Source organism: Stenomitos rutilans (genome assembly GCF_059505485.1).
Genome location: NZ_JCACKR010000159.1, coordinates 1 through 57,671, shown reverse-complemented (window position 1 = coordinate 57,671; position 57,671 = coordinate 1). Strand labels below are relative to the sequence as shown.

Genomic DNA, 57,671 nt, shown 5'->3' with positions numbered 1-57,671 from the left:
ATCTTGCGAATGGAGCTTTACTGGGATTTCTGATCGATCGCAAAAATCGCACGGTGCATCTCTATCGCCCCAATCAGGAACCACTCATCTTAGACAATCCTGATACCGTAAGTGGTGATCCAGAGTTGCCAGGGTTTGTCTTACAAATGGCGAAGATTTGGTGATCGGTGAATGTTCAGGATGTTTGTCTGTAATATCCCTGAGTCAACCTGTCAAACTCACATGGCCTTCATGTTAAGAGCAATCGCCAAAACCACAGCCTAGAATCGAGACAACTTGTTGGGTTGCACTATTTCTAGGCGGTGAAAAATGCAGGAACGTTTGAGTCTCCTCCTGAAGTTAACAGCATTTTTCGTCTTCCAATTTTGGCTAATGATCGTTAACCACTACAGTCTGCGAGGCAGTCTTTTGGGGTTGCCTGCTACCGCTGTTGTGGGTAGTAGCGCGATCGCTCTGCTAGCCTTCTTAATCGTCAAAGTCAGGCAGCCAACTGCACTTGCCCCCATTGCAATCTTTTCTCCTTTAGGCGCTCGGTTTGCCCTTGTATTCTTACTAATGTGGAGCGGGGCACTGGTGGTCATACCAGTAGGCGTATTGTTGTTCTGCTTGCAGCTTGTCGTCATAATTATTCTCTTAGTCTTAGTCTTCTCGATCGGCAGACCTCTCAGCCCTACAATTGGGAGTATAGACTCAGCCCAACTTAGTTTAGGTGTTCAGAGCCTATTAGGTATTGTTTTCTTGTGTATTGCTATCGTCTTTTTCTTTAACGTAGTTGCATCTCTAGTCAGGCAGGCAGCACTATCTAAGGCCGCTGAACGAGTTGTTTATACGCTGCAAGCGATCGGCTTAGTACTCGTACTTGCCTTACTTTTGGGTAAACTCCAAGACTTCCACTTTGGTAGCCGCTTGCTTTGTTCTAAAGCCTATCTATCTCCCAGTGGTCAGCGAGCGATTGTGGTTGAAGACTATAAATACTTTGGTGACGACGCTTATTACAGCCATGCTTACCTTGATGGATTAATTTTTAGAAAAGACTTGGGCGATTTTCCTAACGGTTTTGTCTGTAGGCAACAACAACTTACGTTCAACTGGAGTGCTGACGAATGGCATGTTGATTGGGGGAAGCTACTCCCCTAGAAACCTTGACAATTTTGAATCGCTCAATATCCAATTTTCACTTGTTTAGATTCATCCCACACTCATTGTTTACAGATGGTTGGAGAGTTCAATCAAATTGCCGTCTGGATCGCGGAAGTAAATGGAGCGCAGAGAGCCGATCGCGCCCGTTCTTTTCATCGGTTCTCCCAGCAGTTCTACACCGCAAGATTCAAGATGCGCGATCGCGTCCTTTAAAGGCACTGTTGTGATGAAACAGAGATCCGCTGATCCGGGTGTGGGATGAAGCGCCTTGGGTTCAAATTCGTTGCCTGCTTCGTGGAGGTTGATCTTCTGTTGACCAAACTGTAGCGCTTTGCGATCGTTCCCAAACGTAACCACTTCTAGCCCCAGCGTACGGCTATAAAAGTCGCAGGTTGCCTGAATGTTGCGAACGGTGAGAACAAGGTGATCCAGGCGATCGATATACATCGGACTGCCTAACTCCAATTCCACATCAACGGATTGTCATCAAAAGAATCAGTGACGGTGCGCCCAATTCGATCGATTTCTGCCAGATCTGCGTCACTAAGCTTGAGTTCGCCTGCTTTGGCATTCTCAACGGCTTGCTCGGCGTTACGAACCCCGACGATCGCATTTGCTTGAGGCTGGGCGACGAGCCATGCCAGTGCGAGATTACCGAGGCTAGTTTGATAACGATCGGCGATCGGGCGTAGTTTTTCTAACGCAGTTTGCGCCTTCTGGTAGGTTTCACCCTGAAACAGCTTGTTTTTCGCGCGATTGTCTTCGGGTGGAAAGGTATGGTCAGGGCCAAATTTGCCTGTCAGCAGCCCTTGTGCTAGAGATGAGTAAGCAATGATGGAAACTTTCTGCTCGACACAGTAGGGCACGGCATCTTTTTCGACGTAACGCCAGAACAATGAATAGGGCGGTTGCAAGCTATCGATACGCCCGTACTGTGCAGCTTCTTCTAATTGCTTCTGGGAGAAGTTAGACACGCCGATCGCCCGAATTTTGCCCTGCTGTTTCAAATCATTGAGTGCCCGCATCGTTTCTTCAATCGGCACGACTTCGCTGTTAAAGGAGCCAGAGGGCCAATGGATCTGATAGAGATCGATGCGATCGGTCTTCAGGTTTTGAAGCGATCCCTCACAAGCAGCGATCACCTGATCGTATTTCAGATGGTTAGCAAAGACCTTCGTCGCATAAACAACCTGATCGCGTACATCAGACAGTGCTTCGGCAACGACCCGTTCGGAATGTCCACTGCCATAAACCTCTGCCGTGTCTACTGTCGTGATCCCGGCATCAAAGGCGGCACGAATGGCTTTAATTGTTTCGGCATCCTCAACGCCAACCCACTGACTTTTGCCTGCCTGCCAGGTGCCTGTAATGATAGGCGTGATGTGAATGCCTGACGTACCGAGTTCTCGTTTTTCCATATCTGTCTCTAGTCTATGGGTCACGCCTACTGTAACGCTGGCTCTGTGTCTCGTGCATCGTTCGAGAGGTTTAGCTATTAGCGGTTAGCAGTCAGCGGTTGGGCCTCTTATTCATACGGAACCCGTTTCATAAAGAAGCACTATTTTGATGTACGGGCGAAGCATTCGGATACACTTCCTGCAACTGGAGTACAATGCTTTTGCCAAATGCTTCGCCCCTACCGATCCCGCTACTCTACAGAAAGATTTGGTATCAGTAGAGGCTGATGGTTGATAGCTAGAGATTTAACGCTAACTGAAGTTGTGATTTTGCACGGCTTTCGGGTAACGGTGTAGGAGTTGCACTGACGGCTGAACAGTAGCGGGCAAAGGTGCAGCGATCGCACTGGCTGCTTGGGGTTGGTTCCCATCCCTGGTCGTAGCGCAACCGCACGGCCAGATCGCTTACCATCGTCTCCACGCGCTGTTTGTGAGCAGGCGTGGCTTCAAAGCGAATTTTTTCACCTGTGCGAAGAAAGAGCAGGCTCAGGTATTTTAAGCTCTGCTGATAAGTCTGCTCTAAAGCCAGGTAATACAGCCCGATTTGCACATCCATTTCGGTGGCATCGGGAAACTTGACCTCACGGCTCGATTTGTAGTCAATCAGCTCTAAACCGTCTGAGAGAAAATCGAGGCGATCGTACCGTCCAGTAATCAAAAACTCCAGATTCTCAACTTGCAAAAAGCCTTGAATTCTACCTTCCACCGCCAGTGGTTGCGTTAATGCAACCTGACTGGCGATGAAGCGGTAGTAGTAATTTTCCAGAATCTCAAAGCCTTCTAAAACCTGATTGGCGCTTAATTCTGTGGAATGCTGTCGCCAGCAGTGATGCACCCAACGCAAATCAGGTAGCGGCTGTTCGTAGTGCCAGTCTCGGTGGCATTGAGCAAGCGCCTGATGGAGTGCAATCCCCAAAGAGGCCGACCCAAAAAACTCATTCGTCGTTAGCTTTCGCTCATAGCGAAGGTAGTAGGCATAGGGGCAGCGGTTATACGCCTGAAGCTTCGTCGCTGAAATTTGGTAAGCCATACTGTTCGATTTTGAATGAGAAGCTTTACGAGGAGATGCAATCCGTTATCTACAGGGGGCATGACTAGTTTTGGGTTGTTGGTTGTTAGAATGCTTGCCTCTAACCCTCAATCCCTAATCCCTATCTCCTAATTGTTCTGCCCGATCGGACGTTTGAACAACGCATCCAGGTAAATCCGCGACGCTTGACGCTGGTTTTGTTTTTCGGGGAAGGCATCAGTACTGCGATTTTGCAGCAGGAACAGAGACAGGGCTGCCGCAAACACCCGGTCTTGATCCCAATCGGGGCGAATTTCGAGATAGTGCTTTAGCGAATCATGTAGAACTTCGGGAACTTCAACTAACAAGCTAACGGTGCTATTCATAGAATTTTGGGTTCTCCCTTGCATGGGCAGGGTGAATGGGTGTACATCTGTCGGCTAGCGGTTTAAGCAGCCAAACGCAGCGCAAAGCCAGACCTTGCTGGTGCCAACTCCTCTCTCAAATAAAGACAGGATGGATGTTTGCCAGCGATCGGTTCAGTGCGCTTTCAAGCAGGTCGTCACATTGTGCAGTCGCCTTCCCCATCTTGTCAATGCTGCGAAATGTTACACGCAACTTTAGATGATCAAAAGATTTACGAGAGAATCGGGATTTGAAGGACTTTTTTGTTACATAAAGTTATGAAGTTCATGCGCTTCTGGCTCATTGATCCCGATCGTCCCCAGTTGGTCGATCGCGGCGGCAAAGCCCGATTGTTGCGTGAAGCTTGTGGAAAACAAACGTAAACCTGTGGAGAACCTGTGGAGAAGGTGTGGAGAAGACGCAAAATTTTTGTGGAAACAGTGTGGATTGCGTGGGGAAAAGCGACCGCAATGATAAGAATTGCAAAAGTGATAAACGTCATGATTTTTCAAAAATTTTGCGTGTGATCCCCAGAGGTATGACCGCAGAGACGCAGCGATCGCTGAGAAACTCTCTGCGACCTTTGCGTCTTTGTAGTTTGATAAGCAACTTACTGCTTCGGATGCGATCGGAAGTAGGTTTTGTAGATTTCTTTCGCGATCGGTACGGCTGATACTGCTCCAAAGCCGCCGTTCTCCACTACTACCGCAACGGCAATGCTTGGGTTACTCGCTGGCCCAAAGCCGACATACAGAGCATTATCTGGTTGCCCTGGCACTTCTGCTGTTCCGGTTTTACCACCTGTGAGTGGAATGGAACCATCATTCAATTGGCTGGCCGTGCCTTGTTGCACCACCGCGATGAGTCCTGCTTTAATAATGGCGATCGTGCCAGGGTCTAAACCTGTCGTTACAGGTTGCATGGCTGGTGTGTTGGTTTCTGACAGCAAGAGATGAGGCTTGACGCGTTTGCCACCGTTGACGATCGATGACACCATGACGGCCATTTCTAGCGGAGTGACCTGCACCAACCCTTGTCCGATCGACATGCTGACGGTATCGCCCCCGTACCAGGGTTCCTTGAAAAGCTTCTCCTTTTCCGCAGGGGTTGGTACCAGGCCGTGAGTCCCGCCTTCAAGCCCCATATTATCGGTCGTACCGATCCCCAGTCGTTTGGCCCACTTCGCGATCGCTTCTGGGCCTGCTGCCAAACCCACTTGGTAAAAGAACGTGTTACTGCTATAAGCAAACGCCTCCCGAAACCCAATCACGCCGTAGCCTCCGCCATGTTCGTGAAACAGGTGTCCACCTAGATTGAGTGCTGCAAAGGTTGCCAGGGTTGAATCGGGCGAAAACTTGCCAGACTGTATGCCAGCCGCTGCCGTTACGACCTTAAACGTGCTTCCAGGTGGGTACCCTTGCAGCGCCCGGTTTAGAAAAGGCTGATTGCGGCTTTGTAGCTGTTTCCAATCGGTTGGTGAAATGCGGCGAGTAAACAGGTTGGGATCGAAGGTTGGCCCGCTGGCGAGGGCTAGTACTTCACCCGTTTTCACATCCAATACCACGACGGCTCCACGACGCTTCGCCAATGCTTTCTCAGCCGTTTTTTGCAACGCTAAATCAAGCGTCAACTGCATGGACGTGCCTGCTTTGGCTGGCTTCATCCCCAGCGCTTTGACCACCTGCCCAGAAGCATCCACTTCCAGCAATTGTCCGCCCCACTTCCCTTGCAAGGTTGTGTTGGCAATGCGTTCAATGCCCATTTGCCCAACGAGCATGCCCATTGGGTAGTCGGGGTTTTTCTTTAAATCGTCCGCTGTTGCCTCACGGATGTAACCCAAAACGTGTGCTGCTAAATCGGCGTTGGGGTAGTCGCGGTTGGACTCGCCGCGAATTTCTAAGCCTGGAAATTGATTGTGTTTTTCTGCCAGTGCCACAAAGGCAGGAAGCGTCAAATCGCGGCTAATCCTCACAGGCATTGGGGCACGGTACCCAACTTGCTCTAGCTTCGTGAGGATCTCTTCACGCGGTACGTTGAGGATTCGGCTTAAGGCAGTCGCCGTTTCTGCCCACTGGGCTTTTGATTCTTCTCTAGGTGAAAGGTAGACCGATCGCGCCAAACGATTAGCTGCCAGTAGTTTGCCGTTGCGATCGAGGATATTGCCTCGATCGGACGGAGACGGCACTAGCGAAATGCGGTTTTTATCCACCAGGTGCCGATTATATTGCCCTTGCACTAACTGGAGTTGGATCAGACGCAACAGGCAACCGCTGATCAATCCCGTGAGGATGAGCAGAAAGATGACCGATCGCTGCGATCGCTGCGTCAGCGCTACATGAATGCGACGGCTTTTTGAATTAACCGAAAGACCACTAGCCATCACTAAAAACGCTCACCGATAGAGGCATACTGATTATGACCTTAAGCTTATTAAATAAACAGACGACTCAATCAATCTGTCACCAGTGGTACCAAGCAATTGTTTGCTCGCATACCCCTGCTTCATTCGCTTACTGACTCAACATACCCGTCACCTTTTTATAAATTTTTTGTGAGTTTTACGATCGCGTTGGAGCCTGCTTGCTTTTCTAGAAACCGGGTGCGATGACGAACGACTAGTACGCCTTATCGGAAATAACCCATCACTGCCCAAACGCAGAACTAACAAAGGTTTTGCCTTCTGCCTTCTTGAGCCATCAGCGGTCAGCCGTCAGCCGTCAGCCGTCAGCGGTCTTCTAACAACCAACAACTAACTTCTCTAGCCTTCTGCCCTTTACGACAGTAGGATGCCCACGACCCTCTCAAAAGCACACGTTGATTAATTCTCGTTCCTAAGTTTTGTTTAAGTAAGGAGGCAACCCTGCCGCTGCCCTGTATATTACTCATGCTCACTCGTCAGACTTGGGATTTGATTGAGTTCTTTCGCTACCGGGGTCAGTTTCTATGGGTATAACGTTTGTTCTAGACGTTGCGATCGGGTTAATTTTTATCTATTTGATTCTGAGCCTGCTTGCATCGGAGCTTCAAGAGCTACTAACAACGCTTTTTCAGTGGCGAGCAAAGCATTTAAGAGACTCGATCGAAGTCTTTCTAGCGGGCGGTAGCAGCACACCAGAAGCAGAAGAAGTTAAGAGTTTGGTTAGTAAACTTTATGACGATCCTCTGCTTAAAAACGTAAATCAAGAATCAAAAGGTTTGATTACTAAGGGCGCTAGAGAAATCACCCGCTGGCTTATTCCTGGCAATAGGAAAGGAGCGTTTGGTTTCAATCAATCTACTGGACCTTCGTATATCGCTTCGGAAACATTTTCAACGTCATTACTAGAACGGTTAGGAATGGCGACTTTAGCTAAAAAGCTAGTCGAAGTCAGGTTAGAAAAGTTTGCGACTAGAATTGTTGGTAGCTTTGCACTGCAAACGGATACAGCATCAGTAAGCGATTGGGAAAAAGGCCGAATTAGGGTTATTGCTGAGAAAGCGAACAAAGATTTGAGCAGTGATCCTAACTTTACAGCGCTGGTAGAAGAATACAATGATATTCTCAATGACTTTAAGGCTGAAGAAACAACGTTAGCGACCAGCGTTGAGCGGATGGGAGAAAGTCTTGATGCTTATATTGCAAACTATCCGCTACCAAATGAATCAACGGGAGCGTCCAACGCGTCTCAAACGGCTACACCTCAAACAACTGAACCCGCAGGATTCCAGCCTGAAAGCTATGCGGCTGAGGGAGGGGCGACTGAAACACCTCAAGCTGAAACACCTCAAGCTGAAGTGCCAGTTGCTGGAGCACCCCCTTCAGCAATGGGTGAAGTTCCCCTCTACTTCCCAAGGCGATTGAGAGCCTTAAAGCTGAGTCTTTTTGGCGAGGGCAATGAACGAGCGATCGTGTCTGGTGGCTTACGTCCAAGCTTGGCTGAAATTGCTCAGTTAGTCGATGAAAGCAGCTCGACGTATCAAGAAGTAGCCCAGTCTTATGAATCGATGCTTGCGAAGGCACAACCACTGGAAGCGCTAATTAATCCAGAACTTGAGCAGCAGCTTTTAGAGTTCTATCCCGAAGCGATCGAGAAAGAGATTGTGCAAGCATATCCAGAGACGGTTGAGGAGCAGTTTTTGGCGATCGCGCCAGACACGTTTAAGACAGTTGAAAAACAGTTAACCGATCGCAGGCGCAAAATCTATCGTGCCAAGCTGAATTCACAAGTTAACTTGTTGAAGCAACAGAAACGCACGATTCATACTGCATTGGGTCAACTGGGTGTAGAGCAACGGCAGCAAATTCTAAACGCTGTACTCAATCAGTTTGGCGACGAAGAACGCACGCTCATTATTCATAGAAGTCTGGAAGAACTGAGCAACGAGCAGCGTTACGCTGTTATCAATATTGTCTTTGTTAAGTTGGGACTGACAAACGCCGATCGCTCGGTGTATGACAACTACCAGACCTATAAAGTAATTCGACAAGCTCTAGAAAAATTGCCCACTTCCATCAAAGAAAGTTTTTCCATTCTTGCTAGACGAGCGCAGTCTAAAGTACAGCAAACCAGCCACGATCTAAATCAATTTCGTGTGGAAGTTGGAGCCTGGTTCGATCGATCGATGGAACGTGCCTCTGGTGTTTACAAGCGAAATGCCAAAGGGGTGGCGATCTTAATTGGCCTAACGCTGGCAAGTGTGACAAATTCAGACGCGTTCTATATCGTCAATCGTCTTTCCAATGATGATAATTTACGCAAGGCTATTACCGACAAAGCAGCAGCAGTCACGCCAGTGCGTGATCCATCAGCACCCAACAGCTTAAACCTTGAAACTGTCAAACAACAAACGGATGCAGCGCTTAAAGATCTGACCTTGCCGGTGGGATGGAAACCCGAAAATTTTGTTAGGCAGTTTGAGTGTCAACCACAGGACGCAACGGCAAGCGCTCCTTCCTGCGCAGCCTTTTCTGGCAAACCCGACGCATTGAATGCAGCCACAATTTTACAATTGCTTTTGGCAAAACCGATCGACCTGATCAAGCTGTTGATTGGTTGGATTGTCAGTGGTCTTGCCATTTCAATGGGCGCGCCGTTTTGGTTTGATTTGCTGGGCAAGATCATGAATGTCCGCAATTCGGGTAGCAAGCCGCCCTCATCTGAAACGAAAGAAACGGCGAAGTAGCAAGAGAGGCATGATGGGAGAGGAGTAAGGCTCAAGGAGCGTTTGTGTTTTGCGTTCAGAAAATCAGTCAGCCTTCAAGAGCCCTACCGCCCCTACTCTCTTGCTTCGGCTCCCTACTTCCCCCCCTGCTACTCCCTGATTGCCATTTTCTCTAGTGCGGTTTGCAGGTCTTGCGTCAAGGTTGTAACGGCCTGTTTTGCGCTGCGTCGATTACCTGTATAGTCTTGCCAACGATCGGTCACTGAAAGCGGTTCTCCAATAGACAATACTGCCTTTTGCTTACCGAGCTTAGGCCGATCGAAGGGGCTTTGACCTTTAATGCGAGCAATCATGTCCCACATGAGGAGGGTCGTTTCAGCAAAGCGCTCGACGGTAGGTTTTTCGAGCACATACTTACCCGTGACGGCGACGAAACTTTCAACAATGCGCATGTGCCAGAGGCGTAGATCGGCCTCTTCTGCAATGCGGTCAGCCAGTCCGTGCTCCAGGAGCGACACTTGCTCGATCGACTTCAGATCTTCCCGATAGATGTAGTCCCATCCAGCCTGCTCCAACCGCCTACAGCGATCGATCACGCTACCTTTCGGCTGCAAGTTGAAATACTGCTCTGCGACCTTCAACGCCGCATCCATCAACGCATTAAGGCGAGCCGCAAATTCTTTGTGGGAGATGGGCGCGTCCAGGTTGGAGGGTGGAGCCGTACTGCCGTCTTTTACAGTTGCTAAAGACTGATGATAAAACCGACTGTAGAATTGTTCCATGACCGAGAGCAAGTGTTCACCCAGGCGATACAGCCGCTTGTAGAGAATGAGTTCTATGGCTGCATCAGCACTAGAAGTAGGGACAGTTGCTAAACCAACATCGGTTTCTAGCGTCGTCAAAAGCTGCTCGATCGCGCTCCAGGGCGGCGTAATGTAGCGATATTGAATGCCGATCGGGACGACAAGCACCGTTTCAGAGCGCTTGGTTTTTTGCAGATCCTCAACACACCAAAAGGCAAGTTGGCTCAGCCCTGGTTCCAGTGGGCTGACAATTTCAGTATGACCATTCGTAGCCCCTTCAGGAGCCGCCGCCAATGGCAAAGACCCGTTGACAAACAAATCGCGGGCAGACCGTAGGCCAACACGATCAACCTTGCCACGATGGATCGGCGTACCACCTAGCCGTGAATAGAGCCAACCCATCAGCGCGCCCGCCCAGAGTGGAATGCCGCGATCGTACATAAAATGGGCGTGCACTGGACGCTGTAGCGCCACCTTTTGCTGACGAGCGACCCTAGGCACAAGACGAGACAGCAGATAGGCCAGTACAAACGGGTCATTAGCACTCGGATGTCGAAACGCTATGAGAAAGCGTACATTACCTGCTTGAAATTGACGGTAAAGATCAACTAACACCTCAACGTTTTCTGCTTCAACCTGGCGAATCGCCGTGCGCGATCGCATGATTAGCGGCAACAACCCTTGCAACCCTCGAACCAGCAACAAATTGAGCTGAGGCGGAATGAATTCCAGCGGCGGTTGGGCTTGACGAATAGAACGCTGCAAGGGAAGTCTCCTTGTTGTTGTTGGTTGTTAGTTGTTAGCAATTAGAAGTAGATAGTAGTCAGCTTTTATAACAGGAAAACTAATCGAAAATTCTCCACGGATTCATCTCTGCTGGTGATTTCCACTCAATTTGATGCCGCTCCCATAACAGTCGCTTTACGTTTGCCCAATAGACATGACTTAAGCCACGTCCATTACGGAATAATTCTGCAACGTTTGGCGCTTGTTGCTCCAACTCAGCAAGTTTTTGCTGATGCCATAACTCAGCTTCTCGCTGCACTTCCTCACAAATCAACTCATACAGTGGACGCACAATCAGATCGTTTTCAATCGGATCATGAATCCATTGATCGTGATGCAGTTCAGCTATTTCAACATACTGAATTTGTTGGATGGACGAAAATTGTGCAAGGAATTGTTTCGATTGTAGAATATTCAACACAATAGCTCGACGAAAGCGCATCACCAAAACAGCAGACACTGAACTTTGTGCTTTAGCCCAAACGTCATTTTGCCCCTCTAGAAACAACTTCATTTGAGTAACGTAGTCATAGATATCCATTACTCCAGTTCAATCTGAGCCGTATAACAACTTCTCGCCTCAAAACTTTCTCCTTCGGCTCCTTAAAACATAAACATCAACTTCAGCTTCCACATTTCCGTTTGACGGATCAGTTCGATTTGGCGGATAAATTCGCGGAAGTAGAAGCGGCGTTCGGGTTCCGACAGGTCGAGCCAAAATTGGGGGATAGACACAGTCTGGGCGATCGCTTGTAAATTGACGGGCGGTAATTGTGCCAGTTTGCTTTCCAGAACAGCCATTTCGGTGCGGAGTTTATAGGCGCGGAGGTCGGCAGTTTCTTGATCGAGTACGCCACTGGTGATCAGTGGAGGCAGTTGGGACAGGATGGCTCGCTTGGCAGCGATCGCGCCATTAATTCCCTGCTTTATTGTGCCCACATCCGGTAGCTCAACTGCGGCAACCGCACGCGGCAACTCTTCACAGATCCGTTCAATGGTTTGCTGCAGGATGGCATCATAGGCGATCGCCCCGCATTTGGGTGTTTGGGTGCATCCGGTTGGGCGCAGATACAGATACTCGCGATCGCGACGGGGGGCTGAGACACGGGTAATGGTCATGGGCGATCGACAGTCGCTGCACACCACTAGCCCTGCCAAGGAACGAGGTGCGCTAGCTGTGCGGGGTGGTAGCTGGCGATTGCGTCGCAGCAAGCGATCGACCTGAGCGGCTTCCTCCCGCGAAATGATGGGCGCATGGGTATCGCTGATCAGATCACCGTTTTGATAGGCTGTATCACCGCGATAGACAGGATTGGTCAGCCAACGATGCCCGGTCGATCGCGCGATTTTTTTGCTGTATTTTTTTGCTAAATAGCGGACGGCCCCACTCAGGGAACCATACAACAGAAATTGGTCAAAAAAGTCTTTGACAACGGGAGCCGTGCTGCGATCGACGACGTAACGAGTCTTGCTGCGTCGATAGCCATAAGGTGCTTTCCCTGGTGGCGGCAGTGCCTTCAGACGATTCTGGGCATGTCCCTGACGGATACGACGGCTCCGTTGCGACCACTGGACTTGCTGCAAGAGCTTGAGTAAATCTGCCTGTAGGTCTGCGCCTTTCAGGATGGGTTGATCAGCTAAGGTCGGATCGAGTGTGCCAGTTGCTTGCTCCGTCACAATGAGACGAATGCCCAACGCCTCTAACTCCGCAAGGCGATCGCCCACCGTTTGAGCCGAGTCGCCCAGTTCTTCCACGCGTCGAATGAGCAAATAATCGGTTGGCTCTGTCTGACAGTCTTCTAAAAGCTGCTGCCACTGCTGACGCGCGATCGTCCCTTTTTTGGGTGCGGCGACACTGGCAAGATCTTGATAGACCTGATCAATCTCCCACCCCCACAGCGCTCGATCGGGCGTTGGCTCTAACAGTGGATCGCTATAGAGATAAGCAATAATTCGCATCGGAACGGTAGCATTAGACGGGAAGACAGCCTCTGACGCTTCTGTCTCTATTCTTCCCTAAATACAGCCACTGTCGAGTGCAATTAACTTCACCCGACCGATGATCACGCAACTGACATGACACGAGTGGTCAAAAGCTTGAGCTATCCTGTCAACCCACGGTATTGAAGGCCGTGCGATGGGTGCGATCGTGTGATTGGATAGATGCACCCACTTAAACATAATCGACTTACAAAAAGATCGGCTTACAGAAACACGTTGGTAATGTAGTCCACGACAACGGTGTTCACCTGATCAACCAGCAGCACATTCGACCCAACGACAAACAGATCGTAAGTGGTCGGCAGATTAATGTAGCTATTCACTTGCTTTGGCAATGGCACTAATTTCTTAGCAATGCCAGGAGGTAAGCCTTTACCGCGCAGCAGTTGTTTTTGAATGCCCGGTGGGAGAGAACGCGATTGGCTGATGATTTGAGTCCGTGTGGCGCTAGTCAAGACATTGTTACAGCTACAGTCACCTCGTAGCATTTCCACCAACGTCGTGCGTTGGGCCGTTGTAAAGCTTGTCGTTTGAGACAGAAACACATCAGAAATGTAGTCCACGACAACATAATTCACCTGATCAACCAGCACCACATTTGATCCAATGACAAACAGGTCGTAAGAGGCTGGCAGATTGATGTAGCTATTCACCTGCTTCGGCAACGGTACTAATTTCTTAGCAATACCGGGCGGCAAACCTTTACCGCGCAGCAGTTGCTTTTGAATGCCCGGTGGGAGAGAACGCGATTGGCTGATGATCTGAGTCCGTGTGGCGCTGGTCAAAAGATTGTTACAGCTACAGTTGCCTTGTAGCAACTCCGTCAGCACTGTGCGTTGGGTCGTTGTAAAACTGGTGATTTGCGTTTGTTGCACTGTGCGAATCGGCCCGTTGTAAGCAACCAAAATCCGGCTGCTGTTCTTATAGACAGTCACAACGCTCTGAATGGTCTTGGTATATGAGCCAACCCGACTACCCAAGAACGTAAACGTCCACGAATCGCCATTATCAACGTAAGGACAACGCACAGCAGGCCCATGCATTGAATCTTCGGCGCGGTAGAACTGAATGCCACCATTGGCTGCTTCTGCGGCTTGGCGAGCAAGATTCTTGGCACGATTGAGATCAATCCGTACTTCGCGTTTATCGTCATCATCCCGATCGCGCCCACGTCCGCGATCGTCGTCATCACGGTCTTTCTTACCGTTCTTCTTGTCTGCTACAAGCCACTGATCACCCCCGGTCGTCTGGCTAAGGGAAGCGCTGTTAGGAGAAGTCGCTTGAGAGGCTGGGTTAAAAACGCTGGCTGTCGCAGGAATCGCCGTGAGCATTGCCAACCCCGCTGCCGTGAGCAGCCGTTTGCTAAGAAATTTGATCGATGGTGTGCGCGACATGGAAATTGCCATCCTTCTGTGTAAAGTTAACGTAGTTCAAGCGTTTAGAAGGTAAACTAAGTCCTTAAACTCGCTCCGTATTCACAGTGTTCCCTTTGGGCAATTCCCTTGACCTTACCTTTACAAAGCAGGCTCTGGAAGATATTCAAACATATCAACGCTTTAAACGTTTTTATACCTAAAACGGCTAGCAGGTATAAAACAGTCTGCAAAACCCTGATGAGTGCTGCCTGCGATTAATAATCTGTCGTGTGCGAGAAGTAGCTGTTGGCATTAAAGCTCGTGGTGTCTTCGATCTGCTTCAGCGTCGATCGCGTAATAAGTTTGCCAGCTTCTACCAGCACTTTCCCGGTTAGAGGATGCAGCAAATCTTGATCAGCGCGGCGGCCAATCAGATCCTCAATGTCCTTAATCGAATTGATATACATCCCTGGCGGCAGTTCGACTACCACGCCATCCTGCAAGACTCTGGACTGGCACGCAAGGCGAGAGTTGGGCTTGCAGGTGGTGATTACCTCCAACGTGCGCTGTTCGCGGCGACTGATCGGGGAAAGAGACTCCATGCCTTGTTGCACATAAATGTGACAGGTGGCACACATCCCTCTACCACCACATTCTTTCAAGACATCCAGGTCTTTGTTCAGGAGGACGGAGAGCAGGTTGCCGTTGGTTTCAACAGAGGTTTCCTGGGCGATCGGTTCGAGTCTAACGGTTTTAGCCATTGGTTTTAAGGAGGATAAAGGGATGGAAGGCAGAGGGTGGAAGGATGAGGGATGAGGAATGAGGGCGGAAGGCTAAAAGCTAAAGGATGAAGGCTAAAGGCTGACCGCTGACCGCTCAATCAACTCAAAACTCTTAACTCAAAACTCTTAACTTTCTACCCCTCACTCCTCACGCATTAAGAGCAGCGTGGCTTGCTGGTCGTTGAGTCCTTTTTGCTTCACGATCGTGGGGAAGTCGCGGATTACTTGTGCACAGCGTTTGATGAACGCAGTCACCCAGGTTTGTAGCCATTCTTGCTGTTGAGGGGTAAGGGAGGTGGTCATCTCTTGGGCTGACGCTCCAGTAAAGGAAAATTGGGCGGTACGATCAACCTGAACATTGGCTAACCAGTCGAGTTGAGGGCGCGTGGCTTTCCAGTAATTGGCAATGACATGCGTACCGAGATACTGGGTTGTAAACTGGCTGAGGTGATTGAGAGCGGCGATCGCGTCCTTTAGCGTGGCTGGTTTGGACGGTGCCTGATTAGCCGATTCAGGAGCAGATAGCACTATTGCAGGAGGCGTTTCTGATACCGCTGCTTCTGCACTTGCGGGGGTTGGGTCAGCATCTAGTTTTTCAGTGGGTGCTGGGTCAGCACTGTGCTTGCGGTAATGCAGCCCAGTCAGGGTAATGTTGCCCGCCATGAGCCGAAAGGTAGCGATCGCATTTGGCATATCCTCCCGCAAGACGGTTTGCAGTTGTTGGATTACGCTCAGGTAATCTGCATAAACCAGATCCTGATCGGTTAAGACCAGCAAAACCATGCCGCGATCGAGCCGATAAAGATGCGCTTGATACTCGGTAAATTGAAACTCAAAGAGATTGAAGCCACTTGGTATGGTTTCAACGACCTGTAAGATGCCCTGGGCAAGGGCTTCCTTTTGTTGAAAGTTCAGGGTCTGATCAATACCACAAAAATAAGGTCGAGAGCGCCCATCCATTAGGGCAACGCCCGCAATTCCTGGTAAATTCAGAAAGTCCTGAATAACCTCCCGTTTCATAGTTCTTTAATTTACGTTTCAATACGATACATGGCACACGGTACTGTTAGGGATTATTCGGATGACTGTGTTAGGGTTTCTGGTTTAGAAGCGGATCGATCGTCTGATCTACCGATTGCTTCTGTACCAGCAGGTGAGTACACTCCGGCTCCTCCAAAATCTCAGGTTTAGCAGTATGTCTGACCTTCCATTTACTCTGGATCAGTTACGCATTCTCAAAGCGATCGCCGCTGAGGGAAGTTTTAAGCGCGCTGCCGATAGTCTCTACGTCTCTCAGCCTGCCGTTAGCTTGCAAGTCCAAAACCTGGAACGCCAGTTGGATGTCCCCTTGTTTGACCGGGGCGGTAGACGCGCACAGCTTACCGAAGCGGGGCATCTCCTTTTAAGCTACGGAGAAAAAATTCTCACACTTTGCCAGGAAACCTGTCGTGCGATCGAAGATTTGCAAAATCTTCAGGGTGGCACGTTGATTATTGGAGCCAGCCAAACCACTGGAACCTATCTGCTACCACGGATGATTGGGGTCTTTCGGCAGCAGTATCCTGATGTCGCTGTGCAGTTACATGTGCATTCAACGCGTCGCACCTCCTGGAGTGTGGCGAATGGACAGATCGACCTTGCTATCATCGGTGGTGAAATCTCACCTGAATTGCAAGACTCTCTAGAAATTATTCCCTACGCTGAAGATGAACTAGCACTGATTTTGCCTGTCTTTCATCCGTTGGCAAAAGCTGAAACGATTCAAAAAGATGACTTGTATAAGCTTCAGTTCATCGCGCTCGACTCGCAGTCAACCATTCGCAAGGTGATTGACCAGGTGCTGACTCGCTGCGGCATCGAAACCCGTCGCCTCAAGATCGAGATGGAGCTAAACTCGATCGAAGCCATTAAGAACGCGGTGCAATCTGGCTTAGGCGCAGCGTTTGTGTCAATTTCAGCGATCGAAAAAGAACTGCAAATGGGTGTGCTGCACCGTGCCCGGATGGATGATGTCGTAGTCAAACGTACCCTCTCGGTCATCATCAACCCAAACCGCTATCGATCGAAAGCCGCCGAAGCCTTTTGCCGCGATATTTTGCCCAAGTTTGCAGGCTATGCCAATCTACAGCCTTGCGAATCTGAGCATGTGGAGCCGTTAAAGCCGCTTGCCTCTAGTGCAAGCATGAAGCGCCTCGTGGTACCAGAAATGGATTAATGCGATCTTTCCTTCCGTTTTACCTATCAACCCAACAATGGTTGTTCTGCCCAATTCTTGATGGGTTAATGGGCAAAGGGCGATCGCAGTTGGGAGCGATCGTGTTGGCAAGAAGGCTGGAGCGGGAGCAACGCTAGCAAACTCAGTAATCTGTACAAGCAAGGGTAGCCTAGATTACCTCTAGTGGAATTGCTATACAACGAACGTGCGTCGTGTAGGAATTTGATGAAGTTCGTAACGTGAGATCGTGATCTTGCTGATTTCTAGGGGAAACATGAGAAAGGCGCAACAACTTACCCTAGCGAATGCAGGATTGACCTTATGTCATCTCAGACTCTTCTTGAAGAAAAAACGTCTACAGCGAAGTCTCAGGAAACAACTCGCTTGCTTTTAGCTTTGTGGGAGTTGGGTGCAGACAAAACAGCTTTGCCAAAAGGGAAGTTGCCCGATCGTGCGAAGAAAGCTGAACCCTTTAAACAATTAGTAGAAGACGGCGCGATTAAGGTCGAAAAACAAAAGTCGTACTCGTTAGTCTCTCTGGAAGCGAAAGGAGTAGCACAACTGGCTAAAGAACTTAAAACAGTGGATTTTGCGCTTACAGGTACGACGACTGGAGCCTGGATGGCGAGAGGTTTGTTGAAGTGGCTGCAACAAATGGAGAACATCGCGGTAGTTGCTTCTACAAATGGCAAAGCGACAAAAGATGCGATCGCTTCCTACGAAGAATTTAAGTCAGTTGCACTTGATGTTTACGATCGTCTCAACCGTGACTACAACTTAGACAACTTAGTACCGATCTATCGAATCCGTCGTGGAATTGGTGATCAGGTTGCTCGTTTCCAGTTTGATGAGTGGCTACTAAAAATGCAAGAAAAGGATATTTTTCAACTTTTAGAAGGCAGCGTAGAGGATAGTGCCCCTGACAAAATTGAAGACTCTATCACAACTAAAGTCAGTGGTTTGCGCTGCTATGCCAAACGTCTATAGATCTAGGTTTCAATTTTTTCAGCAGCATTAAACATTTGCGATTTTGCAGGTATCTCATGTCTACAGAAGCAACGCCCCACTCTCCATCTGCTGTTTCAGACCTTCATAAGCTCATTGAGAGCGAGAACCCATTTGACAGATCTTTATCTGTTAGAAGCCATGATGTTTGGGAACATAAATTTCCTGATGTTCCTTCCATTAATAAGCATATCTCTGACGCTGTATTTCAAGGGATTGAACAAATCCGTAAAGGTCAGCGTTCAGTGCTTGGAATTACAATAAGGGCAGAAAAAGGACTAGGGAAAAGCCATTTACTTAGTCGAATTCGCCGCCATCTTAAAGAAAAAGGTGGTTGCTTCTTCGTCTATATGAGTGAAACAGATTATGGTGATCTCAACAGAATAAACTCCCATTTTTTGAGCACGCTTGCTCTAAGCTTGAAGCAACAGGGAAGCCAGAATGTAACCCAGTGGCAAGAACTAGCAACTGCATTAATCAACTCAGCTTACAACTCTAATTTGTCTCCTCAAGATCTTCTAAAGCGATTTTCTCCGGCTTTAACTAAAGATCCACAGTTAATTGATAAGTCAACCACAAGAATTTGTAAGATTAAGCCACATATTACAGATCCATACGTAGCTCAAGCGATTCTCTGGACTCTAGTAGAGGGTAGAGAGATCTTTGCCATCAATTGGCTATCAGGAAAGGAACTGACGCAAGCGCAAGCAGACGCAATGGGATTACCTGCTTCTAAAGATGAAGATAGAGAATCCAGAGCGTTAGGTATTGCTAGCCAAGTTTTAGACCTCATTGGTGACTATAGATCAATTGTCATCTGCTTTGATGAAGTTGAACCAAAGTCTTCTAATTTCAAAGGTCTATCAACTCCACAAGTGGTCGCACTTCTTGCTAAAGACCTTTATAGCAAGATCAAACGTGGTGTACTCATGATGTCAATCTCTCCACAAGCATGGGCGTTTCAGGTAAAAACGATGCCACAAGCAGAATCAGTGGTAGATCGGATTGGGGAAAAGGACTTTGATCTAAAATACCTTAACTCTGATGATGTCGTTGCTCTTGTTTCTCATTGGCTCAAGGATTTTTATGACTGTAAAGGGCTAACTCCAGGTGCCGCTACATTCCCATTTGATGAGAGAGAATTACACGAACTAGGTAAGGAAAAGCCTATCGTCAGAAAAGTTTTGAAATGGTGTCGGGAGAACTGGAAAATTCCTGCTGAAGTAGAGCCTGAAAGTAAAGAGACTGATCAAGCTGAGCTTACGGGTAAAAGCTGCAATCAAGAGACTTCTTCAAGATCTGAAAATAATTCTTTTCGTCAAGTCGAAGTGGCATTCAATGAGCAGCTATTAGCGTTGGATAGCAACGTCGATGATTATTTAGAAGATAGTGAGTTGATTGTTGAAGCGCTATGGCTTGGCTTTGCCAGTTTGATGGGTATAACCGTTGAAAAAGTTCAAGTTCAAGACATTGAAGAAATTGAGACAAAGACTGCTGATAGGGGTTACATCAGTTTTAGAGTGGTTGGAAAGGAAAATAGGAAAACAGTCAAAATAGGGGTTTCAGTTCTTCAAGAATCTGGTGCTAGATATGTTAGCGCCGCTCTTAAACGCTTGATCGATTACAGGAAATTTGATCTCAGTCGTGGTTGTTTAGTACGTTCCAAGGCGGTTAAAGCTCATACATCAGGTAATAAATATCTTAATACTCTTCTTTCTGAATTAGGTGGAGAGTGGGTGTCACTAAAGGGTAAAGATTTGCAACCCTTGCTGGCGATTCTTTTTGTATACAACTCTCACGAGGAATACGAGGTAACTGAAGAGGAGGTTCTTGAGTTTATGCAAGAGAGGAAAATCGCCGAGAGTAGCTATCTCATCCGTGAGATTTTAAGTGATCCTTCAGGACAGATTCCTACAGATGTGATTGATGAAGATCAACTGATCACTGCCACTGTAAAAATGGAAACGACAGATTCTTTGACGAATGCAGATGAGCTTCTCACAACATTAGGTGTATGACTGAGCTAGTTTTTCTTGCAAACGCACTTTGCATTCCCTCTGCTGACTATCAGGCTTTAATTCAGGGGGAAACAATTGTAGCAATGCCTTGGAGTTTTCTTTCTCAAGGACAGTCATTTGCTCTTTGTTCTGAAGATGATGACACTACTCACACCCAGTTTTGGGCAAGGTGTGAATTCTGTAGAAGTATAGATATTCCAGAACTCTTAAGCCCTTTATCTAGACTTACTGTGTGGACAGAAGAAGCTCTCAGAATTAGTTTTCAGAAAAGAAATTACATCTTCGTAGCTTATCTGAGAATCTGCAAAATGCCTCAAGCTTTTGAAATTTTCAGAGCAGGAAAAGGAGAATTTTTATCTCTGGTTGAACCTGGTTTAGTCTCAAATTCTTTGCCTGTATTAGACGGTATAACTTTTGAGCAGTACAGACAAAAGCTGGAAAAATTGAGTCCGCCAGTTTATCCTGAATTGGAAGAGTTGCAGAACATTATCGCTCGACTAGCTAGCGATAATGTTCCTTTTGCTAATGAATTCGATCAATATATTCAAACATTTTTGGGCTGGACAAGTAATTTACCTATAAAGAAACACGATCCAAAGTTGTTGTGGATTAGTACTATAGCTTCACTGGGCGATCGGAGTATAGAAGCAGAATCTGCCAAGAAAACCACCTATGAAGCTGGAACAGATTTTGAAAGAATTGTTCAGCGAAGCCTTGAATTTTTGGGTTTCAAAGTCGAAGAAGCTTATCATGGTGGTGCAGGAGGTTTAGATCTCTTCTGCTCAAAACCCTACTCTCTAGTAGGAGAGTGTAAATCAGGTAAAAGTATTCCAGATCGCTCTGTTGAGGAGTTAGATCGAATCGGCAAACGTCATTTAAAGAAGGACTATATGACGGCTGCAAGGCTAATCATCGGTTCTGGTCAGCCAACTAAGCAGCTTCGAGAATCTGCCATAACATCAGAAATTAGTATTATTAGCGCCATGTCTTTGCAGAAATTGGTTGAGCTTCAAGCAAAGTATCCTAATTCAATCAATCTGATTGAACTTAAGGATTATCTGATACCAGGACAAATCGATGATAAAATTCAAGAGTATATTGACAAAATTCTTAATGAGATAAAACTACGATTTCAGATGGTTCAATCTGTTAAAGAGTTATCTGAGCGAGAAAGTCAAGGTAAATTTAGTGCAGCAGAAATTCGTATTTACCATAACAGTAAGTTTACACATTTCCTTGACAATGAAAAAATTGTTTATGAACTTCTAGTGGAGCTTTCTTCACCTTTGGCAGGTTACTTAGGTAGAGTTCAAGGAATTAATTTACAGAGCGATCGCTTCTACTTTCTACGCGACCTACCAGTTGATTAAACACGACATATTCAAGGTAGTCCCTGTGCGATCGCTGTTGTGGTCAAGCATGATGCACCGTCGATCGCCTATGGTCGTAGGAGGGACATAAACAAAGGAGATCGAGACGTGAGTAGTTCGCATCAAACTTGGCAGACGACCGCATTATTGGTGATCGTCGGCATTGTGGCGCTGTTAGGGCTGAATGCCTTTGTTATCATCAATCCCGGTGAAGCTGGAGTTATGAGCATTCTGGGTAAAGCGCGGGACGGGGAGTTGCTCGAAGGGATTCACGTCAAACCGCCGTTTGTCTCCAGAGTTGATATTTATGATCTGACGGTGCAAAAGTTTGAGGTACCCGCACAGAGTTCGACTCGCGATTTACAAGATTTGACCGCTAGCTTTGCCATTAACTTTCGCTTAGATCCCACTCAGGTTGTAAATATTCGACGAACGCAAGGTAGCTTGCAAAATATTGTGTCGAAGATTATTGCCCCGCAAACCCAGGAGTCGTTTAAGATTGCGGCAGCACGACGCACGATCGAAGAGGCCATTACCAAACGGGATGAGTTGAAGCAAGACTTTGACATGGCGTTGGGCGAACGCCTGAATAAATACGGCATTATCGTGCTGGATACCAGCGTGGTCGATCTCACGTTTTCGCCCGAATTTTCTAAAGCGGTGGAAGAGAAGCAAATTGCGGAACAGCGGGCACAACGAGCCGTTTATGTGGCTCAGGAAGCCGAGCAAGAAGCGGAGGCTACGGTAAATCGCTCTAAGGGGCAGGCAGAAGCCCAGCGCCTACTACGTGAAACGCTGACCCCAGAACTGCTTCAGAAACAGGCGATCGAAAAATGGGACGGCAAGTTTCCGCAGGTGATGGGCGGCAACGGAGCGCTTCCGTTTATCAATCTCGATCCGGCAAAGCTATCAACGAAGTAAGGATATTGAGCGATCAGCTTGGGTTCAGGAACATGATTTGGGTTAAAGCCGTTAGCGGTCAGCAGTCAGCGATCAGCTTTTGGCTGACTATTGATCGCTAATCAAACTATGCAAGTGCTCATTTTGGGTGGCACAGGTGATGCAACCGCCTTAGCAACCCATCTCTTACAACTTCCGGGCGTTACGGTTACTTCATCGCTGGCTGGACGGACTCTACAACCCTCTGCCCCTGTAGGGATGATACGTATAGGTGGTTTTGGCGGTTCAAATGGACTTGCCACCTATCTTCAAGAACACTGTATTGATCTACTGATCGATGCGACGCACCCGTTTGCCGCCCAAATTTCCTGGCATGCTGCTGCTGCTGCTACCACAGTCGGTTTACCACATTTAATGCTGGTACGACCGGAGTGGCAAAAGATAGTGGGCGATCGCTGGTTGGAAGTTGAGACCGTAGAAGCTGCCGCCCAAGCCATGCCGAAATCTGCCAAGCGAGTTTTTCTGACGATCGGTAGGCAGCAACTGGCACCGTTTGCCCCCATAACCGATCGCTGGTTTCTGATGCGCTCGATTGATCCCCCAGCAGCCGATCTACCATTACCATCTGGAGAACTGTTGCTTGATCGTGGCCCTTTTACCCTGGATAGCGAAAGAGACCTGCTGAAGAAGTATGAGATTGACGCGATCGTCAGTAAAAACAGTGGGGGCGATGCAACCTACGCCAAGATTATGGCGGCAAGAGAGTTAGGGCTGCCGATCGTCATGGTGCAGCGTCCGCCGATGCCTCAGGGCGATCGAGTCGCTGATGTTCCAAGTGCCGTAGCATGGGTGAAGCAGCGTCTCTAAGCAAGCTTTCTGAAGAGTACCCCTGAGCCAAGCGCTGGGTTTAGCGATCGTCGGCACGGTGCACCAACGTAGAGCCTGTATGCCCTGTTGTCAGCCACAGCATTGCCCTTGCACCATCTCGCACCGTTTTAGCCAACGGCTCGGTTGCCCGGTCAGACGGCATGGGTACTGGTTTGAGAACAATTCCTCGACTGCCAAAGACAAGTTCCCCAATCACGCGGGCACGACGCATGTGGTAGTCAGAGGTAATTAAATAAACGCTATTGATCCTTCTGGCTCGAAACTGATCAACCAGGGTAGTAAAGTTGCTGACCGTATCAACCGCGTTGCGATCGATATGAAGACGCATCGGGTTTACACCTGCATCTGCAAAAACGCCCTCTGTATAAGCCTCTGGGCTACCGCCAGAAACCCAAATCGGAATTTTTGGATGCTGCCGCGCAAACTCAGCCGCAAAGTTCTCACGTTTGGGTGTGCCACCCAGCACCAATATGGCCTGTGGTCGCACAAAATAGCTTTTAAGTTCGCGATAGCCAAACCAGAGCGATGGCGCAAGGATCAGCAGCCATAGCAACGATCGCACCTTCAGCCGTCTGGGCTTATGAACCCTGACGCGTGCATGATTCAAGTAGAGCAGTCCCCTCAGTCCCATGATGAATGCGTCAAACACTGTTGGGGGCAAGCTATCACACTTTTGATAGCACCCCTGTCAAAAACAACGCCATTTTTTAGAATGCAGCCGTTTTTTGTCTCAAACGGCTCAAAGCCCTGCCTCTACTGCGGTGAAGACGGTCGCTTTGGGGTAGACCCTTGCGCCTGGGCAATCGTGGCTCTGATGCGAGGGGTCTCAAGAAATTTCTTTGTATCGGCTAATAAGCGATTGCCCCAAAGATTCTCTTTGAGAAATTTCAAATCGCTGTAGCGACTATCGATCTGAATTGCCGTTTCGCCTAACGCCAAACCCTGCTCACGATCGCCTTTAGCATACAGCGCGACAGCCATTGCAAGCTGAGGTTCTGCCGCTTTGGTATCAATCGCCACAGCCGCCCGCCAGCGCCGAATCGCTTCATCCACGTCGCCGCTTTCGTATTTGATCAACCCAATATTGTTAATCGCAGGCCAGAACGTTTTATCTTGAGCCACCGCTTTCTCGTATTGAGCCAGTGCATCTGTAAATTGACGCAGCATCAAATACGCATTGCCCAGGTCAAACAAAGCGCCTGGAACATTTGGCTTGATCTTTAGACCCGATTTCAGATAATCGATCGCCGTCGTGTAACTGTTTTTCTGAAAATAAGCTGATCCCAGAGCAAACAGCACGGCTGCATTTTTTTGATCCAGGGTCTGCGCCGTTTTAAGAGCAGTAATGCCACCATCCAGGTCATTGGTTTGCAAATACAGACCGCCCAGCAGCGACCAGATTTCGGGACTCTTCGGCGCTAGCTGAGTAGCCAAGCGTGCCCTTGGCAGTGCCAACTCATACTGCTGAAACTGAGCCAACTGTGCGGCTTCCTGCGCCAAGCTTAACCCCTGTCGCTCTAACTTTGTTGAATCTAACTGCACTGTATGAGGCACCAAAGACTGCGCCGAAGCTGGCTGGGCAGCACCCCATAAGCCAAGAAGAAAGACGAATGCCAGGAAAGAATTACGATTGGGCACGGGTCAGCCTTTGAAACGTTGGATAGATAATAGATGGCTTACTTCATCTGCTGTCTATGGTGGCATAAAACCATAAAAATGCCCGGAAAATGTCTTTCGGGCAGGATCGCTAGCACAAAGGCAGAAGAAACACTGCTAATCCAGCCAAAACTGAGCGCCAATGACAAATCAGAGTAGGGCAAAGCTTACGTCCAGTCATTCCTTCTTAAGAGCGCAAGCTTTCCTGTACGCTTTGCCTCTATGCTTCATCCATTATTCGATTCATCTGAACGAGATTTAGACCCTCGATCGACTTCCATCAAAGCCTGCTGAAACTCCTGTGCCCATACACTTGTCTCACTCTGTACCAAAGTGTTTACGCTTTGGAGAAATTTTTTACACATAGAAATACCGTCCTGGGTAATTTTAATATTCGTTTCTTCACTCGTTTGTGCCTGTCGATCGTGTCGATGTACTTGCCAATCGTGTAGAAAGTCTCCTTGCAAAGATGTCATGATCTGCGCTGTCCTAACGTACCGCACCCATCCACTTGTGTAGCCACCAAAGCGATCAAGTGAAATCAATAAAGCAGCAATGGCAAGAGAAACGGTTGCCCATGCCGGAGATAGACATGGCACCCGATCCTTGCTACATAGTATGCCTATAATCGGTATGAGTCCTGCGGCTGCCACTGCAACAATCGCCCCTAACCGAAGCCAATAGCCAAGTATGGCCTTAGATTTCTTTTTCTCGTAATACCAGTGAATCGCATCCTCGCATTCCATATTTACAAAATTGAAGAGCTGATCAAGCGAGTCGAATCTTTTGGTCGGGCTCCAGTCGAGGTCGGAAGGAAATCTTTGGGGTCTCAGGTTAGTGCTGGGCCTAAGCTGATTTGTTTTGGTGTCCATAATTTTTAGCGTGTATGAAGTCGAGTTAGTGTTACAGGTAACTGAATAATTTTGGTGCTGCCCTTGTTCAAGGCTCTTGCCATTTACCTTATAGATTTTTAGCTATTGAAAGGATAACCGAATGAGCTGCTCTCACCAAGCCGCTGCCTGCGCTTCCTTCGTGATCACCCTAGTTGCGCTTGCCCCGAAGCTGGGTTACGCCAACTCGCTCTTCAAAGATGAGGTGATCGCCTCTGCCGCCATTTCAACTACTGGCCCCTTGCTTAAACCAAAAGCGGCTGTTCTACTAGCGCAGGCAACCGGAAACTTGCTCTCCCCAGTGCAAAAAGCTCGGCTCACTCAGCTTCCGATTCCAGTCGTTGTACCCACGAGGCTTCCGGTCGGCTTTCGGTTAGTGCGGGCTGAAGGTGAGGCAGGCCGCTATGCGAATGGTGATGATGATTCTGGCTACGCGATCGACTATCAGGGAGAACAAAATACCTGCCTTAGCATCCGAACCTCTCAAGATGGGCCGCGTGGGTTAGAAAAAGTCAAGCAAGTACGGACACGCTTTGGACTGGTAACGGTGTACGCGGAAAAGCTGCACGATCGCAAGAGTCTTGTAAGCTTTTTAGGCATTAAAGGAAACCCAATGCTGATTTCAGGCGGCATGCAACCAGACAGTACAGCGAGTAGCGGTTGGAAGCCGTGCCGTGCCGTGAACATCGAAACCTACACGCAAGTCTTACAGTCGCTGTCGGTAGTGAAATAATGGCGTAACAGAGAACGTCGCTACTGAGAGCATTAAGAAATTCCAATCAAATCTCTATTGCTGACCAAACCTCGTATTCTAGAGAGCTTAAAGTTCTAGTGCTCCACGTATGGATCGTTTTACCGTTGCGGTTATTAGCCAGACGCCCAATCCCCAGCAGGCGATTTATGCGGCGATGCATCAGGACTATGCCGAAGCCTTTGTTTGGGACGATCGCGCTGAGTGGCCCGATGAAACCAAATGTGGTGAGATCGTCGTCAAAAATCTGCTGGCTGGCAATCGGGGACATTATGGGCCACTCGAACATCCTCAGATTATTCTCAACTGCGGCTGGTTTCCCCACAGCACCATGCAGCAAATCCGGACGCATCGTGTGGGCGTAAGCTTTGACGTGCAGTCATTTCGCTATACAGGTCAGCGGATTCTCGATGTGGCTGCTGGAAAGCAAGCCGTCGAAGCCGTGTTTTACCTACGTCCCTTGGGTGCCTACACCGATCGCCAGGGCAAGCGCTACGACTACACGCTGGAGCAGCGCCAACAAGATGTGGACTGGTGTTTGACCGCCTGCCAGCACTATGCTGATCGCATCCAGCAAGGCTTTTCGGAGGAACACGCTAGAGGCTTAATTCCTTTTGATGTGCGGCAGCACTGGGTTATGTCAGCCAACGTGCGATCGCTCATGCACCTGCTCGATCTGCGCTGGAAGCTCGATGCTCAGTTAGAAGCCCAAAAGCTGTGTGAATTTATCTGGCCCCATTTTCAAGCGTGGGTACCCGCGATCGCTGACTGGTACGAAGCCAATCGCCTCAAAAAAGCACGCTTATCACCATAGAACACAATCGCTATCAAACAGTGATTCAATTTCAATTGAGTGCGGTTCAAACGTCAGCGGTGCTCGGCTTTTTCAACTGTGCGATCGCCCAAGCCCAATGTCAGCGCTAGTGAAGCGCCAATGCGCTTTGCCTTCACAGCCTCACGGTAGACATCGTAGTTGGTCGGCAGAGTCATCATTGCCCCCTTGCGCTGAAAGCTGAGGCGATAGTCTACTTGCTTAATCAACTGAGGTGTATCTGGTTGCTCTAACGGTTGCTGCCGCCGCTCGATCGACTCCATCGTAGGGCGTGGCGGTAGGGCAGCCCACCACAAGCCACGATCGTCTGGCCCTGTTACCGCGTCTACAGGGTTTTGACCATTCTGGTTCAGCAACGTAGTCGAGCTAAAGGCTTCAAAGCGTTGCCCTCGCGTATGGGTTGGATCGGCACTGTACGACACTTGCCACGTATAGCGAGTGAGTGCCGTCGCCTCGTAGCGATCGGTGGTGAGCCTGGTACAACCAGCTAAAGCTATTGTCAGTACAACACCGATAACAGTATTAACAGGCTTTGTGGTCATCATAGCTATCCTCGAAGCGTTAAAGGATGGAGCAAAGAAATATTGGCTCAAGCGGGTGGCGATCGCCTCCTGAAACATGGCGGCTTGCTTACAGAAGATAGTCGGAAATTGGAATTAATTCTAAAGATTGTCAGTTAAACAATCTGTGAGCAAGCCGGAAATTCTAAACTTTCAAGTAGAAATCTTTGCCTTGTATCAAGCGTAAGGTTAAGTAAGAAACAGCCACTCTTGTACAGCACCTGAAACTAGAGAAACACTCACGGAAAAGCTACTCTAGCCATTAGAGGCGTTGTTTTAAATCACAATTTATCGTATCCATTCTAAGAAATGTTTCAAAACCTTTATTGAGAGTAAGGTAAAGACTAAGAAAAATGGAAGCGCTGCAATCAAGCAAAAGAGCGTCAAAAGGAATTAGCAAAAAGATTTCAGCGATTTCGCTTGTCAAGCTAATCTCTTGAGAGACGGTATATTGAATTCCAGCGTTAAGTTCTTCCCTGGACAAGATTCTTTCTGATATGGGCAAACAGCCTGCCGTTTTGCACTATGCAATCACCATCGAGCGATATTCTTCTATTGGCGAAGCAGCCCCGTGAGGTGCATGTGCTGGCATCGTTGCTTCGTTGCTCCAGTTACTCTGTGACGAGTGCAGGTTCGGAAGAGGAAGCGCTTGCTCAACTCACTCGTCAGCCGCCGTTTCTCATTATTTTGACTGGTGATCATCAAAACTGGTCTCATGCCCTACTTCAAGACTTGCGTGCTTACGCCAGCACCTATCGCACCACATTTGTTGCCTTGACTGATTTTCATGCACCCCGGTGGATGCATCAAGAGGAAAATCCTGGTTTTGATGGCTTTCTGGTCTATCCGTTAAGCAGTGAAGTGTTGTCATCGTTAGTGCAATCGGCGCATACTCGCCAAGCATTTTGTCTGGCGGTATAGCATAACGTGATGTCCTTCGCTCCTGCCTATCCGCTGCTGTATCAAGCGCTCAAACCACTGTTCCCTCACTGTTTGTGGTCTGGAGACGAGTCTCGCCCTACGATCGCTCTGACCTTTGACGATGGGCCTCATCCTCGCTACACGCCCCCACTCCTAGAAACCTTAGAACGTTACGGTGTCACCGCTAGCTTCTTTTGGTTAGGAGCCTGTGTACAGCGATCGCCCACTGTTGCCCGCGCTATCTTCGAGCAAGGCCACTGGCTTGGGCTACATGGATACGACCATCGCTCGTTTCCCCTCCTTTCGGCAGCAGCACTCCAGCAAACGCTGGCTCAAACCCAGGCCGAAATCACCCAAACTTGCCAGCTTCCCTCAACAAGTGTGCGCGACGTTCGACCACCTTACGGTCTCTTTACCCCTCACACCCTGACGCTGCTTCAGCAATGGCAGTATCGCCCTGTCATGTGGAGTGTCGTGCCTGAAGACTGGGTTAGACCAGGTGCAACCAAGGTTGTACAACGTATTCTGCAACAGGTGAGAAACGGCTCCATTATTGTGCTGCACGATGGTGCTCATGGTGGGGCCGATGTAGCCGAAACCGTCGCGCAATTGCTACCTTTACTTCTGGCACAAGGCTATCGCTTCGTCACGATCGATCAACTTTGGCAAGAACGGCTAGCTAGTAGACAGAACGGGCGATCGCACACGGACGTTGCACCATAACATTGCTTTTCTGCCATTATTTCTTTGTCACTATTTCTTGAGTAACGTTTGGTTACCAAGCCCTTCAACCCATACTGGAAAGCAGGTTGTCGAATCACGTCAGTAGGTGGGCACAATTAAATGGAAGATGATGTAGGTTGGGCTGTTACGTAAGCGTTGCGTAGCAATAGAATGAAACCTTTAGCGTAGCCATGCCCTTCACGAAGCGTTCCAAAGGAAAAGCTTTACGTCTGCATGAGTTTCGCTCTGCTCTACCCATCCTACAAACAATTTGATCTGCCTACTCAGCCGTTTTTCTATAGGTCGTGCTTGTGTTGCCCTTAGTAATTAACGAGGATCAGATCTTTACGTTTAATTTTTGGTTCAATGGCAGTGTTCACTGCGGCATGTATCACCAAAGTGAACTGTATTGCCGTCTAGAGTCATTTACGCTCCAAAAACGTCCGCAAGTCTATCAGCTTGGCTGCAAACTGGCTCAACAGTATACGGCCATTGTGCTTAGCAGTTCTGTGACTAGCTGTAGCCTCTGGATTAGCTTGCGTCATCCTTCAACAGGACGCATTTTGCTAACGGCTGACACTTGTGGCCTTTTAGAGCTGATGCTACATCCTCCAAGAGAGGCACCCTCTACCGATCGCCCTTCCGCCCGTGAGTAGCTGTTTTATTCAGGCTTGAGCCGTGGGCAACCAAACGCTTTCTCCCTCCAAACCAAAGAAAGCAACGCGACTCCGTTTACAAAATGTTATAAAAGCAGGAAGGCTAGCGCTGTACGCAAGGTAAAAAGGATTGGCAATATGCAGCCAATGCCACAGGCTGTGAGCCGAACGTGCCAGCTATCAAACGTTTTAGCCATTGCTCTGGTGCTCTCAATTGCCCCTTCCCAGCCACAATGAATTTTAAGAATTCGTTAGAATCGCTGAACTCTTTCAGCAAATTGTTTAGGATTGCACTCGGTAGTTTTTCAGTATCTTAGAGGGGTTCGGCAACGATTCATTTTGCCCTGCAAACTTGATGATCTACAAAGGGTATTTGAGTTAACGTAGCTATCAGAGGTTCATCTCCATCCGGAGCCTGAAGCGCAAAGCAGTTTTAGAATTTGTCTGGGACTGGCATTGCAGCTTCGTTGATTAAACCTTGACCATGTAGTGCGTACATTCAATTCCAGTCATTGTCCAAGTATCGTGATTACACATAGCACTGATGTCTAGAACTCAAAGCATTAACTGCCTGTTTGCAAAAAGCCTTTTTGAGGGGAGTGTTCTAGTTTTGTGATGGAATCCTGATAGTTTGACCAGTAGGCTTGAGCACGGTGACGATGCACTCTGCCCATACTTTTGCACTGAAGTCCGGGTAAAGATATACACCTTTTTGTTAGAAAGGCTACAATCGGAGGCATCTCACAGAAGTTCTGCTTACTGTATTCTGGAATTTGGTGTCTCTGCCTAAAGATGTGTTTTGGTAGGGAGTATATTTCAATAAGCCCATGAAGAACCTTAGTTGAATCATCAATCTTGGTTGTTTCGACTTTGTGTTTTGCATGTGAATTTCTCTGTTGACTGATTTTTTTCTAGTTAAGGAGCATGAGGAACGCGGCATGACCCAGGCCAACGACGTACTCGAAATTGAGCTTTTAAGCGATGCCTCTGGCGATTTGCCTGAGAGCGAATTAGGGTTCTTCACTGAGGATGAAGATCGGGACGAATCGGCAGATGCGGCTACGGATGAAGAAGACGGTAAGCCTGGTAAGGCTCGGTCTACTCGTCGCCGGACAGCAGTGAAGAAGAAGCATTACACCGAAGACTCAATTCGCTTGTATTTGCAGGAAATTGGGCGTATTCGACTCTTGCGGGCAGATGAGGAAATTGAGCTTGCACGCAAAATTGCCGATTTGCTTGAGCTAGAGCGCATTCGAGAAGACTTGCTCCTCCAGTTAGACCGTGATCCTCAAGACAAAGAATGGGCTAATGCGGTGAATATGCCGCTCTCGGCGTTTCGTCATCGCTTGCACTTGGGTCGCCGCGCCAAAGACAAGATGGTGCAGTCTAACTTGCGACTGGTGGTGTCGATCGCCAAGAAATACATGAACCGGGGTCTGTCATTCCAGGACTTGATTCAGGAAGGCAGTCTGGGTCTGATTCGTGCGGCAGAGAAGTTTGACCACGAGAAGGGTTATAAGTTCTCGACCTACGCCACCTGGTGGATTCGTCAGGCCATTACCCGCGCGATCGCCGATCAGTCGCGCACAATTCGCCTGCCTGTTCACCTCTACGAAACCATTTCGCGCATCAAGAAGACCACCAAGCTTCTCTCGCAAGAAATGGGGCGCAAGCCGACGGAAGAAGAAATTGCAACTCGGATGGAGATGACCATCGAGAAACTGCGGTTTATTGCCAAGTCTGCTCAGTTGCCCATTTCGCTAGAAACGCCGATCGGCAAAGAAGAAGACTCTCGCTTGGGCGACTTCATCGAATCTGATGGTGAAACCCCTGAAGATCAGGTGTCTAAAAATCTGCTGCGCGAAGATCTGGAAAGTGTTCTGGATACTCTCAGCCCTCGTGAGCGCGATGTGTTGCGGCTGCGGTACGGTTTGGATGATGGCCGCATGAAAACGTTGGAAGAGATCGGTCAGATTTTCAACGTGACTCGTGAGCGCATTCGCCAGATCGAAGCCAAGGCACTTCGTAAGCTCCGTCATCCTAACCGCAATAGTGTCTTGAAAGAGTACATTCGTTAGACTGTTGCAGCATCAATAACGTTCACAACTTTAGGAACCCGGTAGAGTGATCTACCGGGTTCCTAAGCTTTTCAGCCACCTAGAGCGTGTTTTAAGACTTCTTTGCTGCGTTGCTCATCCGCGCTGAACTGTAAGTTCGTGCTCATAAAACCAATTACACTAAAGGGACTCAAGGCAGCTTGCAGTCCCTTTAGTGGACCTCATGCTATTAGCCCGGATTTCAATCACGGGTGGGAAAGAAGCGTGGCGAAAGGTTAAAACACATTCCAATCTTTTCAGCCCCTTTAAGGCAACGCGCAGGTCAAGCTCGTGAACTGGCAGTCCCTTCCCCTCCCTGCTGCGATGGCGCACTACCCCCTTCAGAAGCAGCGCTTGCCTCCGTTTGAGTAGGTTTAACGGCACCGCTATACGCTTGCCACGTCCAATGCTCCACTTCGGGCATGTCTTTGCCGTAGGTCGTGACGTAGTGTTTGTGTTCGATCAGCTTGTTGCGAATGTGCTGTTTGGCGTAAGCACCGATTTTGCTCAGTTTAGGAACACGATCGATCACATCCTGGGCGAGGTGAAAGCGATCAAGGTCATTCAACACAACCATGTCAAATGGGGTAGTGGTGGTGCCTTCTTCCTTGTACCCACGCACATGCAGGTTGTTGTGGTTGGTGCGTTTGTAGAGGAGACGATGGATCAGCCAGGGATAGCCATGAAACGCAAAAATGATGGGCTTGTCTGTGGTGAAAATAGAGTCGAAGTCCCAACCAGAGATGCCGTGTGGATGTTCGCTAGGTGGCTGAAGCGTCATCAAATCGACCACGTTGACGACCCGCATTTTGAGGTCGGGAAAGTGCGATCGCAAAAAGTCAACTGCTGCCAGCGTCTCTAGAGTTGGCACATCCCCTGCACAGGCCATCACCACATCGGGTTCGCTACCCTGATCGTTACTGGCCCAGTCCCAAATGCCTAAACCAGCCGTGCAGTGTTTCACCGCTGCATCCATATCCAGCCACTGCAATTCGGGCTGCTTGCCTGCGACAATCACGTTGACATACTGACGACTCCGAAGGCAGTGATCGGCTACCGAAAGCAATGTATTCGCATCGGGTGGTAGATACACCCTCACGACTTTTGCTTTTTTGTTCGTCACGACATCGATAAACCCCGGGTCTTGATGGCTAAACCCGTTGTGGTCTTGCCGCCAGACATGGGAGGTTAGCAGGTAGTTGAGGGAGGCGATCGGTCTGCGCCAGGTGATATCCATGCAGCTTTCTAACCACTTGGCGTGTTGGTTAAACATGGAATCGACAATGTGGATAAACGCTTCGTAGCAGGAGAAAAACCCGTGTCTCCCCGTCAGCAAGTACCCTTCGAGCCAGCCCTGGCACATATGTTCGCTTAAAACTTCCATCACCCGCCCGGATGGATCAATGTGATCATCATCTGACAGGATCTCGGCCGTAGACACTCGATCGGTTACGTCAAGTACTGCATTGAGCCGATTGGAGTTGTTTTCATCTGGACTCATCATCCGAAAATTACGGCTCTCCAGGTTCGCCTGCATGACATCCCGCAGAAATTGCCCCAGAATACGCGTCGATTCTGCCATCTCAGTGCCAGGATTTTTGACCTCAAACCCATAGTTGCGGAATGGCGGTAGATGGAGATCTCGAAGTAAGAGGCCGCCGTTTGCGTGAGGATTGGCACCCATGCGTCGATCGCCCTCTGGCACAAGTTCCACCAATTCAGGCATCAGCCTTCCCTGCTCATCAAAGAGTTCCTCTGGTTTGTAGCTCTTCATCCAGGTTTCTAGCAGTTGCACATGCTCTGGATGGCTTGCCATTTCTGCCAGGGGCACTTGATGCGATCGCCAATAGCCTTCTGTTTTCTTACCATCCACCTCTTTAGGGCCTGTCCAGCCTTTGGGCGATCGCAAGATGATCATGGGGAAGGGCGATCGTTGCTGAAAGCCATGTACCCGCGCCTCTCGCTGAATGCTTTTAATCTCAGCAATGATGGTATCAAGCGTACTAGCCATCAACTGATGCATTGCTTCAGGATCAGAGCCTTCCACGAAATAGGGCTTGTAGCCATACCCCACAAACAAACTTTCTAACTCGTGCTGTGGGAGCCGAGCCAGCACCGTTGGATTTGCAATCTTGTACCCGTTGAGGTGCAGAATGGGCAAAACAGCCCCATCACGCGCAGGATTGAGAAATTTATTGGAATGCCAACTGGTCGCTAGTGGGCCTGTTTCCGCTTCGCCATCGCCAACCACACACGCGACAATGAGATCAGGATTATCAAAGGCCGCACCATAAGCATGTACCAGTGCATACCCTAATTCACCCCCTTCGTGGATCGACCCAGGCGTTTCGGGAGCGGCATGGCTAGGAATACCACCAGGAAACGAGAATTGCTTAAACAGACTTTTGATTCCTCCAGCATCTTGCGGAATGTTGGGATACAGTTCGCTATACGTGCCTTCTAAATAGGTGTTTGCCACCATCCCAGGGCCGCCATGCCCTGGGCCAGCGATGTAAATCACGTCTAGAGCCTGGGCTTTAATGACCCGATTGAGATGGGCGTAAACGAAATTCAATCCTGGTGTTGTCCCCCAATGCCCCAGTAGTCTTGGCTTGACATGCTCCAATTTGAGGGGTTCTTGTAGCAGCGGATTGTCAAGCAAATAGATCTGGCCGACTGAAAGATAATTTGCAGCACGCCAATACGCATGAATAGCCTGAAGTTCTTTGCTACTGAGAGGTTGCGGCTGTACTGAAGTTGCAACAGTCATAGATCCCATCTCCCAAATTTTAATGCTGGAATATCGCTGCTGAAAGCTGGCTCATACTTGACTTAATACATCTATGTCTTTGGCCGCACAGCAGTGTAGACATTGATCTCAAGCATGAAAGCATAGTGCCAGTCTTCGCTTAGTCAATCAGAGCCATCGTGATTTTGCGTCAACCAACAGGGGGAGATTTGGCAAGTCGATCGAATCTTAAAATCCCAGCCTTTGGAAAGCGCCTGACCTGAAAATAGCATCAACCGCTTGACGCTAAAGTTGTCTGAGAAATTAGCGATCGACTTTACTGTTGATGGTGAGCGTTGGTTCCTTACCTGTCGTTGGCACAAAAACGATGAGGGACGCTTCGCTAGCCACATTGATATAGCGAGTGCCTTCAGGGGTTTGCTCAGTTTTAACGGGAGTGCCTTGAATCCAGGTGATGCGATCGCGCTTGTCGTAAACATTCAGGCGCGTTTGTCCATCCTGGGTGAATACCCGCACGGCGTTACGTCGTCCCTGAAAAGTGACCAGGGTTTCATTAGCAGGCTGAGCTGCTGTCAAGCGAGTAAACCGTAGCGGGGTCTTTGTGCCTTGACTGTAGACCAACAGATAAGGGCCTTCCAATGTGACCCGCTCAGCGTTTTGAAGGGCTTGAAAGTACCGATTTTCTTGATCCATTACCGCAGGCGGGCAAAGCCTTTTAGTCGAGGCGATCGCGCCTACCGTAAAGCGGCGACCCATTAGATGCGCCTGGGCCATGTAGCGATTGCAACCGCCTTGTCCAGAGAGGCGATCGCGCCCATCAAACTGAAGTGTTGTTTGCAGATTATCAACAACTCCCGTCCCGTTCAAATCTTCTAGCAGCCATTCAGCATCCGCAAATGGGGGTTGAGATGGTTTGATCATTGCTCCATCAGTTTGCGCGATCGCGTCCATCTGTACTGCCTCTACAGGGGCGATTGCAGCATTCAAGCCAGCGATACCAATACTGACTCCCAGCAACATTGTTAAACCCGTTTTCATGGTCTTCCTCACACAACTTGTTCTGTCTGGTCGATCGGCAGCGTATTTAGCGATCGCAGCCTGATTGACAAAGAACAGCTTGTTTACTTTTTCACGATACGGGCTGACGAGCGAGCGGTAAGGCGCGTTTCAAAAAATGATCTCCCTGTGTGCTTGTAGCACCCTCCCCACAAGACAAGCAACCCCTTAAAGCCAATTACCGACTAGAATCAGCGCTGCCCAGTAGCCAGGATGGTGGCGATCGCCTGAGTGCTGCTGGAGCCAGGTTTTTTGAGCCGTTTGCAGCGCTTTTGCCCGACTCATACCTTGTTTAAGGGCCTGGTAGAAATGGGTAATCAGTTGCGCGGTGGCGGCATCATCTACCTGCCAGAGTGAGGCAACGGCACTCTTTGCACCCGCTTGAAGCGAGATGCCTGCAATACCCAGCGCATCGCGATCGCTCCCCACGGCAGTCTCGCAGGCCGTCAAGGTCAATAACTCCAGTACTCTTTCCTGACCAACTGAGCGCAGCATCTGGTACAGCGCATTCATCGTGAGCTTTTCGTTAAAGGCTGGCATTGGCGTTGAAGGTTGAGTGGGTTCGGTTTTGCCATAGGCCTCTCCCTTCTCCCCTCTCCCCTCTCTCACTTTCTTGCCTGTCACCAAAAACGTATCGCGTGCATCAATGCCAAAGCGAGCATGAGTAGCTAGATGTACGATTGGATAAGCATTGTGCGTCAGTTCTTGCTGCACACGATCGAGGGTAAACGCATCATCCAGTAGCCCTTTACTGCCAGGAATTGCGGCCTCAATGTTGTCAATCTCACCTTTAACGTAGCTGAGCGGTGCAAAGAAGGTTGGGCCGTCTACTGTCGCTGGTTTTGTTAAGCCAAATCCTAGCACTCGAAGCGATGCGCGATCGAGCGGCAGGGGATCAATGAGCGTCAGGCTGAGAGTACTGGCGATCGCATATTGTTCGACTAAAAACTGGTTGCCATCGTACAGTGCTGCCATCGGTACACTCCGCAAAATGCCGTCTTGGATGAAAACCAGCGTTTCAATGTGGGCCGCTTGCAAGTCCTGAGTAAAGGGGCGAATGAGCCAGTCGTAAACCTGCTGCGATGGCTCCTGGTAGGTACCAGCGAGATCAGAGCGTTTTTCTAGCCGACGACGCAGATCATTAATGGTTGTGGTAACGGTTTGGGCATTGGCAGGCAACCACCGCACCTGAGAGCGAAACTGCTGGTTTGGCAAAGGCAGGGTGAGAATCACCGCGACCTGTTCACCGAGAATGACGGAGCTAAGCACAGCCGTTTTGGGATCAATCACGGTAATCGGCTTGGCAATCGTGTTGAGGGTACAATCCTCACCCAGATAATTTTGCAACTCTGCCAGGCGCAGATGATCAATGGTTTCCAGCGCTGACTCAACGGTTGTAAGCGGTGCAAACGTGACAGCAGGCCCACCTTTGCTTTTACGATCTCGCTGGTCGCTTTCGGGTTGACGCTGTGCCTGCTTTTGCTGATTGGTTGCCTGGTTTAAGTAAAGGGCAGTGAGTTCTCGGTAAATGGGTTCGACCGTATCGCGAAAGTCAAACTGAAAATCGCGGCTGGCAATCGCTAACTCACCTCGAATGGTTTGTAGCGTTTTGACGGCAAGACTGTACGCGACGATCGCTGAGGAAAGCTTATTTTGCGCCCGTAAAAGGCGACCTGACTGCCATTCCCACAGATAGCGGCTGTCATAGTTTGCAGCGACAAGCTGCGCCTGCTGAGTCAGGGCTAGCGCTTGCTCATAGTCCTGACGGCATTCGTACACGTGTCCCAAACGCCCCAGCGCAAACGCTTCTGATTGAGGATCTTGAATTTGCCGCCCGATCGTCGCTGCTTGCTGCAACCATGCGATCGCTTGTAGGGGTTCTTTCACACTAACGCAATGGGTCGCGGGGTCGAGCGTCGTCTGCGCGCTTACCAGTTGCATTAGTGTCGCCAGGCGAATGGCTGCATATGCTTTATCACGAGTGGCTGGCAGGCCTTCTACAAGAGCCTGCGCCTGTTGCAGTGCACTAGTAGGCGTTAGATCAGATGCGGGCAAACTCCCTCCATTGGAACGATGGTCTCGATCGCCCCGGTACTGATCCTGATCCGCTATCAGCCCTAGCTCAAGATGTTGTAGCGGCACCACCAAGTTGAGCAACGATCGCAGTTCGTTCTGTGTATCTTTTTGGGCACGGGCAGTCTTGACGCTGGCTTCAAAGTAGCGAATGGCCTGGTGATGATAGTAATTTACACGTTGGGCCAGGGACTGTGCTTCTGCATCGTCATCAGACTGTTGAGCCGACTGGCGACGACGATCGTCTCGCTGTGCCAGGTTGGTATACGTGTTACCTAAGCCATTCAATGCAGCCAGTGTGTAGGATGGATAGTGCATCTGTTCGGCCAGCTTTAGTGTGAGCGCCAGATAGTGCAGCGCCTGATCGTAGTCACCACGCAAGCGGTAAGCATTTCCCAAGCTCCCAAAAGCCGCAATTTGACCTGAAGAGTCGACATGTGATCGGGCGATCGCGATCGCGCTCTCGCCTCCGCATGGTTGATCGACCTCTCCACACAGCAGGGCAATCGCTCTACGCTGCTGCCCCAGGCTGGTATAGACCTGAGCTTGTTCGGTCATCATTCTGCCGACTTGTAAAGGGTTGCTTGTTTGACGGTAATAGGCCATGAGCTGGGTCAGGTGCGCGATCGCGTGATCCATTGCCCCTATTTGCTGATCGGCTCGCACAAGATACTTCAAAACAGTCGCTCTGAGTTCAGAGGCATCAGCCGTAAGATTCAAAGCGGTTTGCCAGCGGGCGATTGCGCCCTGTACATCTCCACTCTGGTACTGCTCCCATCCTGTCTGGATGAGCTGAGGTGTATCAGTGGCAATGGCTCTGTCGCTCTCCCCTCTACTGTTGAACAAAACTTGTCCCCACCAAAGGCAGACGATCAGGCTTCCAAGAAACAAAACGAGGCGCAACACTTTTGAGCAGTGCAGAGAATTCAAGCGGCGCATAGGAGACAAATTTTTAACAGCAGCACAGGCAGGACGCTAGATTATGAACGTTAGACAACGAGCCGTCAAACGAAACTTGCCACTATGAGAACAGAACACAAAACAGCTCACGCTATGGCTGTCAAAGTGCGCCATCGCTTCAAGAATTGCCATTTTTGGGGCAAGCCGATCGCAACAGACCTTTTACATACTAACGACACACCTTCCCAACACAGGACCATACGAGTTTTGTGACAAACTTCTGCGAGAGAGCGAATCGTACAGGTACTCGACAATGCTTTTTGGATAAGTTAGCCATGACGAATTGGTTCTGAACAAGATGCCTCAGCAAGTTAACCACGTCTCAAGCTTAGGCTCGATCAACAGGCTTAATGCTCAAGACTCATCAAAGTTAACTGGGCTATCCCGTAAATTCATGTAATCGAGGGCTATATTCCTTTAGAACTTCATGCTGATGCCAGCAATCTAGCTGGGATGTTAATGATAGTCAATGTCTTGCCTCGTTATGCGGTAAGACGCGATGAGAGGCGTTGGGTCGAACGGTTGGTATTGGAGGTCGATTGAGGATGGCTGAACGATCGTGGTGGTTGCATTTGTTGTGCCACGGGCTGTGCTACCAGCTTGTGTTGCTTTGCTTTGTGGGCCTGAACGATCGTGCGTTGGCGCAGGTTGTACCCGATACTACCCTCCCGCCGGGAGAACGATCGCAGATATCTCCAGGCCCTCTCTTTCAGATCAACGGTGGGGCCGTTCGCGATCGCAATCTCTTTCACAGTTTTGAGCAATTCTCTCTTACGCAGGGGCAAGCCGCACTTTTTAACAACGCAGCAAACATCACGAATATTATTAGCCGTGTGACGGGTGGGCAACGCTCAAGCATTAACGGGTTAATCCGAGCTAACGGGACAGCCAATCTCTTTTTAATCAATCCCAGTGGGATTCTTTTTGGCCCCAATGCCGCTCTTAATCTAGGCGGTACGTTTCTCGCAACCACTGCCAGCGCGATGCAGTTCGGTAGCCAGGGTGTTTACAGCGCCACCAATCCCGAAGCACCGCCGTTGCTCACAGTCAATCCATCAGCGCTACTCTTCAATCAGCTCGCCAACCAGTCGATTATCAGTCAAGCCAGGTTACAGGTGCCACCCGGCCAAAGTTTGGCACTTGTCGGTGGGAATGTTTTGCTTAATCAGGGTGCGTTACTGGCTTCAAATGGGCGCATTGAGCTAGGAGGATTGGTAGGAAAGGGAGTGGTTGAGCTAGATGGCAGCGGCGATAAGCTGCACTTGAGCTTTGGCGCAACCGATCGATCACTAGCAGACGTAACGCTCATCAATCAATCAGAAGCCAACGTCCGGTCAGGCGGCAGCATCGGCATTCATGCTCAAAACTTCAGCATGGCAAACAGAAGCATCCTGCGAGGCGGTATTGCTCTCGGTGAAGGCTCACCAGGAAGCAAGGCAGGTGATATCGACCTTGACGTTCCCGGTGCTGTCACCCTGACGGAGGGCAGCTTTATTGCCAACTCAACCCTGGGGGAGGGTGATAGTGGCAATGTCAACATTGTGGCTGGTTCTGTGCTGATCAAAGAGGGGTCACAGGTGAACGCTAGCACGTTTGGGAAGGGCAACGGGGGAACGGTCACGATTCGATCTCAAGGTGCTGTTACCTTTGACGGTGAAGCTCCTAATAGGCAGTACAGTGGCACCTTTAGCCGTGTAAATGAAGGTGCCACAGGTAACAGTGGTGGTATCTACATCTTTGCCGATTCGTTGGCCGTGACAAATGGTGCGCTGTTGACTGCAAATACACTGGGCAAAGGCAACGCAGGCAGCGTTACGATTAATGTCAACCGAGATGTACGCTTTGTGGGTGTTAGTGCCATTGACCAGTTTCCCAGCGGTGCTTACAGCGGTGTGCAGGGCAAGGCCATTGGCAGCAGTGGTGGCATTAACATTACAGCACAAAATCTCTTGTTGGCAGGCGGCGCAGCGCTCGATGCCAGTACCTATGGGCGGGGTGATGCCGGTAAAATTGCGATTCAAGTGTCCAATGCTGTTCAGCTCAAAGGCACCCCGCCAGGCCAACTCGCCGATCCTGGCGGCATCTATAGCTTCATTGGTGAGAAAGCGATCGGCAATAGTAGTGGCATTAGTCTCAGCGCCCGATCGCTCTCTCTCGATAACGGCGCTGCACTGGTTGCTAGCACCTTCGGACAGGGAAATGCTGGTGACATCAACCTGCAAATTGTTGGTCCTGTCACTATAGATGGGGGAACAGTTTTCCTGCGTAATGACGGGACGACAGGTGTTTTTTCGAGCGGCATCTTCAGTAGCGTATCCACTATTGGGAAAGGCAATAGTGGACAGATTAACTTCACCGCTGACTCACTTGCTGTGACAAATGGGGCTGTGATTGCCTCTAGTACGCTAGGACGCGGTAAAACTGCCACTGTCAACATCAACATTACAGGTGCAGCTTTGTTTGATGGTGCTGGCTCAGATGGCTTTCCTAGCGGCATTTTTAGCCGTATAAGCTTTAATGCAATTGGCACCAGCGACATCACATTTACAGCGCGATCGTTGACCCTAACAAATGGGGCACAGTTTGTAGTGGGCAGGCGGTTTCCCACAGATAAACCTGATCAAAGCTTCTCGGCGGGCACGCTAAACGTCAACATCTTGGATGATGTTCGCATTACAGGTAAAAGTGCTGTAACTAATCTGCTAAGTGGCCTTTTTAGCGCGACGGATTCTCTAAGTAATGGTGGTGATATCAATCTTGCTGCGCGATCGCTCTACTTGCAAGATGGTGCAACCATTTCTGCCGAAAGCATGGGAAAAGGAACCGCTGGAAATATTGCCATTCGCCTGCGGAATCTTCTGCTAGTACAAGACGGTCAGATCTTAACCAGCGCGACGCAATCGGCAGGCGGCAACATTGCGATCGCGGCTCGCTTCATTGGTTTACAGGGCGACAGTGACCTCACCACGAGCGTCTTGAGTGGTGCGGGTGGGGGTGGCAATATCACCCTGAGCGCACGGGCGATCGTGGCACTAGATGACAGTGACATTCTGGCGTTTTCCCGCGATGGCAGTGGCGGCACCATTACCTTGAGAACGCCTGCTTTTTTTGGCTTTCGCTATCAACCCAATGCAACCAGCAATACAGAAACTCTAGACGGCAATAACCAGGTAGATGTCAATGCCAGTGGTAGGCTTCGAGCTGGAACCGTGACGCTGCCAGAAGTCACCCTTCAGCCCAGCGTAACTCCTTTGCCAACCGAGGTGATTGATACAAGCAGGCTCATCGCCCATAGCTGCATCGCGCGTAGTGCTCGTCAAGGCAGCTTCATCGTTACAGGAGCAGGCGGCTTGCCAAATCAACCAGATGATTTAGCCACAGCACCGTTCCCCACCTACACCACTACGCCAGGAGGCACCACTACACCAGGAGAGGCCATCAATCCGAGCGCAGAGGCTCCGCAAACCACGCCAGAAGCTCACTTAGACAAGGCTCTCCCGTCCTCAGAAGAAGTCATGGCTGAAGTGGATGGTATCTACCAACTGGCAAGCGGAGCACTTGTTTTAGGGCGATCGTGCAATGGTCGATGAGCGTTAAAGGGCTGAAAGATCACAGGATGCAGACCAAGACCTGAGGCACAGCACCACCGTCTTTCCAAATGTGGAAAGTGATGTGCACAACAAAGGAAGGTATTTGGAGAGCAACCGTCCTAAGCTACTTTCATGCCCGAAGCATCAATCTTTTGGGTTGCCCTGTATAAAAGCTGGTTTTTGACCGACTTTCCTCTGGTTTGATCTTGTACAACCGCTCTCAACTTGGCCCTGATCGCGTTCCTGGAGCAAGGTCATCTAAAAGCATCGTTATGCAGTACGAGCGTGATCGCATGATTCGAGCCATTCTGCTTCGCTCATTCATTCAGCGATCGTCCGCATAGCCAACAGAGATTCGCCCCAGACCCATCCCTGGGGCTTCCTTATCTAATCCATGATTTTTCGAGCGCCTTCTGAAGTGCTCCGACCCAGGCTTCTTCCTAGACATGCTGTCAAAACGACCTCGAAGAAGTATCCCCCAGCCTCGTGCTGGGGTTTTTGTTGGGAGTACAGGATTCTCACGGTCGATCGCAACGGTTGCCGCTAAGATGATAATCGGCCCTCTGCAATCATTGCTCTGTTCGCGCCTCATGTCTTCCAAACACCGCCCTTCTAACCAAACGCCACCGAATCCTGCCGACAAAGGGCGGGTTGTCTATTCTGAATTTGGTCACACTGACCATGCAGAAGCTCTCAAGCGAGCAGTGCCAGACTTGCCACCCAACCAGCAACACTTGAGAGTAGAAGCTTCTCGTGCTGGGCGAAAGGGCAAAACAGTCACGATCGTGCGCGGGTTCCAAGCCAGTTCAGAGACGCTTGCAGATATCCTCAAAAAGCTCAAAGCCCACTGTGGGGCGGGTGGAACTGTGAAAGAGAATGAACTTGAGATTCAAGGCGACCACAAACAAAAAGTCGTTGAGTTTTTGATCAAGCTTGGCTATAAGGCAAAGGGCAGTGGAGGCTAACAAATCAGCTTTAGTAGCTTGTGTAGAAGTTTTGAGTTGAAGGGCGATCAGCGGGCAGGGGGCAGGTAGAAGTTTTGAGTTTTGAGTTTGAAGTCACAAAGAGGTTTGAGGTTAGTTAGTTCTGACACCTCTCGCCTCTCACCTGCTTTCTGCCAGCTTCTAACAACCAACAACTTTTCTTGAATGCCCAACGGGCTATACAACCAACAATAGTCTAGTCACGTCTGCCAGCAAGGTTGTTTCTTACAAAGCCTGTAAGGACTGCTAGTGTCGTCTGGTGCCGAGAATGCCGCCCAGCACTCCCCGCACAATGCTCTTACTTTTGGAGCCGCCTAGCGCCTGGGCAGCGGTTCCAGCCATGTTGATGAGAAATTTTTCGCGTTCACGTGCAATCCGTGCGTCTTCCCTGGCTTGCGCTGCTGCTGCTTTTTCAGCCTGTTTCTGGGCTTGAATCGCCTCTTTTTCAGCCAATTGCCGTTCTTTTGCCGCTAGCTTTTCCGCCTCAGTCATCGCGATCGCTTGAGCGGCTGAGGCGGCTTTCTGCTGCAACCGTTCGTAGGCGGATTCGCGATCTTCTACGGCTTCGTAATGCCCATACAGCACTGAACTGTGGATGGTTTGGTCGCGCTGTTGCGGGTCGATCGCGCCAATATGACTCTGGGGTGGCAAGACAAACGCACGCTCAACCATCGTTGGCGCTCCTTGCTCATCCAGAAAGGAAACCAGCGCTTCACCAACGCCTAGTTCTACGATCGACTGTTCAACGTTCACGGATGGGTTAGGGCGAAACGTTGTCGCGGCCGCTTTGACTGCTTTTTGATCCAGCGGTGTAAAGGCTCGTAGCGCATGCTGTACCCGATTACCCAGTTGCCCCAGCACTTTTAATGGCACATCCAACGGATTTTGGGTGCAAAAGTAAATGCCAATACCTTTAGAGCGAATCAAGCGGACAACCTGTTCAAGCTTTTCTTGCAACGCTTTGGGGGCATCGGCGAACAACAGATGCGCCTCATCAAAGAAGAACACGAGTTTTGGTTGCTCCAGATCACCTACTTCTGGCAGTTGCTCAAAAAGCTCAGACAGCAGCCAGAGCAGAAAGGTAGCGTAGAGTTTGGGAGACTGCACCAGTTTGTTGGCAGCAAGAATATTGATGATGCCGTAACCCCTGGCATCGGTTTGAAGCAAATCCATCAAATTAAGTGACGGTTCGCCAAAAAAACGATCGCCCCCCTGTTGCTCTAAGGTCAGCAGTCCTCGCTGAATGGCTCCAACACTAGCCGCTGAGATGTTGCCATAGGTAGTCTTAAAATCTTTGGCGTTGTCGCCCACAAACTGCATGAGCGATCGCAGATCTTTGAGATCCAGCAGCAACAGACCTATGTCGTCAGCAATGGTAAATGTAATCTGAAGAACACCTGACTGCGTTTCGTTGAGATTCAGCAGACGAGCCAGCAACAGCGGTCCCATTTCAGAAATGGTAGTACGTAGCGGATGCCCCTGTTCACCGAACACATCCCAAAATTCGACGGGGTAGCTGGCAAACTGAAAATCGGTTAGTCGTAACGTTTGAAGGCGATCGCGCAACTTTGGCGTGCCGCTTCCTGGCTGACTCAAACCGGACAAATCGCCCTTAATATCCGCCATAAAGACGGGCACCCCAATCTGGCTAAAGCGCTCGGCAAGCACTTGCAGCGTCACCGTTTTACCCGTACCTGTAGCACCTGCAATCAACCCATGACGGTTAGCCATTGCAGGTAAGAGGCTGCAAACATAAGGGCGATCGGCGGCAATAACCTTAGCGATCAGCAGCGAGTTTGGCATAGCAAAGGACGCTCTCTGTAAGAAGTCTTCTGAATTATACAAAGAGGCATGAATGGTATAGAAAGAAATCAGGGGTTGCCACTGCCAACCATTTCCACCACTCGAAGGCACCTTTTATCGGTAAGATACGTCAGCCTTTTCAGCATTGCATGTGAGCATCTACGTCGCTTTGACTTAGAGTGAGTCAACAGTAGAGTGAGTCAACAGTTCTGCACATCTGGTAGAGCATATGCTTCAACTTGAGCGATGGCTTCGATGCCTCGGCACGGCTGCAAAGCAACGTTGGTTGAGGTCTGTTTGGAAAGGGCATTGGAAAGGGCAACAGTGGCCATCACCTCAGCCGCACTGCAACACACGCAGCCCTCACCAACTAAATGTTTATCAACAAAATGTGCGCTGGCGTTGGATCATTCTGTTTCTGGCTGCGACCTTCCTGAGCCTCTCGCTGCATCGGCTACCCCTGGCAGACGCCGCAACACTTCAGCTTCCCCTTGCAACCAAGGGCGCTCAAATCATTGATGCCAACGGTCAGGCAGTTTTGCTACGAGGCGTTAACTGGTTTGGCATTGAAACCGAAACGCAAGTGCCTCATGGTCTTTGGGCGCGTGACTACAAGGAAATGTTGGCGCAGATTAAAGGGTTGGGCTACAACCTCATTCGGCTGCCGTATGCAGTGCAGAGCTTACGTGCAACAGCCATCAGCGGGGTTGACTTTACGATCGGCAGCAACCGCGATTTACAAAACAAAACGCCCCTTGAAGCGATGGATTTGATCATCCAGGAGGCGCAGCGGCAAGGGCTGATGATTTTGCTTGATAGCCATCGTCTCAACAACCAGCAGATTCCTGAGCTTTGGTATGGCGACGGGTTTACCGAAGCTGACTGGATTGATACCTGGAAATTACTGGCAACCCGCTACCAGAGACAGCCCAACGTGATTGGAGCAGACCTGAAAAACGAACCGCACGGTCGCGCCAGTTGGGGTACCAACGATCGCGCAACCGATTGGCGACTGGCAGCCGAACGAGCGGGTAATGCCATTTTAGCGATCGCCCCTCACTGGCTCATCGTCGTCGAAGGAGTGGAACGCAATGTTCCTGGGCAAAAGCTCTCCGGTCACTGGCAGGGAGGCAACTTGGAAGGTGCGGGACGCTACCCAGTGCGCCTCAACAAGCCAGGTCGGCTGGTCTACTCACCCCATGAATACGGCCCTGGTGTTTACAATCAGCCCTGGTTTTCAGAGGCGGCCTTTCCCAAAAATCTGCTCAACCGCTGGGAGATTGGCTTTAACTACCTCGCAAAACGTAACCTTGCCCCCATTCTGATCGGTGAATTCGGTGGGCGGCAGGTAGACACCACGTCTAAAGAGGGCATCTGGCAACGGCAGTTCGTTAGCTTCATTCAGCAGCAAAAACTCAGCTTTAGCTACTGGAGTTGGAACCCTGACAGCAGCGATACAGGGGGGATTTTACAGGCCGATTGGCGCACGGTAGACCAGGCAAAACAGCAATTACTCAACCAACTCCTACCCACTCCTGGAACTACTGTACGTGTGTTATCTGTCAGGTCATCGGTTCAGCCTTCTCTTGCTCCGATCGTCTTGCCATCACCGTCACCCGCCTCGATCGCCCCTTCAAGCTCAGATCAACAGCTACAGGTACAATCAACCATCCAATCAGACTGGCAAACAGGCTTTTGCACGGCCATTCGGGTGACCAACCAGAGCAGCAGCAGCCGTCGAAACTGGCGCTTAAGCTTTCAAATGAACCAGGCAACCATGCGTAATAGCTGGAACGGCACCTTCACCCGACAAGGATCTCGCTACACCGTAGAGCCACCCGAATGGGGACGAGTCATTGAGCCGAATCAGTCCATTGATCTGGGCTTTTGTGCCGCCAAACGAGGAGCAGACTATCAGTTAAAAAAACTGGCCGTTTCTAGTCAGTAGAGCATCGGCTGAAGGCTTAAAGGGTGACTTTCTAACTCCTTCTAAAACTATTGACTCCTACGTTGCCCGTAGAACCAATCACTTTAACTCCTTTCCTCTTCCCCCTTGTCCCCTTCCCCCTACCCCTTAACTCAAAACTTTTCCGCTAATCGCCAAATAACTCAAATGTCCTTCTCCTTGCCGATCAGTGCCGAGTGTCAAACATTTAGGTAAGCTGTATACAGAGGAGCAGTTTTGGGAATTCTGCTTAAATAGGCTACAGTCTTGTCTGACAGCTTATAAATTGTGCTGACGGCAGTGACCTGATTTCAACCCTGTGATGGGTACTGGTTTATCTCTGCGGCTAATGCCCCACCCTGAGCCTCCCAACTGGGAATGAAGGAAATCCCACTATGCTTGTCTGTCCTCAATGCCAGTTTGAGAATCCCAATACCAATAAGTTTTGCCAGGAATGCGGCACATCGCTGACTCAAAACACCTGCCATGAGTGCGGCAGTCTTGTACCGTTTGATGCGGTGCAATGTGAGGAATGTAGCGAGATTGCAGGGGTCATTTGGTGGGCGCTTATTGTTGGTGCGCCGCGTGGATCTTCTGAAAGCTCTTCCAATATTGCCACAGCACCAAACGTAGCTGTCGTAGATGCTACAGCAGCGATTAATGACGAGCAACCCCAAATATTTCTCGATCGCCGTCAGCGCTATCGGCTGTTAGAGACGCTACCATCCTCAGATGCCGCTCAACTTGAAAGGCACGTTAGAGTTTTGGATTGCCAACCGTTTCAGATGTCGCTCCTAGAAGCGCTGGCGAAACAGGGATCAGAGTCTTCCTCAATAGGACAGCCCCAGAATGAAGGTCAAGCTAACGGAGTAGACGATAGTGAGCTTACAGCATCAGGCAAGCGGCTGCCTTCGGTACAAGCAATGGCTGTGCCTACGATCGCTCAACCATACTTAACACTGGGCAGTAAATTTCATCAAGCCCTACCCGTTATTCACGATGCCTGGCAGCAAGACGGACAGCAAATTATTTTGCTAGAAGATCGGGCGACTTTACCACGCCTGATTGATTTGTGGCTAGATGATGAAGTCTCCCTGCCGCCTCTGCAGCTTTTGCATTGGCTCTACGAAATGGTCGAGCTATGGAGTGCCCTGGAAGCGTGGCAAGCCTGCCGAAGCTTACTAGAGATTGACAACCTGAAAGTAGACGAAGATCAAGCGCTTTGCTTGCAGCGCCTGTATTCTGACCTGCCAACGGTACCGCTCACCTTGCGCGATCTAGGGCAATTGTGGCAGACTTTGTTCGCCCAATCGCAGCGGACTCAAATTGGTGCCATCTACGTGCTGCTAGCCGATTTAGAGGCTGGCAAACTAGAGACCATCGCCGATTTGCGATCGCGCATTGAGGAAATTGCCCACGAACTCCAGGCGAACCAGCCTGAGACTGAGACTATGCCCGATTTTGAAAGCTTTGAACCGACTGACGCATCTATCGTTGACCCCGCGATCGCACCAGAGCAGGCATCCCCTTCAAGCAGTGCCGAACTGAATCCCTCCACGGCTGCGACTCGTTTAGAAGTGCCCCTACCAGAGCCAACCCTACCGCCAGAAGGCGATAACGATAACGATGACCTCCCAACCGTCGTTTTACCCATGCAGTTGTTCAGCCTAGAAGATGCTGGACGAACCGATATTGGTCGGCAGCGTGATCACAACGAAGATTACTTTGGCATTGAAACCCAAACCGCAAAACTGGAAAGCCCGTCTGGAAAGACTGTCCACGCCCGCAACCTCTACATTTTGTGCGATGGCATGGGCGGACACGCAGGCGGCGAGGTAGCCAGCGCGCTAGCGGTCGATACTCTGCGTCGCTATTTTCAAGAAAAGTGGCAGAGTACGCCTTTTTCAGATGGTGCTGCCAACAAATTGCCGGGACCAGATGTGCTCATTGATGCTGTTCAGCTTGCTAATAAAGCCATTTATGACGTCAACCAGCAAAACGCACGCTCGGGCAGTGGACGCATGGGTACTACGCTGGTCGTTCTATTGATTCAAGATACCGAAGCCGCCGTAGCCCATGTAGGCGATAGTCGCCTTTATCGCTACACCCGCAAACGTGGGCTAGAGCAAATTACGATCGACCACGAAGTCGGTCAACGCGAGATTCAACGGGGGGTTGATCCTGATATTGCCTACGCTCGACCTGACGCATACCAACTCACGCAGGCGCTAGGCCCCCGCGATGAGCATTTCATCAAGCCAGACATTCAGTACGTTGAACTCAACGAAGACACCTTACTGCTGCTATGTTCAGATGGGCTGACTGATAATGACTTACTGGAAACTCACTGGCGCACACATATAGAGCCGCTACTCAGTTCGCAAGCCAATTTAGAGCAGGGAGTATCGCAACTAGTTGAGCTAGCCAACCAATTCAATGGGCATGACAACATTACGGCGATCGCCATTCGCGCTAAAGTGCGCCCCAATCTGGATCATTTACGCTAGCACCCGGTACGGCTGATATGGTTGAGTTGATCGTGATTCAAAGCAGATACAGTTGGGCGAACCGCCAGCTCTAGCCAATTGTGCATGTTGGGCAAGCATCACGTTGGGTCGGTATCACGTTGGGCAAACAAACCTTGAGCAGACCCTTAGCCGCAGCACCTAGACACTCTACAACCCTCTGTTTAACGTCTAGAGTTCACCGTCCAACATGGTCATTCTGACCCTCCTCCACCCTCAATACAGAACACCACTCAAGCAGTGGTGCTTTCAAAGCGAGTCGCTGATTCGGATTGGTCGCGCACCGGGAAATCATGTCATCCTGGATGATCTGCTGGTGTCTCGACACCATCTAGATTTACGCCAGGTAGACGTCTCTGCGACAGGCACTACGGTTGGGGGAACGGCCTCCTGGCATCTCGTGAATTACAGTTCTAACGGCACCTATGTCAACGGAGCCGTATTGTCCCAGGGGCTAATCACAGAGACGTCCTTGCTGCAACTCGCTCACGGGGGGCCGTTACTCAAACTACAAATCTTAGCGGCAACGGGATCAGCCGTCCTATCTCAGTCTGCGATCATCAAAGAACCTCAACTGCCAGCCATTCCCCAGACATCGCCAGTACTCAAGCAACCGCAGCGGATACCCTGTACCCATAGTGGCAATCCCGCCGCCAACTTGTTTTGTACGCACTGCGGGTTGCCTGTCAAGGTCGAAAAAACGATTCGACAGTATCAAGTGCTGCGCGTGCTGGGCAAAGGCGGTATGGGTACCACCTACCTGGTATGGCATCCGGCTTCCATATCAGCCACTGGAGAACCACAGAATGCGCTACGCGTACTCAAAGAAATGAACGCCGATATGGCGAAAATCCCTAAAGCGCAGGAACTCTTTGAGCGAGAGGCAAGTACGCTGAAACAACTTAACCATCCTGGTATTCCTAGATTCTACGACTTCTTTATTGAAGCGGGTAAGAAATATTTAGTGATGGCGCTGCTGCATGGTCAAGATTTGGAGAAGCGGCTGCGTCAGCATGGCCCGGTCTCACCCCAACAAGCGATCGCCTGGATGATGCAAACCTGTGACGTGCTGGGCTATCTCCACACGTACCACACGCCCATCATTCACCGCGACATCAAACCGGGCAATTTGCTGGTACAGGCAATCACCAACCGCATCGCTGTACTAGATTTTGGCGCGGTCAAAGCGGTAGGAATTCCCTCTGGCACTCGCATTGGGGCAGAAGGGTATGCCGCGCCTGAACAAGCTCAGGGACGACCAGTAACCCAATCTGATCTTTACGCGATCGGCCCCAGCCTCATCTACTTGATTACAGGCGAAAACCCCAGTCGTCTTTACAAAAGGACGAGCAACGGCTATCAATTTATGTTGGATGACTACGCTGACATCACGCCCTCATTGCGCCAAGTCATTGATCACGTCACGCAACCTCGCGCTTGCGATCGCTACCAGTCTGCAAAAGAGCTAAGCCAAGCGCTAGCCAACTGCCTATAAGAAAGGCTAAAAGATAAATAACGAAGGATAAAAAGCGTTGACCTTTAGCCCTTAGCCTTCATCCTTTCTTTCCTACTCTTCTTCTTCCCAGCTTTCAACCGCCAGCAAATCGCTCACGGGGTCTTGCATGGTGAAATCAAACGATAGTAACTCTTGCTTCCAGTGAGACCAGTCGTCTCCATAGAGAAGCGCAATCTTCCAAATGCTGTCTGTTGGTTTTAGCAGCTTGCCATCGACGAGTGATCGCACCTGACGCTGCAATTTAACCATTGGGTGGGTAACCTGCTGGCTCATACCGATTTTGGTCATGTAATTGAATTTTGTAAATACTCTGCTCGACGCTTCTCAATAATGTCTTGGCAACGTGTAGATGAATGCTATGACGGAGAAGCAGCCGTTTCAGCCATTGATATTAGCATACTCCAATGAGCTGACAACTAATTCCTAAAAAAGGTAGTTTTAATAGGGGAATTACCGAACCGAAACCGCCCATGAAGCAACTGCACAGACATTAAACAGCTTCTTCACCAGCAGGGTGAAAGCGCGGATGGAGAAGTGAGCTGACAGGGCGACCTTGCTTAAGGTGCTCTTCCACGATCGTCTGCACATCCTGAGCCTTCACTCGGCAGTACCAGGTGTCGTCCGGCAAAACCCGCACGGTGGCACCCATATTGCACTGCCCCTGGCAGCCACAGCCGATCACCATTGTACCGGGAGTCGCCCACGCTTGAAATGAAGCCAGCACAGCCGCTGACCCATTTCTCAAACAATTGGTGTATTGACAAACTAGAACCTGGCGACCGGAGTTCATGCGTAAAAGTTAAGAGTTTTAAGTTTTGAGTTTTGAGTTACGAGCAATTGAATTCATCACTCAAAATTCAAAACTACTTCCTAAACCCTTTGCCTCGACTGGCAGATGCGACGGTGAGGCAGTTCTCAACCTGCGATCGCAAGGCTTCGTGATCCAGATTTTGCCCAATCAACACGAGCTGATTTTTAGGTGCGCCTTTCCAATCATCATCATCGAGCGAAAAGCGCTTGCCGCTGAGGTGAAAGATATGACGTTTGGGGCTTTCGCTGAACCAGAGAATGCCTTTAGCCCGGAAAACATTGGCGGGTAACTGGTTATCCAAAAAGAATTGAAATTTGCGAATGTCGAAGGGCTTATCGCTCGCAAAGGAAACAGACGTAAAGCCGTCGTTCTCCAAGTGATGCGAGTGATGGGCGTGATCGTGGTCATGCTCACAATGCCCATGATCGTGGTCGCAGGCAGCATGATCGTGATGCTCATGGCTGTGGTGCTCATGCCCAGCATGATCATGATCGTGATGCTCGTGACCAGAATGATCATGATCGTGCGCGTTCTCATCCGGGTCAAAGTATTTGTCGGATTCAAACAACCCCACGCTTAGCAGCATTGCCAGTGGCACCTGCCCTTTCACCGTCCGAAGGATTCTCGCCCCTTCCTTGATGTCGCGGATTCTGACTTCGAGTGCATCCAGGGTGGCTTCTTCTACCAGATCGGCTTTGTTGAGCAGAATGATGTCACCGTAGCTAATCTGGCTGTAGGCCGCTTCGCTATTGAACAGATCCAGGCTGAAATTCTCGGCATCGACCAGGGTAATGATGGAATCGAGTCTGGTCATGTCGCGCAGTTCGGTGCCCAGAAAGGTGAGCGCTACAGGTAGGGGATCAGCGAGTCCAGTGGTTTCCACAACGAGATAGTCGATCGCGTCTTGTCGCTCCAGCACTTTGTAAACCGCTTCGACCAGATCATTATTGATGGTGCAGCAGATGCAGCCGTTGCTCAACTCCACCATGTCTTCGCCCGTGGTGATGATGAGTTCGTTATCGATCCCAATTTCGCCAAATTCGTTCACCAGAACGGCTGTTTTAACCCCTTGCTGGTTCGTCAGGATATGGTTAAGGAGGGTGGTTTTGCCGCTACCCAAAAAACCTGTAATGATCGTGACGGGTAAGCCATGCTTGGGAGCATTGATCGCAGAGGATGAGGCAGGAGTGACCGCTGATTGCATAGCGCAAATGTTCGAGACGTTAGAGAATGCAGAGTATAGAGCTAGCCAGCAGCCGTTGCAAACAATGGTTTCTGGTAAACGCCGGAAGACTCAAAGCGTTTTGCTCACTTCCCCCTTATTATTACCGATCTGGAGTAGGTTGTTCGATAGCAAAGAAATCGATCGCCAATAAACCGATCGCTACCCCGTTAACCCTGTTATTTCTGTTTGTCCCTTTCTATTCGCCCACTGCTGTTTGCCCATTGCCATGCCACTAACGCTTTACAACACGCTCACTCGTCGCAAAGAACCGTTTGAACCGATCGAACCGAGCAAGGTGCGGATGTATGTCTGCGGCATCACGGCGTACAACTACTTTCATGTGGGCAATGCAAGAGCGTTTGTGATGTTTGACGTGGTGCGACGCTACCTCATGTGGCGCGGCTATACCGTGCGCTATGTGCAGAACTTTACCGACATTGACGACAAGATTCTGAAACGGGCACTGGCAGAAAACACCACAATGGGGGCCATTGCTGAGAAATATATTGCCGCCTATTTTGAGGATGCCGATCGCCTAAATATTCTCCGTGCCAATGCGTATCCACGAGCAACCCACACGATCGATGGCATTCAGCGCCTCATTCACGAATTGGAGCAGCGTCAGTACGCCTATGCTGCCGATGGAGATGTCTATTACGCTGTACGCCAGTTTCCAGACTACGGCAAGCTTTCGGGACGCAAGCTAGAGGACATGCAAGCAGGGGCTAGCGGACGTGTGGATGTAGATGAAGACGCAGGCAAAAAGAAAGATCCCGCTGATTTTGCATTGTGGAAAGCTGCCAAACCGGATGAACCATTCTGGGAATCACCGTGGGGCAACGGCAGACCCGGCTGGCACATTGAATGCTCGGCGATGGTGCGCGATGAACTGGGTGAGTCGATCGACATTCACGCAGGCGGTATGGATCTGACCTTTCCCCATCACGAGAACGAAATCGCCCAAAGCGAAGCGGTTACAGAAAAGCCACTGGCGCGGTATTGGCTCCACAACGGCTTCATCAATATGGATGGCGAAAAGATGTCCAAATCGTTGGGCAATTTTCGACTCACGCGCGATTTATTAACCACCTATGACCCAATGGCATTCCGGTTGTTTGTGCTTCAGGCGCATTACCGCAAGCCGATCGACTTCACCGCTGATGCTATGGATGCGGCTGCCAACGGTTGGAAAACCCTCAAGGAAGCACTCCAGTTTGGCACCCAGTTTACTGGATTGCCCGGATGGTCATCTGAAGTCGATGCGCTAGATCAGGAAACGATCGATCGCTTCAACGAGGCAATGGACGACGACATCAACACCCCGATCGCCCTTTCGGTTGTCTTTGAACTGGCAAAGTTGCTCAGTCGGGAAGGCCATCAATTAGTGCATCAAGACAAGCCCGATCTGACGATCGAACACTTGCAGCAACAGTGGCAGACCTTTATTAAGCTCATTGATGTGCTGGGTTTAACCGCTCAGACAGCCATAGAAGTGGCAACTGCATCGGATGGTTTAACAGACTCCAAAATTGAAGCCCTGATTCAGCAGCGGCAGGAGGCGCGACAGTCGAAAAACTGGGCAGAGAGCGATCGCATCCGCAACGAGCTTCAGGCACAGGGCATTACGTTAATTGACCAGAAGGATGGCGTAACGCGATGGCACCGCAACTAGGGAAAGGATAAAGGATAAAAATGAAAGAAGACTGTGTTTTAGAAACTGTGACCTGTCTCCTTGATTCTTTGAATTCTCTACAGACTGAAGGATCTTCAAACTCTTTCAGCCTCTAGCTTTCAGACTTTGTTTTTTTAGCCTTTAGCTTTTAGACTTTATCCTTTCTTCCCCTATGTCCGACCAGCGCATTACCATTTCGCTTTCTACCATCTTCAGCATCCTGTTGACCGTGCTGCTGTTGGTGTTGCTGTGGCAGTTGCAGAGTCTGCTGATTGTGCTGATGATCTCAGTGATCTTGGCGGCGACCCTTAGCCCGATCGTGAACTGGGCAGAAAGTCGGCGAGTACCCCGGTGGTTAGCGGTGATTGGTGTGTACCTGACGCTGATTGGTGGGTTTGTCGGCGCGGGTGTGCTGATTGGCCCCACAGTGGTGGAGCAAACCGATCGCCTGATTACCCAAATTCCCGTTTATTCAGAAACCCTGTTCAACTGGGTTCAGGGGCTTGCCTTGCGACTGAATACGTCTCATCCAGAGCTTGTGCCGCAACTGGTGAATCCGCAAGCGTTGACGAACTGGGTGTTTCGCTCCAGTCAACAGGTGTTGCTGCGATCGTTCGGTTTAACAAAAAACATTGTGGGCGCATTGTTCAGCGTCATTCTTGTTCTGCTGATTTCCGGCTATATGGTAGCAGGCAGCAAGACGTTGATCCAGGGCGTTGTGCAACTGTTTCCCCATCCGTGGGATCGTCGTCTCGCCGCACAAGTCAAGCCTGTAAGCCAGCGTATGGGTGGGTTCATTCAAGGTCGCGTGGTTGTTTCTGCAATCCTGGGGGTTGTCACGACGGTCGGCTTAAACGTTCTGGGACTGTCTGAAGTATCCCTGGCACTGGGCGCGATCGCAGGCTTGACCAATCTGATTCCTTTTGTTGGCCCTTTCCTGGGAGCGATCCCAGCTCTCATCGTGTCCCTATCGATGGGTGGGGTCACCTGGCTATGGGTGTTGCTGCTGTTTGCGATCGTGCAAAACCTGGAGAGCTATATTCTTGATCCCTTACTGGTCGGCTCCTCTGTCAACATCCATCCGCTGTATCAACTTTTAGCTGTGTTTGGCGGCACTCAGGTTTTAGGTATTCTTGGCGCGGTCATTGTGCCGCCGTGGGTGGCTGGTGCTGCTGTTCTGCTGGAAAACCTGTATCTTCGCCCCAAACGCATTGCTGAAGCCAGAGCAGAGCGATCGCGCAAGCGGGAGACAATGAACGCAGAGAATCCCACTGGTGACGCTGATACGGCAACCACGAGTAAGTTGGTTCGCACGTAAAGTTTGCCTGTAAGAAATACATAGTAGGACTTACGCATTTGCCCCCAACCCTCCATTTTGGCGGCTTTCATTGGCTCGATTCCCCCTTTCTTGTATACCCCCCAAATGCCCCCAAGGCCATAAGTTGGGGACTAGGAGGTGAAAGATGACCGCTTTTGCGTAAGTCCTGGAAGAAAAGGTAGGATTAATGCTTCAGTTCAAGAATCGCAATTTCGGAGGACAATAAACGGGGATGCTGTCTTTCTGGATTTCACGGCAATGATGACGATCGCCCTCAACGCAAACTTGATCAACGCGCTTGATCTAGCACCAATTCAAACGGTCGTGGACTCACTCTTAAAGCAGGGAAGCATCATAACGCATGAACAACAGCTTCAGTTCGCGATCGACTATCCGCAAGCGCCAGATGATCCCCGCGAGTTGCCAGAAATCCCTGAAGTGCGCCTCTGGTTCATTCGACTGGATGCGCGCTATCCCTGGTTGCCTTTCTTATTGGACTGGAAAGCAGGCGAACTAACCCGTTACACAGCCATGTTAGTGCCCCACCAATTCCACCCCAAAGATGGCATTCAATACAATCCAGAAGCATTAGAAATCTTTGTGATGCACAAATTATTTGCGCTAAGCACCTGGATGCAACAACACGGCATTGATGGCAACGCTCGACTCAAAGCCATGACTCAAATGTTTGGCTACGAGATCGACAACGACTTTTTTGAACTGCTGTGAACTGACGGGATCACCAGTCCAACTCAGTCGAATAACTTTGTACGCTGCACTGGAGCACGGTTACTAGGTTGCCACGCCAAGTTGCTTAAAGTGAGGGGCCGAGTCTCTTACACCCCAGCGGCGCTTAATTAAACCAGCTTCCATCTGAAACCATTCGATCGCCAGGACTTCAGAGGTCAAATTTGTAGGCTGCTGACCACGGAGTTCTACTTCTAACTTCATGTCGAATGAGTGGTGAAGCTAAGACCAGAGCGGAGCAATCTGATCAAACTGGCCCCAACCTAAAGCGCAGTAAATGAGTAGACTTCCTGCATGAATCATGCGGGGTGTGCCAGTTCGTAGTTCAGCAACCCAG

The 57,671-nt window shown here is 49.8% G+C and carries 47 protein-coding genes (1 of these 47 running past the window's edge); 24 read left to right on the top strand and 23 right to left on the bottom strand.

The window, feature by feature from the left end:
• Both AC5JLP_RS31695 and AC5JLP_RS31690 read left to right on the top strand, forming a co-directional pair.
• Nucleotides 1–164, top strand: the end of a protein-coding gene (locus AC5JLP_RS31695) for a Uma2 family endonuclease (RefSeq protein WP_496071854.1). The gene continues 439 nt to the left of window position 1, outside the view; only the last 164 of its 603 coding nucleotides appear in the window; its start codon lies off the left edge, out of view; it ends in the stop codon at nt 162–164.
• Between the two features lie 145 nt (nt 165–309).
• Nucleotides 310–1,137, top strand: a complete 828-nt coding sequence (locus AC5JLP_RS31690; RefSeq protein WP_496071853.1) for a hypothetical protein — start codon at nt 310–312, stop codon at nt 1,135–1,137.
• A 69-nt stretch (nt 1,138–1,206) separates the two neighbouring features.
• Here AC5JLP_RS31690 and AC5JLP_RS31685 read toward each other — a convergent pair whose 3' ends face one another.
• The 5 genes from AC5JLP_RS31685 to mrdA form a co-directional block, all read right to left on the bottom strand.
• Nucleotides 1,207–1,611 carry a VOC family protein gene (locus AC5JLP_RS31685; protein WP_496071852.1) on the bottom strand — a complete coding sequence of 135 codons (405 nt, stop codon included), beginning with the start codon at nt 1,609–1,611 and terminating at the stop codon, nt 1,207–1,209.
• Nucleotides 1,596–2,558 carry an aldo/keto reductase gene (locus tag AC5JLP_RS31680; RefSeq protein ID WP_496071851.1) on the bottom strand — a complete coding sequence of 321 codons (963 nt, stop codon included), beginning with the start codon at nt 2,556–2,558 and terminating at the stop codon, nt 1,596–1,598. The genes AC5JLP_RS31685 and AC5JLP_RS31680 overlap by 16 nt, the downstream gene beginning before the upstream one ends.
• A gap of 277 nt (nt 2,559–2,835) precedes the next feature.
• On the bottom strand, nt 2,836–3,627 hold the full coding sequence (locus AC5JLP_RS31675; protein WP_496071850.1) for a RecB family exonuclease: 792 nt from the start codon (nt 3,625–3,627) through the stop codon (nt 2,836–2,838).
• Between the two features lie 128 nt (nt 3,628–3,755).
• Nucleotides 3,756–3,992: a DUF2811 domain-containing protein gene (locus tag AC5JLP_RS31670; RefSeq protein ID WP_496071849.1), complete on the bottom strand. Its 237-nt coding sequence runs from the start codon at nt 3,990–3,992 to the stop codon at nt 3,756–3,758.
• A 629-nt stretch (nt 3,993–4,621) separates the two neighbouring features.
• Nucleotides 4,622–6,391, bottom strand: coding sequence for a penicillin-binding protein 2 (mrdA, locus tag AC5JLP_RS31665; protein WP_496071848.1), 1,770 nt, complete (start codon nt 6,389–6,391; stop codon nt 4,622–4,624).
• 563 nt (nt 6,392–6,954) lie between these two features.
• On the opposite strand from mrdA, the gene AC5JLP_RS31660 reads away from it, so the two are divergent.
• Complete coding sequence (locus AC5JLP_RS31660) at nt 6,955–9,174, top strand: hypothetical protein (RefSeq protein ID WP_496071847.1); 2,220 nt, start codon at nt 6,955–6,957, stop codon at nt 9,172–9,174.
• Nucleotides 9,175–9,302: 128 nt separating this feature from the next.
• On the opposite strand, the gene AC5JLP_RS31655 is transcribed toward AC5JLP_RS31660, so the two are convergent.
• The 6 genes from AC5JLP_RS31655 to AC5JLP_RS31630 form a co-directional block, all read right to left on the bottom strand.
• Complete coding sequence (locus AC5JLP_RS31655; protein ID WP_496071846.1) at nt 9,303–10,721, bottom strand: 1-acyl-sn-glycerol-3-phosphate acyltransferase; 1,419 nt, start codon at nt 10,719–10,721, stop codon at nt 9,303–9,305.
• Nucleotides 10,722–10,800: 79 nt separating this feature from the next.
• Nucleotides 10,801–11,283, bottom strand: a complete 483-nt coding sequence (locus AC5JLP_RS31650) for a hypothetical protein (protein WP_496071845.1) — start codon at nt 11,281–11,283, stop codon at nt 10,801–10,803.
• A 62-nt stretch (nt 11,284–11,345) separates the two neighbouring features.
• Complete coding sequence (locus tag AC5JLP_RS31645) at nt 11,346–12,701, bottom strand: recombinase family protein (protein WP_496071844.1); 1,356 nt, start codon at nt 12,699–12,701, stop codon at nt 11,346–11,348.
• Nucleotides 12,702–12,946: 245 nt separating this feature from the next.
• Nucleotides 12,947–14,149, bottom strand: a complete 1,203-nt coding sequence (locus AC5JLP_RS31640) for a hypothetical protein (RefSeq protein WP_496071843.1) — start codon at nt 14,147–14,149, stop codon at nt 12,947–12,949.
• 224 nt (nt 14,150–14,373) lie between these two features.
• Nucleotides 14,374–14,859 carry a 2Fe-2S iron-sulfur cluster-binding protein gene (locus tag AC5JLP_RS31635; protein ID WP_496071842.1) on the bottom strand — a complete coding sequence of 162 codons (486 nt, stop codon included), beginning with the start codon at nt 14,857–14,859 and terminating at the stop codon, nt 14,374–14,376.
• Between the two features lie 162 nt (nt 14,860–15,021).
• Nucleotides 15,022–15,900, bottom strand: coding sequence for a hypothetical protein (locus tag AC5JLP_RS31630; RefSeq protein WP_496071841.1), 879 nt, complete (start codon nt 15,898–15,900; stop codon nt 15,022–15,024).
• A gap of 175 nt (nt 15,901–16,075) precedes the next feature.
• Between AC5JLP_RS31630 and AC5JLP_RS31625 the strand changes: the two genes are divergently transcribed.
• From AC5JLP_RS31625 to AC5JLP_RS31595, 7 genes are all read left to right on the top strand, one after another.
• Nucleotides 16,076–17,095, top strand: coding sequence for a LysR family transcriptional regulator (locus AC5JLP_RS31625; RefSeq protein WP_496071840.1), 1,020 nt, complete (start codon nt 16,076–16,078; stop codon nt 17,093–17,095).
• Complete coding sequence (locus tag AC5JLP_RS31620; protein WP_496071839.1) at nt 17,095–17,232, top strand: hypothetical protein; 138 nt, start codon at nt 17,095–17,097, stop codon at nt 17,230–17,232. Before AC5JLP_RS31625 ends, AC5JLP_RS31620 begins: the two co-directional genes overlap by 1 nt.
• 184 nt (nt 17,233–17,416) lie before the next feature.
• Nucleotides 17,417–18,082: a hypothetical protein gene (locus AC5JLP_RS31615; RefSeq protein WP_496071838.1), complete on the top strand. Its 666-nt coding sequence runs from the start codon at nt 17,417–17,419 to the stop codon at nt 18,080–18,082.
• A gap of 56 nt (nt 18,083–18,138) precedes the next feature.
• Nucleotides 18,139–20,118, top strand: coding sequence for a hypothetical protein (locus tag AC5JLP_RS31610; RefSeq protein ID WP_496071837.1), 1,980 nt, complete (start codon nt 18,139–18,141; stop codon nt 20,116–20,118).
• On the top strand, nt 20,115–21,488 hold the full coding sequence (locus AC5JLP_RS31605; RefSeq protein ID WP_496071836.1) for a DUF1802 family protein: 1,374 nt from the start codon (nt 20,115–20,117) through the stop codon (nt 21,486–21,488). The genes AC5JLP_RS31610 and AC5JLP_RS31605 overlap by 4 nt, the downstream gene beginning before the upstream one ends.
• A 108-nt stretch (nt 21,489–21,596) precedes the next feature.
• The gene (locus tag AC5JLP_RS31600; protein WP_496071835.1) at nt 21,597–22,409 is read left to right on the top strand and encodes a prohibitin family protein; all 813 of its coding nucleotides are present in this window, start codon (nt 21,597–21,599) and stop codon (nt 22,407–22,409) included.
• Nucleotides 22,410–22,517: 108 nt separating this feature from the next.
• The gene (locus AC5JLP_RS31595) at nt 22,518–23,255 is read left to right on the top strand and encodes a cobalt-precorrin-6A reductase (protein ID WP_496071834.1); all 738 of its coding nucleotides are present in this window, start codon (nt 22,518–22,520) and stop codon (nt 23,253–23,255) included.
• Between the two features lie 40 nt (nt 23,256–23,295).
• Here AC5JLP_RS31595 and AC5JLP_RS31590 read toward each other — a convergent pair whose 3' ends face one another.
• From AC5JLP_RS31590 to AC5JLP_RS31580, 3 genes are all read right to left on the bottom strand, one after another.
• Nucleotides 23,296–23,907, bottom strand: a complete 612-nt coding sequence (locus AC5JLP_RS31590) for a YdcF family protein (RefSeq protein ID WP_496071833.1) — start codon at nt 23,905–23,907, stop codon at nt 23,296–23,298.
• Between the two features lie 122 nt (nt 23,908–24,029).
• A complete protein-coding gene (locus tag AC5JLP_RS31585) occupies nt 24,030–24,914 on the bottom strand; it encodes a tetratricopeptide repeat protein (protein WP_496071832.1) in 885 nt (294 codons plus the stop codon).
• Between the two features lie 245 nt (nt 24,915–25,159).
• A complete protein-coding gene (locus tag AC5JLP_RS31580) occupies nt 25,160–25,804 on the bottom strand; it encodes a DUF4231 domain-containing protein (RefSeq protein ID WP_496071831.1) in 645 nt (214 codons plus the stop codon).
• Between the two features lie 121 nt (nt 25,805–25,925).
• Between AC5JLP_RS31580 and AC5JLP_RS31575 the strand changes: the two genes are divergently transcribed.
• Together AC5JLP_RS31575 and thyX are read left to right on the top strand one after the other, a co-directional pair.
• Nucleotides 25,926–26,555, top strand: a complete 630-nt coding sequence (locus tag AC5JLP_RS31575; RefSeq protein WP_496071830.1) for a hypothetical protein — start codon at nt 25,926–25,928, stop codon at nt 26,553–26,555.
• Between the two features lie 109 nt (nt 26,556–26,664).
• Complete coding sequence (gene thyX / locus AC5JLP_RS31570) at nt 26,665–27,387, top strand: FAD-dependent thymidylate synthase (protein ID WP_496071829.1); 723 nt, start codon at nt 26,665–26,667, stop codon at nt 27,385–27,387.
• A 53-nt stretch (nt 27,388–27,440) separates the two neighbouring features.
• Here thyX and AC5JLP_RS31565 read toward each other — a convergent pair whose 3' ends face one another.
• Complete coding sequence (locus tag AC5JLP_RS31565) at nt 27,441–27,950, bottom strand: hypothetical protein (protein ID WP_496071828.1); 510 nt, start codon at nt 27,948–27,950, stop codon at nt 27,441–27,443.
• A gap of 540 nt (nt 27,951–28,490) precedes the next feature.
• On the opposite strand from AC5JLP_RS31565, the gene AC5JLP_RS31560 reads away from it, so the two are divergent.
• The 4 genes from AC5JLP_RS31560 to rpoD all read left to right on the top strand — a co-directional run bounded on the left by AC5JLP_RS31560 (nt 28,491) and on the right by rpoD (nt 32,343).
• Complete coding sequence (locus AC5JLP_RS31560) at nt 28,491–28,886, top strand: response regulator (RefSeq protein ID WP_496071827.1); 396 nt, start codon at nt 28,491–28,493, stop codon at nt 28,884–28,886.
• A gap of 9 nt (nt 28,887–28,895) precedes the next feature.
• Nucleotides 28,896–29,609: a polysaccharide deacetylase family protein gene (locus AC5JLP_RS31555; protein ID WP_496071826.1), complete on the top strand. Its 714-nt coding sequence runs from the start codon at nt 28,896–28,898 to the stop codon at nt 29,607–29,609.
• 386 nt (nt 29,610–29,995) lie between these two features.
• Entirely contained in the window at nt 29,996–30,265 is a 270-nt protein-coding gene (locus AC5JLP_RS31550; RefSeq protein WP_496071825.1) for a hypothetical protein, read from the top strand.
• A gap of 938 nt (nt 30,266–31,203) precedes the next feature.
• The gene (rpoD, locus tag AC5JLP_RS31545; protein WP_496071824.1) at nt 31,204–32,343 is read left to right on the top strand and encodes an RNA polymerase sigma factor RpoD; all 1,140 of its coding nucleotides are present in this window, start codon (nt 31,204–31,206) and stop codon (nt 32,341–32,343) included.
• A gap of 301 nt (nt 32,344–32,644) precedes the next feature.
• On the opposite strand, the gene AC5JLP_RS31540 is transcribed toward rpoD, so the two are convergent.
• The 3 genes from AC5JLP_RS31540 to AC5JLP_RS31530 all read right to left on the bottom strand — a co-directional run bounded on the left by AC5JLP_RS31540 (nt 32,645) and on the right by AC5JLP_RS31530 (nt 39,085).
• On the bottom strand, nt 32,645–35,131 hold the full coding sequence (locus tag AC5JLP_RS31540; protein ID WP_496071823.1) for a phosphoketolase family protein: 2,487 nt from the start codon (nt 35,129–35,131) through the stop codon (nt 32,645–32,647).
• 282 nt (nt 35,132–35,413) lie between these two features.
• The gene (locus tag AC5JLP_RS31535; protein WP_496071822.1) at nt 35,414–36,148 is read right to left on the bottom strand and encodes an META domain-containing protein; all 735 of its coding nucleotides are present in this window, start codon (nt 36,146–36,148) and stop codon (nt 35,414–35,416) included.
• Nucleotides 36,149–36,334: 186 nt separating this feature from the next.
• Complete coding sequence (locus AC5JLP_RS31530; protein WP_496071821.1) at nt 36,335–39,085, bottom strand: CHAT domain-containing protein; 2,751 nt, start codon at nt 39,083–39,085, stop codon at nt 36,335–36,337.
• Nucleotides 39,086–39,744: 659 nt separating this feature from the next.
• On the opposite strand from AC5JLP_RS31530, the gene AC5JLP_RS31525 reads away from it, so the two are divergent.
• Together AC5JLP_RS31525 and AC5JLP_RS31520 are read left to right on the top strand one after the other, a co-directional pair.
• Nucleotides 39,745–42,789 (top strand): two-partner secretion domain-containing protein, encoded by a 3,045-nt coding sequence (locus AC5JLP_RS31525; RefSeq protein WP_496071820.1) that lies wholly within the window; start codon nt 39,745–39,747, stop codon nt 42,787–42,789.
• Between the two features lie 590 nt (nt 42,790–43,379).
• Nucleotides 43,380–43,754 carry a translation initiation factor gene (locus AC5JLP_RS31520; protein WP_496071819.1) on the top strand — a complete coding sequence of 125 codons (375 nt, stop codon included), beginning with the start codon at nt 43,380–43,382 and terminating at the stop codon, nt 43,752–43,754.
• 264 nt (nt 43,755–44,018) lie between these two features.
• Here the strand turns inward: AC5JLP_RS31520 and AC5JLP_RS31515 are convergent, their stop codons facing one another.
• The gene (locus AC5JLP_RS31515) at nt 44,019–45,575 is read right to left on the bottom strand and encodes a helicase HerA-like domain-containing protein (RefSeq protein ID WP_496071818.1); all 1,557 of its coding nucleotides are present in this window, start codon (nt 45,573–45,575) and stop codon (nt 44,019–44,021) included.
• Nucleotides 45,576–45,804: 229 nt separating this feature from the next.
• On the opposite strand from AC5JLP_RS31515, the gene AC5JLP_RS31510 reads away from it, so the two are divergent.
• The 3 genes from AC5JLP_RS31510 (at nt 45,805) to AC5JLP_RS31500 (ending at nt 51,540) form a co-directional block, all read left to right on the top strand.
• Nucleotides 45,805–47,523 (top strand): cellulase family glycosylhydrolase, encoded by a 1,719-nt coding sequence (locus AC5JLP_RS31510; protein WP_496071817.1) that lies wholly within the window; start codon nt 45,805–45,807, stop codon nt 47,521–47,523.
• 392 nt (nt 47,524–47,915) lie between these two features.
• Nucleotides 47,916–50,027 carry a serine/threonine phosphatase gene (locus AC5JLP_RS31505; RefSeq protein ID WP_496071816.1) on the top strand — a complete coding sequence of 704 codons (2,112 nt, stop codon included), beginning with the start codon at nt 47,916–47,918 and terminating at the stop codon, nt 50,025–50,027.
• Nucleotides 50,028–50,235: 208 nt separating this feature from the next.
• On the top strand, nt 50,236–51,540 hold the full coding sequence (locus AC5JLP_RS31500; RefSeq protein ID WP_496071815.1) for a protein kinase domain-containing protein: 1,305 nt from the start codon (nt 50,236–50,238) through the stop codon (nt 51,538–51,540).
• 72 nt (nt 51,541–51,612) lie between these two features.
• On the opposite strand, the gene AC5JLP_RS31495 is transcribed toward AC5JLP_RS31500, so the two are convergent.
• The 3 genes from AC5JLP_RS31495 to AC5JLP_RS31485 all read right to left on the bottom strand — a co-directional run bounded on the left by AC5JLP_RS31495 (nt 51,613) and on the right by AC5JLP_RS31485 (nt 53,576).
• The gene (locus tag AC5JLP_RS31495; RefSeq protein WP_496071814.1) at nt 51,613–51,849 is read right to left on the bottom strand and encodes a DUF4327 family protein; all 237 of its coding nucleotides are present in this window, start codon (nt 51,847–51,849) and stop codon (nt 51,613–51,615) included.
• A gap of 202 nt (nt 51,850–52,051) precedes the next feature.
• Entirely contained in the window at nt 52,052–52,351 is a 300-nt protein-coding gene (locus AC5JLP_RS31490) for a (2Fe-2S) ferredoxin domain-containing protein (RefSeq protein WP_496071813.1), read from the bottom strand.
• A gap of 73 nt (nt 52,352–52,424) precedes the next feature.
• The gene (locus tag AC5JLP_RS31485; RefSeq protein ID WP_496071812.1) at nt 52,425–53,576 is read right to left on the bottom strand and encodes a CobW family GTP-binding protein; all 1,152 of its coding nucleotides are present in this window, start codon (nt 53,574–53,576) and stop codon (nt 52,425–52,427) included.
• Nucleotides 53,577–53,823: 247 nt separating this feature from the next.
• Between AC5JLP_RS31485 and cysS the strand changes: the two genes are divergently transcribed.
• The 3 genes from cysS to AC5JLP_RS31470 all read left to right on the top strand — a co-directional run bounded on the left by cysS (nt 53,824) and on the right by AC5JLP_RS31470 (nt 57,316).
• Nucleotides 53,824–55,269: a cysteine--tRNA ligase gene (gene cysS, locus AC5JLP_RS31480; protein ID WP_496071811.1), complete on the top strand. Its 1,446-nt coding sequence runs from the start codon at nt 53,824–53,826 to the stop codon at nt 55,267–55,269.
• A gap of 172 nt (nt 55,270–55,441) precedes the next feature.
• Nucleotides 55,442–56,587, top strand: coding sequence for an AI-2E family transporter (locus tag AC5JLP_RS31475; protein ID WP_496071810.1), 1,146 nt, complete (start codon nt 55,442–55,444; stop codon nt 56,585–56,587).
• 258 nt (nt 56,588–56,845) lie between these two features.
• Complete coding sequence (locus tag AC5JLP_RS31470; protein ID WP_496071809.1) at nt 56,846–57,316, top strand: CRR6 family NdhI maturation factor; 471 nt, start codon at nt 56,846–56,848, stop codon at nt 57,314–57,316.
• Nucleotides 57,317–57,379: 63 nt separating this feature from the next.
• Here AC5JLP_RS31470 and AC5JLP_RS31465 read toward each other — a convergent pair whose 3' ends face one another.
• A complete protein-coding gene (locus AC5JLP_RS31465; protein ID WP_496071808.1) occupies nt 57,380–57,538 on the bottom strand; it encodes a hypothetical protein in 159 nt (52 codons plus the stop codon).
• Nucleotides 57,539–57,671: the final 133 nt, after the last annotated feature.

Coding starts and splice junctions, on each gene's coding strand:
- AC5JLP_RS31690 (WP_496071853.1), top strand. CDS start 310: ATGCAGGAACGTTTGAGTCTCCTCCTGAAGTTAACAGCATTTTTCGTC.
- AC5JLP_RS31680 (WP_496071851.1), bottom strand. CDS start 2,558: ATGGAAAAACGAGAACTCGGTACGTCAGGCATTCACATCACGCCTATC.
- AC5JLP_RS31675 (WP_496071850.1), bottom strand. CDS start 3,627: ATGGCTTACCAAATTTCAGCGACGAAGCTTCAGGCGTATAACCGCTGC.
- AC5JLP_RS31670 (WP_496071849.1), bottom strand. CDS start 3,992: ATGAATAGCACCGTTAGCTTGTTAGTTGAAGTTCCCGAAGTTCTACAT.
- mrdA (WP_496071848.1), bottom strand. CDS start 6,391: ATGGCTAGTGGTCTTTCGGTTAATTCAAAAAGCCGTCGCATTCATGTA.
- AC5JLP_RS31660 (WP_496071847.1), top strand. CDS start 6,955: ATGGGTATAACGTTTGTTCTAGACGTTGCGATCGGGTTAATTTTTATC.
- AC5JLP_RS31650 (WP_496071845.1), bottom strand. CDS start 11,283: ATGGATATCTATGACTACGTTACTCAAATGAAGTTGTTTCTAGAGGGG.
- AC5JLP_RS31645 (WP_496071844.1), bottom strand. CDS start 12,701: ATGCGAATTATTGCTTATCTCTATAGCGATCCACTGTTAGAGCCAACG.
- AC5JLP_RS31640 (WP_496071843.1), bottom strand. CDS start 14,149: ATGGCAATTTCCATGTCGCGCACACCATCGATCAAATTTCTTAGCAAA.
- AC5JLP_RS31635 (WP_496071842.1), bottom strand. CDS start 14,859: ATGGCTAAAACCGTTAGACTCGAACCGATCGCCCAGGAAACCTCTGTT.
- AC5JLP_RS31630 (WP_496071841.1), bottom strand. CDS start 15,900: ATGAAACGGGAGGTTATTCAGGACTTTCTGAATTTACCAGGAATTGCG.
- AC5JLP_RS31625 (WP_496071840.1), top strand. CDS start 16,076: ATGTCTGACCTTCCATTTACTCTGGATCAGTTACGCATTCTCAAAGCG.
- AC5JLP_RS31620 (WP_496071839.1), top strand. CDS start 17,095: ATGCGATCTTTCCTTCCGTTTTACCTATCAACCCAACAATGGTTGTTC.
- AC5JLP_RS31615 (WP_496071838.1), top strand. CDS start 17,417: ATGTCATCTCAGACTCTTCTTGAAGAAAAAACGTCTACAGCGAAGTCT.
- AC5JLP_RS31610 (WP_496071837.1), top strand. CDS start 18,139: ATGTCTACAGAAGCAACGCCCCACTCTCCATCTGCTGTTTCAGACCTT.
- AC5JLP_RS31605 (WP_496071836.1), top strand. CDS start 20,115: ATGACTGAGCTAGTTTTTCTTGCAAACGCACTTTGCATTCCCTCTGCT.
- AC5JLP_RS31595 (WP_496071834.1), top strand. CDS start 22,518: ATGCAAGTGCTCATTTTGGGTGGCACAGGTGATGCAACCGCCTTAGCA.
- AC5JLP_RS31590 (WP_496071833.1), bottom strand. CDS start 23,907: ATGGGACTGAGGGGACTGCTCTACTTGAATCATGCACGCGTCAGGGTT.
- AC5JLP_RS31580 (WP_496071831.1), bottom strand. CDS start 25,804: ATGGACACCAAAACAAATCAGCTTAGGCCCAGCACTAACCTGAGACCC.
- AC5JLP_RS31575 (WP_496071830.1), top strand. CDS start 25,926: ATGAGCTGCTCTCACCAAGCCGCTGCCTGCGCTTCCTTCGTGATCACC.
- thyX (WP_496071829.1), top strand. CDS start 26,665: ATGGATCGTTTTACCGTTGCGGTTATTAGCCAGACGCCCAATCCCCAG.
- AC5JLP_RS31565 (WP_496071828.1), bottom strand. CDS start 27,950: ATGATGACCACAAAGCCTGTTAATACTGTTATCGGTGTTGTACTGACA.
- AC5JLP_RS31560 (WP_496071827.1), top strand. CDS start 28,491: ATGCAATCACCATCGAGCGATATTCTTCTATTGGCGAAGCAGCCCCGT.
- AC5JLP_RS31555 (WP_496071826.1), top strand. CDS start 28,896: ATGTCCTTCGCTCCTGCCTATCCGCTGCTGTATCAAGCGCTCAAACCA.
- AC5JLP_RS31550 (WP_496071825.1), top strand. CDS start 29,996: ATGTATCACCAAAGTGAACTGTATTGCCGTCTAGAGTCATTTACGCTC.
- rpoD (WP_496071824.1), top strand. CDS start 31,204: ATGACCCAGGCCAACGACGTACTCGAAATTGAGCTTTTAAGCGATGCC.
- AC5JLP_RS31540 (WP_496071823.1), bottom strand. CDS start 35,131: ATGACTGTTGCAACTTCAGTACAGCCGCAACCTCTCAGTAGCAAAGAA.
- AC5JLP_RS31535 (WP_496071822.1), bottom strand. CDS start 36,148: ATGAAAACGGGTTTAACAATGTTGCTGGGAGTCAGTATTGGTATCGCT.
- AC5JLP_RS31525 (WP_496071820.1), top strand. CDS start 39,745: ATGGCTGAACGATCGTGGTGGTTGCATTTGTTGTGCCACGGGCTGTGC.
- AC5JLP_RS31520 (WP_496071819.1), top strand. CDS start 43,380: ATGTCTTCCAAACACCGCCCTTCTAACCAAACGCCACCGAATCCTGCC.
- AC5JLP_RS31515 (WP_496071818.1), bottom strand. CDS start 45,575: ATGCCAAACTCGCTGCTGATCGCTAAGGTTATTGCCGCCGATCGCCCT.
- AC5JLP_RS31510 (WP_496071817.1), top strand. CDS start 45,805: ATGCTTCAACTTGAGCGATGGCTTCGATGCCTCGGCACGGCTGCAAAG.
- AC5JLP_RS31505 (WP_496071816.1), top strand. CDS start 47,916: ATGCTTGTCTGTCCTCAATGCCAGTTTGAGAATCCCAATACCAATAAG.
- AC5JLP_RS31500 (WP_496071815.1), top strand. CDS start 50,236: ATGGTCATTCTGACCCTCCTCCACCCTCAATACAGAACACCACTCAAG.
- AC5JLP_RS31495 (WP_496071814.1), bottom strand. CDS start 51,849: ATGACCAAAATCGGTATGAGCCAGCAGGTTACCCACCCAATGGTTAAA.
- AC5JLP_RS31490 (WP_496071813.1), bottom strand. CDS start 52,351: ATGAACTCCGGTCGCCAGGTTCTAGTTTGTCAATACACCAATTGTTTG.
- AC5JLP_RS31485 (WP_496071812.1), bottom strand. CDS start 53,576: ATGCAATCAGCGGTCACTCCTGCCTCATCCTCTGCGATCAATGCTCCC.
- cysS (WP_496071811.1), top strand. CDS start 53,824: ATGCCACTAACGCTTTACAACACGCTCACTCGTCGCAAAGAACCGTTT.
- AC5JLP_RS31475 (WP_496071810.1), top strand. CDS start 55,442: ATGTCCGACCAGCGCATTACCATTTCGCTTTCTACCATCTTCAGCATC.
- AC5JLP_RS31470 (WP_496071809.1), top strand. CDS start 56,846: ATGATGACGATCGCCCTCAACGCAAACTTGATCAACGCGCTTGATCTA.
- AC5JLP_RS31465 (WP_496071808.1), bottom strand. CDS start 57,538: ATGAAGTTAGAAGTAGAACTCCGTGGTCAGCAGCCTACAAATTTGACC.